Raw genomic sequence first — 54,684 nt, 5'->3', positions numbered from 1 at the left:
CACCAGGAACTCGGCAAAGTCGGCGCTGTGTTCAGCCTGCACATTGGCGATCAGTTGTTCTGGCGTGATCCCTTCTTTTTCGGCGCGCAACATGATGGCCGAACCGTGGGCGTCGTCCGCGCAGACATAAATGCATTGATTGCCGCGATGCTTCTGGAAGCGCACCCACATATCGGTCTGGATGTACTCAAGCATATGGCCAAGATGGATGGAACCATTGGCATAGGGCAGGGCGCTGGTGACGAGGATCTTGCGTGGCTCGGACATGGGGCTCGGCTACTTGATGAAACGGAGGTCGGCCACTATAAAGCGCCGGGAAATATATTTCACCCCGTGGCGTTGTTTCAAAATCATCCCGGCGTTCGAAACGCATGCCGTTGGGCGACGGGAACGGTTAGGATAGCCGCCTGTTTCAGTCAGTCTTTTTCGGGAGTAGCCCATGAGCGCCGTCAATCGCGCAGCGGTGGAAGCCGTTCTTCGCCAGTACACCGACCCCTATTTGAACCAGGACCCGGTCAGTGCCGGTTGTGTGCGGGCCATCGAGGTTCAGGGCGACCAGGTGTCGGTCCAGCTGGAGTTGGGCTATGCCGCCGGCCTGTTCAAAAGCGGCTGGGCGCAGATGTTGCAAATGGCCATCGAGGGCCTCGACGGCGTCGGTTCCGCCAAGGTCGACATCCAGTGCGTGATTGCCCCGCACAAGGCCCAGGCACAAATTCCGGGGCTGGCCAACGTCAAGAACGTGGTGGCGGTGGCCTCCGGCAAGGGCGGCGTGGGTAAATCGACCACGGCGGCCAACCTGGCCCTGGCCCTGGCCCGCGAAGGCGCGCGGGTGGGCATTCTCGATGCGGATATCTACGGCCCGAGCCAGGGTGTGATGTTCGGTATCGCCGAAGGTACGCGCCCCAAAGTGAAGGACCAGAAGTGGTTTGTGCCTATCGAGTCCTTGGGCGTGGAAGTGATGTCCATGGCTTTTCTCACCGATGACAACACGCCGATGGTCTGGCGCGGGCCGATGGTGTCCGGTGCGCTGCTGCAATTGGTCACCCAGACCGCCTGGGGCGACCTGGATTACCTGGTGATCGACATGCCGCCGGGTACCGGTGACATCCAGCTGACCCTGGCGCAGAAGGTCCCGGTGGCCGGCTCGGTGATCGTGACCACGCCCCAGGACCTGGCGCTGCTCGACGCGAAGAAAGGTGTGGAGATGTTCCGCAAGGTCAACATCCCGGTACTCGGTGTCGTGGAAAACATGGCGGTGCACATCTGTTCCAACTGCGGGCATGCCGAGCACCTGTTTGGTGAAGGCGGAGGCGAGAAGCTTGCGACCCAGTACGGCGTCGAATTGCTGGCCTCGTTGCCCCTGTCGATGCTGATTCGTGAGCAAGCCGATGGTGGCAAGCCTACCGTGATGGCTGAGCCGGACAGCCAGATCGCCATGATCTATCAAGAGCTGGCGCGCCATGTGGGCGCAAGGATTGTCTTGCAGGAGGCCGCCGCGCCAGCAATGCCGACGATTACCGTCAGCGAAGACTGAGCAGGTTGCAGGGAAAGAAGCCTCGACACTGTCGGGGCTTTTTCTTGCCTACAAGATAGTCAATGAGGCGCGCTCGCGCTTTTACGCAATTGCGGGTGTAAGCATTCGCTTACTTTTTCGTAAGTGTTTGGTTTTTTTGCCCTGCACGGGCGCCTCGAATCGTCGAGAGATTTTTCTAATTGTTTGAAATATAAGAATTATTTATCGAGTTTTGGTGGTGGTCGTTGGCGCATTGGCTGGACGCATCCCGTTGAACTTCCTTTGGAACTCTCTAACATCAGCCCCGTGTCCACGGATTGGCACGGCCATCAAGGAACGATGGTTTAAAGGAACGTCGCAGGATGCGATTCATCAGGATGATGAAAAGGAATACAGGGACTAGGGAAAAAATGTGGGCGGGTCAAACCGCCCCTTTTTTTTGCCTGTAGAAAAGCAACGGCTCACCCAGAAACGCAAAAAGGCCCGCAAGGGGCCTTTTGGGGTGGGGCGACGCGACGACGCTATCAGCGTTCGAGGTCTGCAATCTTGCCTTTTTTACCATCCCACTCCGCTGCATCCGGCATCGGGTCTTTGCGTTCGGTGATGTTCGGCCAGATTTCCGCCAGCTCGACGTTCAGCTGAATGAATTCCTGCATCTCTGCCGGGACTTCGTCCTCGGAGAAAATCGCGACGGCCGGGCATTCCGGTTCACACAGGGCGCAGTCGATGCACTCATCCGGGTGGATGACCAGGAAGTTCGGGCCTTCGTAAAAGCAGTCCACCGGACACACTTCTACGCAGTCGGTGTACTTGCACTTGATGCAGTTGTCGGTGACGACGAAGGTCATTTCTAATTTTCTCCTCAGGCGGCGGCAGCGAAACCCTTTGTGGCAGGGCTCGCGAGGTTCGGGAGCGATAGTCTGCAGGCCAGGCTAAGAGCCTGCAGCATCCCAAACCGCGCGAGAGTCTACCAGCTTGCAAGCGTCTGCGTTATATCCGAGTCTTCAGTGCATATAACATTTCGAGCGCTTTTCGCGGCGTCAAGTCGTCCACATCAAGTTTAGCCAACTCATCCAGCACCGGATGAGGCAGGCTGGCGAACATATCGCTCTGATGCGGCGCACTGGGCTTGCGGGGCGCCTTGGCCGGGTTTGCGACCACGGTTTCGTGGGGCAGGGCCGTGGTTTCAAGGCGGCTGAGGTGTTCACGGGCGCGGGTGATCACATCGTTGGGCACGCCAGCCAACTGGGCCACAGCCAGGCCGTAACTCTGGCTGGCCGGGCCTGGCAGCACATGGTGCAGGAACACGATGCGCTCGTTGTGCTCAGTGGCGTTGAGGTGCACGTTGGCGACCAGCGGCTCGCTTTCCGGCAATACGGTCAGTTCGAAGTAGTGGGTGGCGAACAGCGTATAGGCACGCAGATGCGCCAGGCGTTCAGCCGCCGCCCACGCCAGGGACAGGCCGTCGAAAGTGCTGGTGCCGCGACCGACTTCGTCCATCAGCACCAGGCTGCGCTCGGTGGCGTTGTGCAGAATATTGGCGGTTTCGCTCATTTCCACCATAAAGGTCGAGCGGCCACCGGCCAGGTCGTCGCTGGAACCGATCCGCGTGAAAATGCGGTCCACCAGCGACAGCTCGCAACTGGCTGCCGGTACAAAACTGCCGATGTGCGCCAGCAACACAATCAATGCGGTCTGGCGCATGTAGGTGGATTTACCGCCCATGTTCGGACCGGTGATCACCAGCATGCGGGTATCGTCGTCCAGCGACAGGTCATTGGCCACGAACGGGGTGGTCAACACTTGTTCCACCACCGGGTGACGTCCCTGGACGATCCGCATGCACGGCTCGCTGACGAAGCGCGGGCAATTCAGGTCAAGGTTCAGTGCGCGTTCGGCCAGGTTGCTCAACACATCCAGCTCGGCCAGGGCGGCGGCAGTGTCTTGCAGCGGTGCCAGACGGCTGATCAGGTCTTCGAGCAAGGCTTCATAGAGCATCTTTTCCCGAGCCAGGGCACGGCTTTTGGCCGACAGAGCCTTGTCTTCAAACTCTTTGAGCTCCGGCGTGATAAAGCGCTCGGCACCCTTGAGGGTCTGGCGCCGCTGATAGTCGATCGGGGCCGACTCGGCCTGCTTGCTCGGCAGCTCGATAAAGTAGCCGTGCACGCGGTTGTAGCCGACCTTCAGGTTGGCCAGGCCCGTACGGGCTTTTTCACGGGCTTCCAGATCAATCAGGAACTGCCCGGCGTTCTCGCTCAGTGACTGCAGCTCGTCCAGCTCGGTGTCGTAACCGGTTTTGAGCACGCCGCCGTCACGGATGATCGCCGGCGGATTGTCGATAATGGCTTTTTCCAGCAGGGCCGCGAGGTCCGGATAAGTGCCTGCGGTGACGGCAAGTTGTTGCAGGTGCGGCGTGTCCAGTTCGGTCATCGCCACTTGCAGTTGCGGCAACGCGCCGAGGGCATCGCGCAGGCGCGCGAGGTCACGGGGCCGCGCGTTGCGCAGGCCGATCCGCGCCAGGATGCGCTCGATATCGCCGATTTCCTTCAGTTGCGGCTGCAGCTTTTCAAAGCGATAGCCATCCAGCAGGCAAGTAATGGAGGACTGACGGGCTTGCAGCACGCCGAGGTCGCGCAGCGGACGGTTCAACCAGCGCGTCAGCAAACGGCTGCCCATCGCGGTCTGGCAACGGTCCACGACCGATTGCAACGTGTTGTCGCGCCCACCGGCCAGGTTGGTATCCAGCTCCAGGTTTCGACGGCTGGCGCCATCCAGCACCACGGTGTCGTCCAGGCGCTCATGACGCAGGCTGCGCAAATGGGGCAGGGCGGTGCGCTGGGTTTCCTTGGCATAGCTGAGCAAGCAACCGGCGGCGCCGATCGCCAGGGTCAGGGTCTCGCAGCCGAAGCCTTTGAGGTCTTGCACCGAGAACTGCTGGCACAGACTTTTCAGCGCCGAATCGCGTTCGAAATCCCACGGCGCACGACGTTTGGTCCCACGGCGTTTTTCTGCGGGCAAATCCTTCGGCCAATCATCCGGGATCAACAGCTCCACCGGATTGATGCGCTCCAACTCCGCCAGCAGGTTTTCCCAACCCTTGATCTCCTGCACGCTGAAGTTGCCGCTGGTGATATCCAATACGGAAAGACCGAACAAGCGCTCATCGCCCAGCACCGCCGCGATCAGGTTGTCGCGCCGCTCATCCAGCAACGCCTCGTCACTCACCGTTCCCGGCGTGATGATCCGCACCACTTGGCGCTCGACTGGGCCTTTGCTGGTCGCCGGATCGCCGATCTGCTCACAGATCACCACCGATTCGCCCAGCTTCACCAACTTGACCAGGTAACCTTCCAACGAATGGTAAGGAATCCCACACATCGGAATCGACTGCCCCGCCGACTGCCCGCGCGCGGTCAGGGTGATGTCCAGCAGCTTGGCGGCCTTCTTTGCGTCTTCATAAAAGATCTCGTAGAAGTCGCCCATGCGATAGAACATCAACTGATCAGGGTGCTGGTTCTTCAGGCGCCAGTACTGCTGCATCATCGGAGTGTGGGAGGATAGATCTGAATTTGCTTTATTCATCAGTGACTTAGCAACGGTTGCTCAAAAGGTTGGGGCAAAATTGGGGCACTTCTGCTTGTTGATCCAAAATCTGGATTAGCTGTGAGCAGAACCTTATCATCACTTGGTGTCGACTGTCCTTCTGGCGCCCGGTCTGAATTGGCGTGTCAGTCGCCGCAGTTGATTAGTGGACTATTTTTTAGCTAAGGGGAGCGTGCTTTGAAAAAGCTGGATGTGACCAGGAAGGTTTACCTCGAACGAGCGGCACTGGCTCGTTGGGAAAACGCTCTCATAAGAAAGGGGAAGCAGAGCAAAAGCTACAAAAAATATGGTGAGCGAAAAGAATATAGTGGTTGGTATCCGATTGTTGCTCCGGAAGATGTCAATCTCTACGAGGTCGCAGGTGAGAGAGAAACTTACACTAAAACTATGTCGTTTATATCCGAGGTTGAGGCGCGACTTGGAAAAGGTAAGTGTTATGTGGATTTTAGTGCCACGGAAAAAATATCTGCTGCCGCTTTTGTAGTTCTTTATGCGGCTGTTGATACGGCGCTAGCAGGAAGGTCTGGTAAAGGGTTGGTAAAAGTAATATTGTCAGAAAAGTCTGAGCAGGTTAATACTATCATAAGGAATTACAATCTCTTTAGATTGCTTGCGGGTGAAAAGATAAGTTATTCGCTTGAAGGTGTGAGAGTGATGCCTGTGATGTCGGGCGTTGGAAATGAGTGCATGGAAGAAATAATTGATTTTATTCAGAAGAAAGTTTATCTGGATAAAATGGATGCGGAGACAGAATATGTTTATGGATCTGCTGTGTCTGAAACTATTTATAATGTGGATTTGCATGCCTATCCTGACTTGCCTGCATTAGAACGAAGGTGGTGGCTGATTTGTAGGACTAAAGGTAAGATGCTTCATCTTGCTATATATGACAAAGGCATAGGTATCCCTAAAACTGTTGTGAAGCATCCATGGTTCTTAAGTTCGGTTCAAGAAAAGCATCCGAAAGAATATGGTGTTCTTTTGGAAAAATTTCCTGAGCTCCGAGGTGGAGGGATCACGCGATATATCCCTACCGTAATATCTGATGACAAGTTGATTTATCTGTCGTTGCAAGGGGATATTTCCGGAACTAATAAGGATCGACACGGTCAGGGAAGTAAGAGTATTATGGCTCTGGTGAATGACACCCCTGGAGGAAGGCTCTGGGTATTTAGTAATGATGGATTGTGTAAGTACGAAAATGCTGGTGATGAACCGGAGCTGATGCGTCTTCCGCAGAGCTTCCAAGGAACATTAATTCAGTGGAATATTGAGCTGCCATGAAAGAAGATACTGTTACATTAAGCGTTGTTAAGGATTTTGGTGACAAGCCATATGGCCGTTATATGGATGTCAATAATAAGCTGAGTGGTGAGCAGTTTCGAAAGGAGTTGTTGGCTCCGAATTTAAGGGCTCATCGCTATGTTCACGTTGATCTTGATGGTTACAATAGATATGGGAGGTCGTTTCTTGATGAGGCTTTTGGTGGTCTTATAAGGGATGAAGGTTTTAAGTGGGCGGATCTAAAGGCGCGCCTAACTTATTCTCACTCCTTAGTTAAAAGTATCGAAAACTTAATTGAGGATCGTTTGCAAGCCGCTAGACATAGTGTAGAAGGCATGGGTCAAGAATGAAATTTGAAAGCTTGCCGGGTCAGTTAATTGCATTGATGTTAGGTTGGTCGTTTACCGTCTATATGCAAGTTCGGTCAAATAGCCGAGCAGAAGCTTTGAAAACTAGAGAGAAGATTGTTGATAAACTTGAATCACTTTCTGACTGGATTGAAGATGAGGTCGGGCGAGAGGAGTTTTTGTTTTCAGATTTTGAGAGTGGATATGCTGGTTTGCTTTCCCAGATAGAATTGAAAATTGTTAACCTGAATACACATATTGGTTTGAATGCTGTGGATGTAAATGTTTTAAGAGATCTGCGGGAGATGGAGATCTTTGAGGAGTCGGCGAACAACAAAGATTTGTATCTCAGAGTTCGCCATGCGGCATGGAATGCCATTGATTCTATTGAAATGGCCTCTAATGAAAAATTTTTTATGAAGAAAGGTGTTGTTGCTTACTTTAGAGACTATGTTCATACATATTATGGTGTCATCGTGGGTGCGCTCTCGATTTTGACTGTTTATTATGTAGGTAGGGTTATTATTGGTTGATGTTGTTCCATATGTTTTGGAGCTCTCTAGGAGATTCATCATCCATCCACTTGGCGTATACCTCAACTAACATGGTGAAGTCTTTGTGGTCCATCTGTTTCGCAATAAATGCAAGATTTCCACGAGCAGTTAGGCACCAGCATGCATAGGTATGGCGAGTTTGGTACGGTCGACGTCGGCGGATGCCTGAGCGATTCTGTATGGCTCCCCACTTAGTATTCCAAGCGGTGGGGACGTACCAGCAATTTATGATCTTCTTGCGCGCTTGGGTGGATGGAGAGAGCAGTGGGGTAACCCTTTCTTTCCGGCTCTCGTGCCTGTTCTGGAACACCTCGATGACCCGTGCAGGGTGGTCGGCAACGAGCGACATCAACACCCGGCAAGCTTCGACCGCTGGCGGCATTAGTAATACTGAGCGAGGCTTCCCCGTTTTAGGAACCTTGAACGTGCCGTTGGCGGTTATGGCGCGGGTGATGTTGATCTGGCCCTGCGTCCGGTCGATGTCTTCAACTGCCAGCGCACATAGCTCACCTGGTCGAAGCCTGGTATACACGGCCAACGTAATCGCAGCAGAGTCCTGTGGATGAAGGCATCCTTTATCGACCAGCAGCTGAAACTCATCACGTGTAAGCGGATCCGGCTCTTGGCCTTGCATTGCGAACCGATTGCACGCTTCTGATAATCCCTTGCGGCAGTATCCATTGGTCTCGCACCAGCCCAGGAAACCGGCGAACGTTGCCAGGTAATGATTGACAGTCGACGGCGCTCGATCTGCAATCAGCAACGTCCTCAGCAACTGAATGTCTTCGGGCAACAAAACTCCGGCGAGACGACCAATCCCAACCAAGGCAGTGCAGATGTCCAAGGCATAGCCGTACTTCTCTTCGGTCATCGGCGTGATGTCGACAGCCTTCAACGGCTTGTACCGCTCCAGCAATGCCCCAAGCCTTTCGTCCTTGGCACTGCTGTAGTTGGTCGCGTGCTTTGAGTTAGGAAAGTGCCGCCCATACTCAAAGTGACCGGTTTTGATCTCATGAAGAATCGCCGCCCTTAAAAGGGCGGCATGTTTGATATTGGCTTTAGTGATCGGAAGGCCGAGGGATTCGCGGCAGCGTATACGTCGCCACATGAACACGACGCGCAGGTAGCCGCCGTGTATCTCAATAGGAGTGTGGGAGGTCAGGTCAGAAATTGCTTTATTAATCAGTATGTTAGGTTCTTTCTGTAAAATGGCTGGGGCAAAAATGGGGCTTTTGCGAAGCGCTCAAGCTCTCACTGGTTGCTGAGCAAATTTGTCGGGGGAGGGTAGCATGGCGGGTGGTTGGCTGTTTACCCCAGCCTTGGGTTACGATGGGTTTGTTGATGGCACATTGCAATTGCTGGTTTTTTATTTCGAATGTTATTGATGGAGCGATAGATGAAGAGCTTATTTCCCAGCCATTTTGCAAACGATCCCAATAGGCTCTCGAAATTATGGATAGATTGTATATTTGTTTTTGATACAAATGTGTTGACTGGGTTATATAAGTATTCAGACGAAACAAGGGATGCTCTCTATAAGGTTATTGAGTCGCTTGGTGATCGGTTGTGGGTGCCGTATCAAGTAATGTTCGAGTATTTGGATAATCGCGCTAAAATTGTTCATGATCAGTCTAAATTGTATGAGTCGGCAATATCAAAGCTCTTGGATCTAAAGTCGGAAATAGAAATACCTAATCGGGCACCGTTCGTATCGAAGGATATCTATGATGATTTTTGCCAGTCAGCGGAGCGTGTGCTTGGAGACTTGAAAAGTAGGCGCGATTTACACTCTTCGAGAATAACTGATGATGAAGTCAAGCAGCGACTTGCCGACTTGCTCGAAGGGAAGGTTGGCCCGGCATATAGTGCTGAAACCTTAAGTGCTTTGGTAATCGAAGGTGAGCGAAGATATGCGCAAAATATCCCGCCAGGATTTGAGGATAGAGAAAAACACAAAGGGTCGACACTTACGAAGGAAGTTAATAAGCGCTACGGTGATTTGATTTTTTGGAAGCAAGTTTTAGACAAGGCAAAGGAGTCGTCGACTTCGGTTATTTTGGTTACTGGGGAAAGGAAGGAGGACTGGTGGTCAGTCTGTGGTGGTAAAACAATAGGCCCACTGCCGGAGTTGATGGAGGAATTTGCTTCAGTAACTGGGAAGGAGTTCTACATATATACAACTCATAATTTTTTGAATTTTGCTAATGATTACCTTCAGCAAGATACACCCCCTGCGGCAGTTGATGAGGTTCGGGATGCTTTCGTGAATGACAAGGAGGTAGCCGTTCGAGAATTTGCGCAAAATGAGTATTTGTTAGAGGATATCTCCGAGGGGGACGATGTCGAAAGCTCATCGCCTAATAAGTTTGGAGTTAGCTATTATCAGCGTATGGAAGCTTCCTTGAGTGTAACTCTTGAGCAACTTGAAGTATTGATTTCGAACATCCGTGAAAAGGTGACCGAGGCAGTGCGTGTGTCCTCTCCGGCAGTCGTGCAAATACAGAGGGATCACCTAGCGAATCTACTTAGTCGCCGCAAAGCTTTACGGATGAAGCGGCGATACTGTTTAAGAAAGATTTCACAGATTTTGGATGATGAACTAACCGGTTATTCAGACTGAGGGCTTTAAAAAATCCCTCAGTCGATGATTTCATTGCGAGTGTTGTTTTTCTAAAGCTGTCCAGATGTTTTTTAACTCTGTTGGAGATTCGTCGTCCATCCATTTCGCATAGACTTCCACCAACATTGTGAAGTCTTTGTGGCCCATCTGCTTTGCGACGAACGCAAGGTTGCCACGAGCGGTCAGGCACCAGCATGCATAGGTGTGACGAGTCTGTACGGTCGACGCGGGCGAATGCCGGAACGCATCTGTATCGCCGCCCACTTAGTATTCCAAGCGGTGGGGACATACCAAAAATTTATGATCTTCTTGCGCGCTTGGGTTGAGGGAGATAGTACTGGGATGACCCACTCTTTCCGGCTCTCATGCCTGTTCTGGAACACCTCGATGACGCGTGCAGGGTGGTCGGCAACGAGCGACATCAACACCCGGCAAGCTTCGACCGCTGGCGGCATTAGTAATACTGAGCGAGGCTTCCCCGTTTTAGGAACCTTGAACGTGCCGTTGGCGGTTATGGCGCGGGTGATGTTGATCTGGCCCTGCGTCCAGGTCGATATCTTCAACAGCCAGCGCACATAACTCACCTGGTCGAATACCGGTATACACGGCCAACGTAATCGCAGCGGAGTCCTGAGGGTGAAGGCATCCTTTATCAACCAGCAGCTGGAATTCATCACGAGTTAGCGGATCCGGCTCTTGGCCTTGCATTGCGAACCGATTGCACGCTTCTGATAACCCGGTGCGGCAGTATCCATTGGTCTCGCACCAGCCCAAGAAACCGGCGAACGTCGCCAGGTAATGATTGACGGTCGACGGCGCTCGATCTGCAATCAGCAACGTCCTCAGTAACTGGATGTCTTCGGGCAGCAAAACGCCGGTGAGACGATCAATTCCAACCAACGCAGTGCAGATGTCCAGGGCGTAGCCGTACTTCTCCTCGGTCATCGGCGTGATGTCGACAGCCTTCAACGGCTTGTACCGCTTCAGCAATGCCCCAAGCCTTTCGTCCTTGGCACTGCTGTAGTTGGTCGCGTGCTTTGAGTTAGGAAAGTGTCGCCCATACTCAAAGTGACCGGTTTTGAACTGGTCAAGTAATCTTGGACACTGATTACGGTTCACGCCGACAACCTTTCCTTCACGACCGGCGACCTGTAGTCGTTATAGCTGTGAGGCCTGCTGATGTTGTAGCGCGAGACATAGCGCTGCACATCTGCCCGGGCCTCATGCTCCAGTTGGTAGCCCGCTTCAGGCACCCACTCGGACTTCAAACTACCAAAGAAACGCTCCATCGGGGCATTGTCCCAGCACTCGCCTTTACGGCTCATACTTTGCCTAAATCTATGTTTCACAAGCGCATTTCGGAATTTATGGCTGGTGTACTGGCAACCTTGATCAGAAGGAAACAACACATCCTGGGGGGGGCCGCGCAGCTCAACCGCCATGCGTAGTGATTCGCAGGTCAGGTTGGCATCAGAAATCATCGAGAACGACCACCCTACGATCCTGCGAGCGTACAGATCCAGAACGGCGGCGAAGTACATCCATCGCTTGCCGACCTTGATGTATGTCACGTCGCCACACCACACCTGATTAACCGCCGTCACATCAAATTTTCGCTTGAGCACGTGCGGCGCCACCAAGGCCTCCACACCCGGCGATTTGTACTTATGGCGCCGGCGCTGACGACTAGCGATGCCAGCTTCGCGCATCAAACTGCGAGCCATATAACGCCCGATACGATGCCCTTTGGCTTGTAGCTCCTTGGACAAAGTACGTGCGCCGGCCGACTCTCTGGACGCCTTGTGGTGCCTGACCAACGCGGCTTTGAGCTTGTCCCGTTCAGGATTTGCTCTGCCTTGGCGCTGGCGCCAGGCGTAGAAGCTACTGCGGTTGACCCCAAACGCCCGGCAACACTTTTTAACGCCGTACTGCTCGTCCAGCTCATCGATCAGCGTGAATAATCTTTGGCGTCCAAAAGCAGGAGAGCACTGGCCTTTTTTAGGATTTCGATATCCAGGTCTTTCTCTCTGAGCAGAGCTTTGAGTCTCTGGATTTCTCGTTGATCAGCGGTAATCGCCTTGGCCCCCACCGGAGTCGAGCCCAAGCGCTCTTTTTGCACTTGATCAACCCAACGGCGCAGGGCTGTGGGGCCGATATCCAGGCTGGCACAGACTTCGGTAACCGGCTGAACTTCATCCAACACCATGCTGGCAGCCTTGAGCTTGAACTCACTCGAATAGGATTTACGCATATCCAAACACCTCAGATTTGGGCGCTATCATAGTGCCCGATTGAAGTGTCCAAAATCATTAGGCCAGTTCAGTGGCAACCTACATGATGCGTGCCTCGGAAAAGTTACGTGCCCAAAACTCATTGTGCAAGAAGGTGCGCGTTTGCATCCGCACGGGCATGTTCAATACTGAGGAACCGAAGTATGCCAATGGGGTGGTAGTGGATATGCCGTACCCCACGGACGACGTGCGTCTTTTAACGCAAGCGGCATTAAATGCGCTGGACGGGGATGGGCATTTGAGCCAGCAACCACGAGCCTATCCCGCCGAATCCCCCACATACTCCTACACAATCGGAGTGTGGGAGGACAGATCGGAAGTGTTTTTACTCATCAGATTAGTTGGCAAATTCGTTGAAAGTGGTGGGGCAAAGATAGGGCACTGGCCCGGCTGATTTTGCAATGGCCGCAAGGTTAACACGCGAGGTTGGCGCTTCGCAGGTCATAAGTGGACAGGCAAAAGGCATGGCAAATGCATAAGATATGCAAATTAGCATTTGCCATCCCTCAAAACTCCCGTCAATATCCACTCTATGCAAAAACGCAACGTTTCTATCGTCTTAAGAGAGCTGCTGGACCGCGACCGGATCTCCCCCACGGAGCTTCACCGGCGTACCGGCGTGCCTCAATCCACGTTGTCCCGGATCCTCAGCGGCAAGATCGTTGATCCGTCGGACAAGCACATTTCCCGCATCGCCGAGTACTTTCGCGTGGGCACCGATTACCTGCGCGGGCGCGCGGCAGTAGGTGCGCAGCGGGATGAAGGGCGCGACCCGATGCATTCGGAACTCAAGGACATAAGCCTGTGGGATGACGACACGCCCGTTAATGATGACGAGGTGTCGATCCCCTTTCTGCGCGAGGTTGAATTGGCTGCTGGATCAGGAAGATTCGTCATCGAGGAAAGCGAGAAGGCCAGCCTGCGTTTCGGCAAGCGCAGCCTGCGACATAACGGTGTGCAGTTCGACCAGGCCAAGTGTGTGACGGTACGTGGCAACAGCATGTTGCCGGTGCTGCGCGACGGCGCCACGGTGGGGGTGAATGCGGGCAAGAGTGGCATTGGCGATATCGTCGATGGCGACCTGTATGCCATCAATCACAATGGCCAGTTGCGCGTGAAGCAGCTCTACCGCCTGCCTTCCGGAATTCGCCTGCGCAGTTTCAACCGTGACGAGCACCCGGACGAGGACTATAGCTTCCAGGATATCCAGGATGAGCAGATCAGCATCCTCGGCCATGTGTTCTGGTGGGGCATGTACGCCCGTTAACCCTCATGCGTAAGACACAGCCCGCCATTGTGCGGGCTTTTTTTCGCCCGTAGAAAATCGCCAAACCCTTTGTCCACAAGGCCGAAAATGCACATGCGCATTTTCAGCGCAAAAATAAATGCATTTACGCATTGACTGTATATGCATACATGCATATTCTTTGTCTCAAGCCAGCCAACAAGGCTTGGTGGAGGCGGCAAGGATGCTGCCAGGGAAGACAAGGAAGGCACGCAACATCGGCAAGGACGCCATCGAAGCGATGGCAGGGATGCCAGGCAACACCGGCAAGGATGCCGACGCTCTTTAGTTTCAACCGGCTTTCTTGACAGGAAGCACAAAACAGGCAGCGATGAACCGGCCTAATAACGGTTCAGAGGGTTGGCAACTGACCCGGGTGTGCAGCGTAAAGCACCAAAAGCAGTTATCCGGCAGACAGGGATCGTGGTCGGAAAAACATTGAGGAAAGAACCGTACCGCGCCAGTAGCGCCGAAAGTTCGAGGACATCATTACTGAAAAGCCCGGGCGACCGGGCTTTTTGGAATGCCTACCTATCGAAGCATGTGTAAATGAAAAACGGACTATCTAGTGCTCAGCCAGGAGGCGTGACATGACAAATGAACAGCAAGCGTTAGCGGAAATGCCTATCTGGCTGGTCATCGTATTGGCAGTGATCGGCGGGGTATCCGGCGAAATGTGGCGTGCAGACAAGGAGGGCGCCCGTGGTTGGTCGCTGATCCGCCGGCTCGCCCTGCGCTCTGGAGCCTGCATGGTGTGCGGGGTTTCGGCGCTGATGCTGTGCTACGCCGCCGGCATGTCGATCTGGACCGCCGGCGCCATTGGGTGCTTGACCGCCATGGCCGGTGCCGATGTTGCCATCGGCCTTTATGAACGGTGGGCAGCCAAGCGCATCGGGGTCAATGAAAGTTCTCGCCAGGACCCGCAGTAACCGCTGCAAGGACGCTACTTAAATGACGCTTATTGAAAAGCCATCTCAACTGCCCAAGGCCATCGGCGAGGCGCTGCACGCTGCGTTCCCGAATTTGAAGGTCGGCAGTCATCAGGACTTCCAGGGCACAGGGGGCGAAACCGGCGTGATGATCACGGTCGAGGGCAACGGCCCGGGCATCCGCTCCCGCGAAGGGCGCAAGGCGCACGCCTTGGCGATTTCGCTCAAGACCATGGTCGCGCCAGGCGCCTTGCCGTTTGACGCCTGCGACCTGGCCAGCCAGCTCATGGATTTGGTGCTGGATAACCGCTGGAACCTGCCCCAACCACAGTGTGATCTGCCGACGAATATCGTCGCTGCTCCCACGCTGCGGGCTGGCGCAGGGATGGACTATGACATCTGGACGGTTTCTTTCACCCAAACCCTCTATATCGGGCCTGTGTTGCTCAACGATCCCACAGGCCAGCCGCTGTTTGCCTGCACCTGGGACGTCACGAACATTGACGACCCCGCTCAATACAAACCCCTGTCGGAGTAGCCCATGTTCGACGCGCTGTTACGCATGCAACTGGGGCCGATTGTCGAGCGCCTGGCGGAAATGGAAGCCCAGCTCGAAGACCTTTATCGTCGCGCCGAAAGCTTCTGTCGCATCGGCGTGTGCCAGGAGGTCGACGCTGCCAGTCATACCTGCAAGGTCAGCCACGGTGAATTGCTCACCCCGGCCATCCGCTTTTTCAACCCCAGCGCCGGTACGCAGACCGAGACCCGCATTCCATCCGTGGGCGAACAATGCCTGTTGTTCAACTATGGCGGCGGCGAAGGTGGCGGGCAGTCCGTGGCCTTGTTCGGTTTGAACAGTGATCGCTTCCCGCCGGTTTCGAGCCTGGCGACATTGACCCGGCGGCGCCATCAAGACGGCACCCAAAGCGATTACGACGACGCCAGCCACACCTTCAACTGGGTCAACGGCCCCACCACGTTCAGCGGTTCGCGCGAGCAAGTCGACGTCAAGGTCGGCGCTGCCGGCCTGACCCTCAACGCCCAAGGCATCATCCTGCAAATCGGTGGTACCCGCCTGGTGCTGGATGCCGGCGGCGCGCACTTCAGTGGCCCGCTGGTGGACCACCAAGGTCGGGTCATCAGCCCGTGATAAGGACATCCCATGATCGGCATCGATCGCAACACCGGGGCAGCCGTCGATGACTGGCTGCAATTCGTGCAGCGCGCCACCCGAGCGCTGACCACCCCCCTGGGCACTCGTCAGAAGCGCCCGCTGTACGGCTCGATGATCCCGCAACTGCTGGGCCAGAACCTCGGCGATGACTTGCTGATCCTCGCCCAAAGCCATGCTGCCCAGGCGTTCTACAACACCCAGAACGGCATTGGCGACTTTCAACCCCAGGTCATCGTCGCCACCCGCCAGGGCGCCGGCCTGCTGCTGCGGTTCGCCGGCACCTGGAAAAACCGCCAACAAACCTTCGAGGTCGTGACATGAGCATGCTGATCCCAGGCCAGAACCAACTGGCGGAGCCGGCCATCATTGCGGTGGATGAGTTCGAACCGCTGCTGGCCGAATTCAAGGCGTTTATCGTCGACTATGTCGCCACCCGAGCGCCGCAAAGCGCGGCCAAACTCAAGGTCAGCCTCGACAACGAAAGCGAGCTGCTGACCCTGGCCCTGGAAGCGTTTTGCGTGCGCCTGCAGACTCACGAACGCAAATACAACGCCCGCATCAAGCAGATGCTGGCGTGGTGGGCTACCGGCAGTAACCTGGATGCCCGCCTGGCCGACATGGGCCTGGAACGCCAAGTGCTCGACCCGGGCGACCCCGCGGCTTTCCCGCCGGTGCCGCCGACTCTGGAAAGCGACGACGACGCTCGACTGCGCTACTACCTGGCACCCCACGCTCCTGCGGCGGGCTCGCGGATGCAGTATCGCCGCGAGGTCTTCACCCTGGGTGAACGCCCTGCGGTGAAGGTACAAAGTGCGACACCGGGCGTGGTGACCGTCAGCTACACCTTCGACCCGGACGGCTATGCCGCCCAGGTCAAGGACGGCAACGCCCGCCGCACCGCGCCGGGCGAAGTGATGGTCACGGTGCTTTCGCGGGAAGGTGACGGCACGCCATCCGCCGATCTGCTTGACGGTGTGCGACGCCATTTCGCACGGCCCGATGTACGACCGGAGACAGACCTGGTCAGCGTGCAGGGGGCACAGATTCAACCCTACAAAATTCGTGTGGTGGCCAAGATCAATGCGGGCCCTGACTCCGGGCTCACTCAAGTCGCCGCTCAGAAACTGCTGCAAACCTATGCCGACTCCTGCCATCGCCTGGAAGGGCGAGTGGACCCGAGCTGGATCGATTACGCCATCCACAGCGCCGGTGCCGCGCAACTGCAAATCCTCGAGCCTTTGCAGCCGATTATCAGCACCGCGTTCCAGGCCCCGTATTGCACGGGGGTTGAGGTGGAGGTGCGCACGCTATGAGTGATGAACCCAAAGCAAGCCTGCTGCCGGCCAACAGTTCGCCGTTGGAAAAAGCCTTGGACCTGGGGTTCGGACAGTTGCTCGACCGGGTCATGCCGCCGTTTCCGGCGTTGATGAACCCGCTGCAAACCCCCACCCAATTCCTGCCCTACCTGGCGGCCGACCGTGGCGTCAGTGAGTGGGATGCCGACGCCAGCGAAACCGAAAAACGCCTCACCGTGGCCCTGTCCTGGCAGATCCAACGCCAGGCGGGCACGCCCAAGGCCTTGAGCTACGCGGTGGAGTCGCTGGGTTTCACCCCCAACATCAGCGCCTGGTATCAACAGCGCCCGCTGGGTGTGCCTTACACCTTCGACGTCCAGGCGATCATCGGGCGCACTTGGTCCAGCGGTGACCATAACCGGCTGATCCGCCGCATCAATGCGGCGCAGAGTGAGCGGGATCGGGCGACGATCACAGTTGTTCATGAGACCGAAGGTCAGCTCGCGCTCACGCAGGTACTCGATGCCCCATTGAGCGACGGTGAGTTGTATCTGGACGGCGCACTGCCGGAATTGGCGCTGGTTGCTCGAATTAACAGTGCAGGGGTCGCCCAGCACTACATCATTAACGACTACGACCTCAGGGCGCAGCCATGACAGATGACATTACGCGCCTGGTGCGCTTCACCTCCAAAGGTTTGGATGAAGTGCTGCAGGCAAAGAACCAGGGCCTGAAAGGCGAAATCACCCACATCGGCGCCGGCACCGGCCGCTACAACCCGGACGGCACGGAAGTGGCCTTGCGGGACGAGCGTCAGCGGGTTGCCATCGTCGATTACGAAGACCTCGGCGACCGCCAACTCAGGATGGCCGCGCTGTTCGATGGCGAGGCCGAGTATGAAATTGGCGAGTTCGGTTTCTACCTCGCCAGCGGGACCTTGCTGGCGGTGTATTCGGTGGCGGGGAAGTTGCTGACGTATAAGGCGGCGGCGGCGCGGGTGCTGCAAAAGTTCACGCTGGATATTTCGCCGTTGCCGGCGGATAGCGTGACGATTGTGGTGGGCAGTGAAAACCTGAATGTGTTGCTGGCCGAAGAGATCGCGATTTTGGCGGCGGCTTCGGTGGACAACATGTCGCGACATGTGGACTTGATGTTCAGGGTTATGCATCTCGAAGCGAAGTAAGAGTGCTTGCAAAAGTGCTGGAAAGACGAAAATTGACAGGGAGTTGATGATGGGAATTGAAGCGACGATTACGAAAGTTGTGGATGCTTGTAACAAACTCACGGATACCGTGACTAATCAGATTGGCAAAATCGATGCGCGTGTTGAGGTCGCATCGGCTCAATTCACGGCATGGCGCAATAGTGTACAGGCCAAGGATATCAATGGCCGTGCGTCTTACACGCAAACGATCGATCTTACGGGGTTGTCCACCAATATCTTTTATCCGGTCTGGTGGCGTATGCCCGGTAACGAAAAAGGGATGTCGGAGATTATTATCTCGAGAAACTACGCTTTGGACGCCAACCTCAATCCGTTCAATAACAATTTCGAGTCACATGTTGCAGGTCTGAACCTTCAGATAGAAGGCTGTGGAATCCCATGGAACGGGGACGCAAATTTCCTGACTATCAAACGAATCTCTCAGACTTATCGGGAGACCGTACGCCGTGCCCAATTCGGGATGCTGTCTTACGTTCGTCCGGTTACCGGGCTGAAGCCAATCTGGCTTAACCAGACCGTAGGTGCATTGGTCTCTTCTCCCCAGGAGTCTGGCTGCTACTTGCGTGGCGGGCTGACGTATATCGTCACCAAGAGCTTTGAAGAGCCTGTGAAGTTCAGTCGTTCAGATGCCGAAGTTGAACTGAGCCAAGCAGTGACGCCTGAGTATGAAATTTCCTGGAAGGTCAAACCTTTCGCCATCACTGCACCCGAGCTCGGAGAAACCTACCCGGAAAGCAGGTTGGCTTACACACTGGATAATGATCTGCGCTACGCGGTGAAGGGAGCATAAACATGGTTGGGTCTATTAAAAAACTGCTGCTTGCCTCCGGTGAAACGCTCATTAATGTTCCGGCGGATCGCCCAACCTTGGTAGCGCTGGGGCTTGACGAAACCCGAGCAGAGGAACTGTGTCAGCAAGCTGAAAACAGCGCGAAATTGGACGGGGTCATTTCTGCACGTCGTACATTGTACGAGACTGAAGCAGACCCCCTTTTCCTTGAATGGCAATACGACGAAACCCCCGAAAAAGAAAAGGCTTGGCGTGACAAGGTGGCCGAAATCAAGGCCCTTTATCCATTGCCCGAACGTATCTGAACCCACCGCGAAAGCGGTTTTTTTACGCCCGCCCAAAGCCCCTCTCCGTAGGGGCTTTGGCGTTTCTCACCCGGAGAATTCCACTTATGCACAACCGCCAAACCTACACCGTCCTCATCCCGTTCCCCACCGGAGGTGGCCATTGGTCCACCGTCGGCGAGGAGCTGGAACTGCTCGACGTCGAAGCATCCGCCCTGCGCACCGCCGGCCGCTTGGAACTGACCAGCGTCCTTAACTCCACCCCCAAGAAGGCTGACTAATCATGGCTGAGGTTTTGAACTTCGAGCATAACGGCATCACCGTGAATGCCACCGAATCCCCCGAGGCCATGGGTGGCCTGGGCGATAACGTTATCGGTCTGGTCGGCACCGCACCGAACGCCCATGCGTCGATCCCGAAAAACGCCCCGTTCCGTATCAACAGCTTTACCACTCAGGCGCTGCTGGACCCTACCGGTACTGAGTCGGGCACGTTGTTTCACGCGGTGTACCAGATCCTCAAAGTGGTGAAGGTGCCGGTCTATGTGGTGATCGTGGAGGAGGGCGCAACCCCGGCCGACACCGTCAACAATGTGATCGGCGGCAACGACCCCATCACCGGTCGCAAGCTGGGCCTGGCGGCCCTGAGCAGTGTGCCGGAAGACCTGACCATCATCGGTGCGCCTGGCTTTACCGGCACCAAGGCCGTGGCCGGTGAGTTCGCCGCCTTCGGCAAACGCATCAAGGCCCGCGTGGTGCTGGATGGCAAGGACGCCTCCGTCGCCGACCAAGTGACCTACAGTGGCGAACTGGGCGGTGCCGACCTCGGCTTCGACCGTTGCCTGCTGGTACACAACATGCCGTCGGTGTACTCCAAGGCCGCGAAGAAAAACGTATTCCTGTCGCCATCGTCCCTGGCCATTGCCGCATTGGCCAAGGTCAAGCAATGGGAAAGCCCTGGTAATCAGGTGACCTTCGCCGAAGACGTTTCCCGCGTGGTCGAGTACAACATCCTCGATACCTCCACCGAAGGCGACCTGCTCAACCGTTACGGCGTGAGTTACTACGCCCGCACTATCCTCGGCGGTTTCTCGCTGCTGGGTAACCGTTCCATCACCGGCAAGTTCATCAGCTACGTCGGCCTGGAAGATGCCATCAGCCGCAAGCTGGTCAAGGCCGGCCAGAAAGCCATGGCCAAGAACCTCACCAAGTCCTTCATGGACCAGGAGGTCAAGCGCATCAACGACTGGCTGCAGACCCTGGTCGCCGACGAAACCATCCCTGGCGGCAGCGTTTACCTGCACCCGGAACTCAACAGTGTCGAGAAGTACAAGAACGGCACCTGGTTCATCGTCATCGACTACGGCCGCTACGCGCCGAACGAACACATGATTTATCAACTCAACGCCCGCGATGAAATCATCGAGCAGTTCCTGGAGGACGTTCTCTAATGTTTACCAACCGTGTAAGACAGGCCATTGCGGCCACCCTTCAAGGCCTGCCGTTGTCCGCGACCGTGGAAGAGTTCACCCCGCCGAAGATCGAGTTCGACATGGAACCCATGTCCGGTGGGCGCTTTATCGCCGAAGAAATGGCCAAGAGCGGCAAAGTGCTCAATGCCAAGCTGGTGCTGCAAGGCGCCGGTCCGGAAATCATGTTGGCCCTGGGCGTGCGTCTGGGTGACGACATCCTGTTGAATGTGCGTGAAGCCGGCCAGGATCAGGACGGCAAGACCTACTTCACCTACCACACCGTCGGCGGCAAGCTCAAATCCCTGGAGGAGGCAAAGCTGAAGATGGGTGACAAGGCACTGACCACCCTGGAACTGTCCTGCCGCACCTACAACCGCCTGGAAAACGGCATCCCGGTGATCGACATCGACGTACGCACCCAGAAGTTCGTGCTCAACGGCGTCGACATTCTCGGCGACGCCCGTCGCGCCGTGCTGATGCCTTAAACCCAAAGGGGCGGGCCTGCTCGCCCCCTACTTCACCAAGGAATAGCCCCATGGCCTGGATGCCACCCTTGCACCTGCTGCTCTCGCCGATCACTGCCGACACCGGCGCGACGATCGAGCAGATTCAACTCAAGCCACTGTTCTACGCCGCGCAAAAAGACGCGCTGGCCCGGGCCGGTGATGACGAGGACGATCAGTTCTTTGAACTGGCGAAACTCGCCACCGGCCTGTCGGAAAAAGAACTGGACCAACTCAAGCGTCCGGACTACGTAAGCATTGCGCAGTACGTACACGAAATGTCGACGCAACCTGCGTCGTTCTTCTTGAAAACCCCCGAAAAAGCCAGCCACGACCAGCCCGTCCATCTGCTGTTGCCGCTCGATGCCGCAGGGCGCTCCCTGACTGAGCTGGCGCTGGAAATGCCGGCGCTGCGCGCCACCAAGGTGATGAAAAAACTCGCCACCAACAAAGAGCGCGCCGAGTTCATCACCGCTCATTGCACCGGCCTGATGATTCCGGATCTTGCCAACCTGACCGTGCCCGACTGGACGGAACTGCAGGAGCGTATCGACGATTTTTTAAATCAACCGGCGGACTTCTTTCGGAGCGCGACATCGAAGTGATCCTCGATGTGGTGCCGCTGATCTATTCGGTCAATGAGGCGGAGATCCTCGACTGGGACGCCGGCAAAGCATTGCGCCGCTACGACATCGCGATCACCCGCCTTGGCGTTAAACAGGAGTAAGCGGGATGCAAGAGACTCAATCTGGGATGAGGCTCGCCCAGGAAGACAAACGCTGGCTGCTTGACGACGCGGACCTTGGCAGTGTGCTGGCACCGTTTTCCGCCAGCCTTGCAGCGCCAGCAAGCCTGGATGCGGCATCGCGGCCACAACAGGATCCGCAGTCGGTGCTCGCCTCGGCGCTGGTGACCGTCAGCGTGGATATCAACGCTTTGACGTTGGAGCAAGTGCAGCTGCGCGAGGCGTTGGAAACGCTCACCAGCACGTTGTTCATTACCGGTAATACGCTGGCAACCAAGACGGTTGAGGTCAGTGGCGAGCCGGCCAAAAGTCAGCCGAAAGAACCCGCTCCGGCTTCGACCTCCTGGGTGGACAAAGGCCTGCAAGGCGCAACGGATGCCGGTAAGTTTGTCGGCAAAGAACTGCTCACCAGCTTGTGGGATAAAGCCAAGGAACGGGTTTCGGACAAGGCGCTTGATGCCGTGGCTGACAAGTTTCCAACCGCTGCCAAGTGGCTCAAGAAAGACGATAAGGGCAAGGGCAGTAACGCAGGCAAGGAGTGCTGCTGTACGGGGGCTCTGCCTGCCGGGATCCGCGGCCCGCTGGATTCAGCGACCGCTCAGTTGCCTGAACGTGTCGGCGAAACCGCCAGGGACAAAGACAGCGGCAAAAGCAAGCCAAGCTCCAAGGCTAATGCGAAGGGGCCACGTGGCAAGCGTTACAAGACTCGTCAGGCTACCTCACGGTCGATCAAGACCAGCATCGTCAGAAAGCGGGCCGATCTCAAGTCGCACAGTACTGGACTTTCGGCGCCGGTCTCGCAGCCGCTCAATGTCATGGGCCAGCCGTTGCGTGCGTTCGACAGCAAACTGGCGAGCCAGGGCTCGACCCGTCTGCCGGGCAATACATTTGCCTCCTACGCAGCGCCCTCGACGGCACGCGCCACAGCCCGTCGCGCAGCCAACGGCCAGGTGACCGGGCTGTTGGACGCAATAGCCAAACCGGAATCGGCCACAGTTGGTCGCCTCGGCCCGCTGAAGGTTGTCGATACCGTCATCGATGGGGTCCAGGGCATACGCAACGGTGGCGCTAAAGCCATCGGCGCCGGCCTCGGTACTGCCGGTGGCGCATTGATGGGCGCGTCTGCCGGTTCTGCCATTGGCACCCTGACGCGTCTCGAGTCGGCCGCCGCCCGCCGCCTCGGCCCATTGAAGTATGTCGACACTGCCATCGACGTGGTCCAGGGCGTGCGCAACGGCGACGCTAAAGCCGTCGGCGCCGGGCTCAGTACTGCCGGTGGCGCCTGGGCGGGAGCGTCTGCCGGTGCGGCCATCGGCACGATGATTTTTCCCGGTGTCGGAACGGCGGTCGGCGGTGCGATTGGAGGCTTGCTGGGCAGTGAAGCGGGGAGTTGGTTGGGGGACAAATTGTTTGGGCCAAGTGATCGCTTGCCTGCGCCCGCAGACGTCAGCAAAAACCTGAACAGCGCTCAAGCCGATAACCGTCAAATCAACTTTGCCCCGCAAATCACCATCAATGCGCCAGAACCGGCCAGCCATCAACAGTTGGCAGAGTTGGTGGTGCAACAGATCGAAGCGCAGTTTTCGCCGCTGTCGATGAATGACTTGCTGGGGTCGCGACGTGATGCGGCACTGACTGATATTGGAGGGGTGTGATGCGACAACAGATGGCATTGGGCACGTTTATTTTCGGGCTGTCCCGTGGGTTCGCCTACGACACCCTGGACCGCGCCAGCACTGGCGGCTGGGTAGGGCTGCCTATCGTTGCCGGTAAACCCAAGTCCAGCCAGGTTGGCCAGGGGCTCGAAACGCTGACCTTCGGCGGCAAGGCCGCGCGTGCAACGGGTATGACGCGGCTGGATGAGCTACGCGTACTGCAAGCCCTTCGTGCGCCGTTGCCTTTGGTTGATGGCGTGGGTCTCAGTTGGGGGCTGTGGACCATCAAGTCGGTGACCGAAAAACAATCCAATGTGATCGACGATGGCACTGCGATGGTCATTCATTGGTCGCTGGTACTGGAGGAGTTCGTCAATGCGTAGGGTTCGAAGTATTGCCGGTGATTCGGTGAACCTACTGCTGTATCGCGAGCTCGGTCGATGTGACGATGCCGCCGAGGAAATGCTGTGGCTGTTGAATCCGACGTTGGCCGAACAGGGTGCAGTATTGCCGGCAGGTATCAGTGTGATCGTGCCTGAACTGGGCAGGCAGCCCGTCGCGACGAAGCCAATCTCGGCCTGGGATTAAGGAGCGACCATGACACTTGGATATACGCCGGTGGTGGAGATCTACGGCGCCAATGCCGCGCTGCTCAATGAGCGACTATTGGAGTGGGAGCATACCGATGCGGCCGGTTTCGTCTCGGACCATCTCAAGTTGACCCTCGATATAGAGGGGCTTGAGGGGTTACCCGACCTGGGAGGGAAAATCGGCTTGCGCGTGGGCTACCTGGAGTCCGGCCTGGTGGACAAGGGGCAGTTCAAGATCACTAAGCGCACGCCGTCGCTGTTTCCGATGCGCCTGGTGCTGGAGGCCACGGCGGCACCGTTTGACCAAGACGGGTTTAAACAACGACGTACCGCCAGTCACGGGCCGATTACCTTGGGTGCATTGTTCCGCCAATTGACGATGCGCTACGGTTATTCACCGCGGGTGGCGACAGACCTTGAGGGCCAGCAGATCACCCACATTGACCAGACCAACGAAAGTGACATGGCCTTCTTGACGAGGTTGGCCAAACGTTTCGACGCAGTTGCCAAACCGGTCGACGAACTCTACGTGCTGGGCCGAAAAGGGCAACTCACCTCGCTGTCGGGCAAGGCCCTGCCGGACGTGCGACTGTCGCTTACACGCGACAATCGTCCTGGCGAGCGCGCGTTTATCAGCGCCAAGTTTACTGAGGGCAGCCGCGCCAAATACTCCGGTGCACAAGCCTCATGGTGGGACGCATCGGCCGGTCAAAAGCGCGTCGTGCGGGTCGGTATCGAGCCTTTCAAACAGGTCGTGCAGCGTTACCAGAATGAAGCGGAAGCCCGTGCTGCCGCCGAAGGTGAAATGCGCCGGGTGGGCCGCGAAGGGATGCAGGTCGATGTGATTTGCCCCGGAAACCCGTTGTTCGCTGCTGAGGGTCTGTTGCTGTTGGACGAGTCGTGGCCAGGCTTCATGCAGGGGCGTTGGTCGATCAATACCGTGACCGCCAGTGGCAAGCGCAAAGACAGCTATCGATGCACGATCAATGCGAGTGGGTTGTCTGCCGCAGAGTAGGCCGAGCCGTTGACGCCTTTCACCCGTGTGCTTTCGCGCGGGTTTGCCGCCCATGGACGGGGGATGCCAGCAAAAGGAATTTGCAGATGTTGAAAGAGTTCAGGTGCGGTCACTGCAAAAGACTTCTCGCCCGTGTGGGTGGGGTTACAGAGCTCCAGATCAAGTGTGCCCGATGTGGGACGTTGAATCATGTGAAGGCCTCGAGCCTTGAGCGATCGCCATTGAGCGACATGACAGCGGATTTCTCCGCGACTAATCATTCGACTCAATAGGTGAACAATATGGCTGGACGTACACGTACTCCGTTTCAACGTAGTGGTACTTCGATTCTCCCTGCTTATCAAACCATGTCCCCGGGGCAGTTCCTTCTTTCGCCAAACGGTCGATTCAAGCTGCTGCTTCAAGCCGACGGCAACCTGGCATTGCAGGACAATGGCGCAGTAGTTTGGATCGCCAACGAGACTACCCCTTACTCTTCCACCGTTCCGTTGCGATACAACGTGCCGGTGCAACTCTACGTCCAATATGGCGCCTTTCTAGACGATCCGATTCGGGCTCGTAGCTGGCTGACAAACAACTCGTCGTACACCAGCGAAGATCAATGGAACCGAACTCATATGTCGTTGCAGGACGACGGTAACATCGTGCTGATAGATTCTCAGGCGATTTGGAATGGCACCCCCTCGATTCCGCTTGATCCGACTTCCGGCGCAATTCTGTTCGGAGGACCATCCGAACTGCAGATGGGGACTCCTTACTTCGCCGGTGATGGTGCGCTGATCTTTCAAGGTGATGGCAACGTCGTGAACTACGGCCCGAACTGGAGTGTTCGCTGGGCTAGCTACACCCAAAATAAGGGTGCAGTTAAAGCCGTTTTTCAGGCGGATGGTAATTTCGTAGTGTACGCGGCGAATAACGTCCCGCTTTGGAATTCGGGCACTGGTGGTCATCCTGGCGCAACTCTACGCCTACAGCCAAATGGCAATTTGGCTGTTATTCAGGAAAGTCCAGTTTGGGCTCGTTTTGGCTACACGCCGACGATACGTCGACGTAAGGTCTACTACCCCGATACCACCAGTCCCGAACATAACGGTACCGCGCCATACCCTACCTATGGCCATATTGGTTGGGAGTTCTAATCGCTTCTCTCGCGAGCTAGCGGCCTAATGCCCAGAGGGTCGCTCATATAAGGCGCGACTAGCAAAGGGTCGTGCTTGCTTGGGCGACCCTATTAGTGCGAGGCGTCTCGCAAGCATTTCAAGGCCTTGATTTTGATTGAGCCCGTTTCTTTTTCGACCCCGTCACATCCTTTGCTCTGAGTAGGGAGTGCTGCTGGGGCCGACTTATTTCAAACATTTTCCACAGAGTCGAGCGCATGTCAGTGTCGATAACACTTTCGCAGCTTATTCAAGTGTTGCCCGCAGCCCGCTCAAGAGCGGGCCTTTTTTTGTCCGGGCTGAACACCGCCATCGCCAGATTTGAGATCGCCAGCCCCAAACGCGTCGCTGCGTTTCTCGCGCAAATCGGCCACGAGTCCGCGCAACTGCGCTACGTTCGCGAACTGGGCAGCGACCAATACCTGAGCAAATACGACACCGGCTCCCTGGCCACCCGTTTGGGCAACACGCCCGAAGCGGATGGCGATGGCCAGAAGTATCGTGGGCGGGGCCTGATCCAGATTACCGGCCGGCGCAATTACCTGGCGTGCAGCCAGGCACTGTTTGGCGATGATCGATTGCTGCAACAACCTGAACTGCTGGAGCAGCCCCAATGGGCGTGTGAATCCGCTGCCTGGTTCTGGCAAAGCAACGGTTTGAACGAACTGGCCGACAAGGACCTGTTCGACACCATCACCCGGCGCATCAATGGCGGGCTCAACGGCATGGAGGACCGCCTGCAATTGTGGGCGCGGGCGAAGGCGGTGTTATGCATTACTTGACTATCGTGCGCCTGATCGGCGTCTGCCTGCTGATGGTGGTCGTCTGGCAAGTGCAGGCTTGGCGCTACGGTGAGCAGCTTGAGCATCAGGAGGAACTGCATGCCGATGCGCTCAACCAGCAAAGCCAGGCCGCTGCGCATCAGTTAATGATGGTGCAGGAGCAACGTCTGGCCCTGGAGCAACAACTCAACGCCAGCGACCAACAACACACCCGGGAGTTAAGCGATGCCCAACGCAACCAGACTGCTTTGCGTGACCGCCTGGCCACTGCTGATGTGCGGTTGTCAGTCCTTCTCGACGCCAGCGACCCCGCCAACGGTTGCGCAATGCCGGCCACCGCCACCTCCGGCGGCGTGGTTCATGCAGCCCCGCGAGCCCGACTTGACCCAGCGCATGCTCAAAGAATTATCGGCATCACCGACGACGGTGATAACGCCCTGATTGCCTTGCGTGCCTGTCAGGCGTATGTGCAGGCCGTCGCCCGGTAGTTTCTTGATGCACGCTGTAACTTGCATGGCCGATGGGCTCCTGTAGGGTAGGCGAACCCCCCCGCCCATCCCTGGAGACGACCGTGAAGGAAATCACTCAACTGGCTGCTGAACTGGGCCGCCGCTTGCAGTTGCTCAATGCCCACGTCACCACCGCCGAGTCCTGCACCGGTGGCGGCATCGCCGAAGCCATCACGCGGATACCGGGCAGTTCGGCCTGGTTCGAGGCGGGTTACGTCACTTATTCCAATCGACAGAAGACCCGGCAGTTGAATGTGCCGGAAGCACTGTTCCGTAAGGTTGGCGCCGTCAGCCAGGAAGTGGTCGAGGCGATGGTCCGGGGTGCCCAGGAAAAAAGCCTGGCGCGCTTTGCGGTGGCGGTCAGCGGGGTGGCGGGGCCGGATGGCGGCTCGCCGGACAAGCCGGTGGGCACGGTATGGCTGGCGTTCGGTGTGGGCGACGAAGTGACGAGCGAGCTGGCGCACTTCCCCGGTAACCGGGATGAGGTCCGTCGACAGACGGTAAAGGCCGCGCTGGAGGGCTTGATGCGACGAGCTGCAGCAGAAATAGAAAATCAGGGGTAGGCGATCTCGGATCTTTGTGGAACAATACTGTCTACTTATACAGGTGTTGGCCGCCAGGCCTTATTGATTACGTGAGGACTTTAATGGACGACAACAAGAAGAAAGCCTTGGCTGCGGCCCTGGGTCAGATCGAACGTCAATTCGGCAAGGGTGCCGTAATGCGTATGGGCGATCACGACCGTCAGGCGATCCCGGCTATTTCCACTGGCTCTCTGGGTCTGGACATCGCGCTCGGCATTGGCGGTCTGCCAAAAGGTCGTATCGTTGAAATCTACGGTCCTGAATCTTCCGGTAAAACTACCCTGACCCTGTCGGTGATTGCCCAGGCGCAAAAAATGGGCGCTACCTGCGCGTTCGTCGACGCCGAGCACGCCCTGGACCCTGAATACGCCGGCAAACTGGGCGTCAACGTTGACGACCTGCTGGTTTCCCAGCCGGACACCGGTGAGCAGGCCCTGGAAATCACCGACATGCTGGTGCGCTCCAACGCCATCGACGTGATCGTGGTCGACTCCGTGGCGGCCCTGGTACCCAAGGCTGAAATCGAAGGCGAAATGGGCGACATGCACGTGGGCCTGCAAGCCCGTCTGATGTCCCAGGCGCTGCGTAAAATCACCGGTAACATCAAGAACGCGAACTGCCTGGTGATCTTCATCAACCAGATCCGTATGAAGATCGGCGTGATGTTCGGCAGCCCGGAAACCACCACCGGTGGTAACGCGCTGAAGTTCTATGCTTCGGTCCGTCTGGATATCCGTCGTACTGGCGCGGTGAAGGAAGGTGACGAGGTTGTCGGTAGCGAAACCCGCGTTAAAGTCGTGAAGAACAAGGTGGCTCCGCCATTCCGTCAGGCTGAGTTCCAGATTCTCTACGGCAAGGGTATCTACCTGAACGGCGAGATGATCGACCTGGGCGTGCTGCACGGCTTCGTCGAGAAGTCCGGTGCCTGGTATGCCTACAACGGCAGCAAGATCGGTCAGGGTAAGGCCAACTCGGCCAAGTTCCTGGCGGATAACCCGGATATCGCCGCCACGCTTGAGAAGCAGATCCGCGACAAGCTGCTGTCTGCAGCGCCTGACGTGAAAGCTGCCGCCAACCGTGAACCGGTTGACGAGATGGAAGAAGCCGACACTGACATCTGAAGCAAACGATGACTGTTGTACTGGATACACTCGTCGCCGTTCGGCGCACTGCAATGGACCTGCTCGCTCGCCGCGAGCATGGTCGAGTCGAGCTGACGCGTAAACTGCGTCAGCGCGGCGCAGAGCCTGAGATGATCGAAACCACCCTTGACCGTTTGACGGAAGAGGGGCTGCTTTCCGAATCCCGTTACCTAGAAAGCTTTATTTCCTATCGAGCCCGTTCTGGTTACGGCCCTGCGCGAATTCGCGAAGAGTTGGGCCAGCGTGGCTTGCAACGTGCTGATATCGACCTCGCCCTGCGTGAGTGCGGTATCAGTTGGCAGGCGCAGTTGGAAGATACCTGGCGGCGTAAGTTCTCCGGGCATCTGCCGGTGGATGCCAAAGAGCGTGCGAAGCAGGGGCGTTTCCTGAGTTATCGCGGGTTTCCGATGGAAATGATCAGCCGCTTATTAAGCGGCCGAGATATGGACGAGCTGTTGTAGTGAGCGGGCTTGCCCCGCGCTGGGCTGCACAGCAGCCCCAACAAGGACGCCACGGTATTTCAGGAAAAACGAGGTGCCTGGATTTGGGGCGGCTTCGCCACCCAGCGCGGGGCAAGTCCGCTCACTACAGATGACCCGTTCTCATCTTACCGGTTAAAGGCGGCCGGGCTGCACAGCAGTTGCTATACCAAGAACACCAAAAAGGCCCACTATGAAAATAGTGGGCCTTTTTTTTTGCTCAAAAATCAAGCCGTCTCCGGCTCCACCCGCTGTTGGGTCTTACCCTGGGCCTGTGCCCAGTTCTCCGGCAAGTTGATGTAGTCCACCAACTCCCGCAGCCGGCCTTGATCCCGTCCATTGAAGTTGAACACCAGCCGTGTCAAATGGCTGAACCTCGGCTCGTCGTGGTCTTCGCCCGTGTAGGCAAGCTGCTGGAACTCACCACTCAGTCGCAGGCTGGCAAACTCGCTCTGCAAATGGGCCAGTGCACGATCACTCAGCGGATGATTCATGCGCACCACAAACTCGCGTTTCAGCCAGCGCGTGGAGTGGAAGTTGGCATAGAACCGGTTGATCTCTTCCACTGCTTCTTCGGCGCTGTACACCAGGCGCACCAATTTAAGGTCGGTGGGCAGGATGTAGCGATTGGCTTCCAACTGGCTGCGGATAAAGTCCAGGGCGCCTTGCCAGAACCCGCCCCCCGGTGCATCCAGCAGCACCACCGGTACCAGTGGGCTCTTGCCGGTCTGGATCAGCGTCAATACTTCCAGCGCTTCGTCCAAGGTGCCGAAGCCTCCCGGACAGAGCACCAGCGCGTCCGCTTCCTTGACGAAGAACAGCTTGCGGGTGAAGAAGAAGTGGAATGACAACAGGTTCTCGGTGCCATCGATGGTGGGGTTGGCGTGCTGTTCAAACGGCAGGGTGATATTGAAGCCGAGGCTGTGTTCCAGGCCTGCGCCTTCGTGCGCTGCCGCCATGATGCCGCCGCCGCCGCCGGTGATCACCATCAAGTCTGACTGTGCCAGCATCGCGCCGACTTCCCGCGCCAAGGCATACAGCGGGCTTTCGACGGGGGTGCGGGCCGAGCCGAACACGGTCACCTTGCGCCGGTCCTTGAATTGTTCCAGTACACGGAAGGCGTTAGCCAGCTCACGGATCGCCTGCAGGGTGATTTTGGCGTTCCAGCGGTTACGATCGTCTTGAGCCATGCGCAAAACGGTGAGAATCATGTCGCGATAAAGGGGGATATTCGGGCTGTTGGCGGCTATCAGCTGGAGCTGCGCGTCGACCTGCTGTGTGAGGTCAGTCCCGTGTTCTTCAAAATGGCGAAGCAGGCGATCATTCGATTCGTAAGGCATTCAACTTCTCCTTTTCTTGCAGGGCCTGGGTAGTCGACGAACGCATCGTCGGTGGCCACGACACTGCATGTGTCATGGCGTGCCGCAGTAAGGCAGGCCTCTTTTGCCCTGAAAATGTTACAGAACAGCAGGTGAAACGGCTGTGAGCGACAATAAGGGGATGGCTTGATCATGTGCCGAAAAACCCTTGGCTGGCAACCGCTTATTGGTCATTCAGCATGAAGTTTAGCGGGGGCGGGAACGCAAGCTGGGGGAAGAGCGCACCGCTGGACAGCAGCGCGCGGGGAACGAGCAAAGGTTACTTTTTCTTCTTGGCCGCAGCCGGTGCCGGGCAATCGGATTCTACGAACTTGACCGACGCCACTGGGCGATTGGTCTTGTTCTCGGTGATTTCATAACGCATCACCGCACCCTTGGCCATCAGTTCGCGGTAGCCCTGGTTCAGGCATACGCTTTGCCCCAACTGGAAATAGACGGCTTTCGGATTGTCACGCATTTGCTGCGCTCGATCAGGCTGCACGCTCAGGTGGTCGATCAGCTGCATGCCTTCAACGGTGTAGGCCACTTCCAGGGTTTTTTCATCGATTTCCCGGGGCAGGTCCTTGTTGCTCTCGGCCGCGACGCTTTGCAGCTTCCTGTTCATTTGGGCCTCCAGCAGCGAGGCCGCATGGGCGCCTGCGGGTATGACCAACGCAAGGGCGACGGATGGGGCGACAAGACGCAGCATGGAACGCAGCATGAAACTCTCCTGATTCGGTTACTGGTGCATAGACCAGCCACTGCGCTGTGCGTTCAGTGGCGCGCAATTATAGGTGACCCCTTGCCACTACAGCCAGGCGTATCGCTGGTAAACTGCTGCCACTTAAGCCTTCATCGAGTTCTCCTGTGTCGATTTATCCCTCCTTGCGGCGTATTCCATGAGCCACGCCGTCTCCCGCCTGCGTTCCGAGCGTCTGGCACGTGCTGTCAGGCCATTCCTCAATCGGGGTTCGCGTGCCGAGCGATGCCCAGGCTGCCGGGTTATTCCCCAGTATTGCCTGTGCGCCTGGCGACCCCAGGTGCAGGCCCGGTCGGCGATGTGCCTGCTCATGCACGATGTGGAGCCAATGAAACCGAGTAACACTGGCTGGTTGATTGCCGATGTGATCGCTGACACCACTGCGTTCGCCTGGTCACGCACCGAAGTCGATCCCCAATTGCTCACGTTGCTGGCTGATCCGCAATGGCAACCGTATATCGTGTTTCCCGGCGAGTTCGTCGCGCCTGAACGGGTTGTCAGCGAAGTCAGGGTGGAGGAGGGCAAGCGTCCACTCTTTATCTTGCTGGATGGCACTTGGAGTGAGGCGCGTAAGATGTTTCGCAAAAGTCCGTACCTGGAGCACTTGCCGGTGCTGAGCCTTGCACCGGAACAGCTGTCGCGGTACAAGCTGCGTCGCTCCACGCGCGATGATCATTTCTGTACCGCAGAAGTCGCGGCGCTGTGCCTGGAGTTGGCTGCCGATCAGGCGGCGAGCGAAGTGCTGGATGCTTACCTCGATGTATTCAGCACTCATTACCTGGCTGCCAAGTTCCAGATGCCCCTGGACCTGGGGGATAGCGTCCATAGGCGCCTGACGCCCTACATTGCGACGGTATCACCAGACGACGTTTGCATGATGGCACCGTAGCCGAATCCCCCGCTAAAATGCCTCCTCGGGCACCCCAAAAAACAGGATCATTTAATCAATGGCCACATACGAAATCCTGATAGCCGATGACCATCCGCTGTTTCGCAGTGCACTGCATCAGGCCGTAACCCTGGGCCTTGGCCCCGATGTCCGGTTGGTCGAGGTGGCCAGCATCGCCGAACTGGAGGTCCGCCTCACCGAAAAATCCGATTGGGACCTGGTGCTGCTAGACCTGAACATGCCCGGTGCCTATGGTTTTTCGGGTTTGGTATTGCTGCGTGGGCAATACCCGCAGATCCCGGTGGTCATGGTGTCCGCCCAGGAAGAGGCCGACGTGGTGGTGCGTTCCAAGGAGTTTGGTGCCAGCGGTTTCATTCCCAAGTCCAGTGCCATGGAGGATATCCAGAACGCTGTGCGCAAGGTGCTTGATGGTGATGTGTCCTGGCCGCCGCAGGCGTTCGAAGAGGTCAACGTATCCGACGAAGCCAAAGCCGCCCGTGACGGTTTGGCCAGCCTGACCCCCCAGCAGTTCCGGGTGCTGACCATGGTGTGCGAAGGCTTGTTGAACAAGCAGATTGCCTACGAGTTGAGTGTGTCGGAAGCGACCATCAAGGCTCACGTCACCGCGATCTTTCGCAAGCTGGGCGTGCGTACGCGCACCCAGGCCGCGTTACTCTTGCAACAACTTGAGTCAATTTCACAGCATTAAGCTGCAACGCATTCACGCTTTTTTGACTTTGCGTGATCTAGTTTCCCCACTTCTTTGGTTCAGTTGCCTATCTCTATGTCGCCTTTCAAGGGTCAAACCGGTATCAAACGTATCTTCAACGCAGGGGGCTATTCCCTGGATGGCCTGCGTGCAGCTTTCACCGGCGAGGCGGCGTTTCGCCAACTGGTGTTGCTGAACGTCATCCTGATTCCGTTGAGCTTTTTCCTGCATGTCAGCCGGGTTGAACGCGCCTTGCTGATCGCCGTGTGCCTGCTGGCGTTGATCGTCGAATTGCTCAACTCGGCGGTAGAGGCCGCCATTGACCGCATTTCCCTGGACCGTCACCCCTTGTCGAAAAACGCCAAGGACATGGGCAGCGCCGCGCAACTGGTGGCGCTGACCATGATCACCCTGGTATGGGCCGTGATCCTGATCTGAGGATCAGGCAATGTTCGGCAGTACGATTTCGTCGCTGCGCTGAACCCCGGCGGTGAAAGCGCGGCATAGTTCCAGGAACTCGCGCATGGCGGAGGTCTGGTACTTCTGTTTATGCCAGATGAAGTAGAACTGCCGGGCCAGGTCCAGGTCCGGGGTTTCAACCGGCACCAGGCTGCCACGGCGAAATGCATCCCTCAGCGCAAGCCGGGAGATGCAGCCGATGCCCAGCCCGGACTCCACCGCGCGCTTGATCGCCTCGGTATGTTCCAGTTCCAGGCGGATATTCAGCGCGCTGCGGTGATGGCGCATGGCTTGGTCAAACGTCAGGCGCGTGCCCGAACCTTGTTCACGCAAGATCCAAGCCTCATGGGTCAACTCTTCCATGCTCGCCACGCCGCGCTTGGCCAGGGGATGTTGCGGTGCGCAGAACACCACCAGCTCATCTTCTACCCAGGTTTGCACCTCGATGTCCGGGTGGCTGCAGTCGCCTTCGATTAGACCCAGGTCAATTTCGTAGTGCGCCACCTGGTGCACGATATGTGCAGTGTTCTGCACATGCAGCTTCACCTGGCTCTCCGGGTGCTGTTGCATGAAACTGCCGATCAGCAGCGTGGCCAGGTAGTTGCCGATGGTCAGGGTGGCGCCGACCGCCAGCGAGCCGAAGCCGGACTTGCCGTTGAGCAGGTCTTCGATCTCTTTGGCCTGGTCTAGAAGCGCGACGGCCTGGGGCAACAGTTGATGCCCGAGGGCGTTGAGACTCAGGCGCTTGCCGGCGCGGTCGAACAGTTGGCAACTGGATTGACGCTCCAGCTCGGTGATCGAGGTGCTGGCGGCGGATTGAGATAAGGCCAGAAGGCCAGCAGCGCGCGAGACGCTTTCCTGCTGGGCGACGGCGACGAAAACCTGCAGTTGACGGAGAGTAAATCGCATATCGATATAACCGATAACCCTTATCTTAATAATCCAGTTAACAGATATTGTCGCCGCCATTAGAATACGCTGCAATTGCGCACCTATATTTCTGGCGCAGACCCATTTCCAGGAGTCCCCCGTACATGAGCAACATGAACCACGAGCGTGTCCTCAGTGTTCATCACTGGAACGACACTCTGTTCAGCTTCAAGTGCACCCGCGATCCGGGCCTGCGCTTCGAGAACGGTCAGTTCGTGATGATCGGCCTGCAACAGCCCAACGGCCGCCCGCTCATGCGTGCTTACTCCATCGCCAGCCCTAACTGGGAAGAGCATCTGGAATTCTTCAGCATCAAGGTGCCCGATGGCCCGCTGACTTCCCAATTGCAGCACTTGAAGGAAGGAGACGAGATCATCATCAGCAAAAAACCGACAGGCACCCTGGTGCTCGACGATTTGAAGCCGGGCAAACACCTGTACCTGCTCAGCACCGGTACTGGCCTGGCTCCGTTCATGAGCGTGATCCAGGACCCGGAAACCTACGAGCGTTTCGAAAAGGTGATCCTGTGCCACGGCGTGCGTTACGTCAACGAAGTCGCCTACCGCGAATTCATCACCGAGCACCTGCCGCAGAACGAGTTCTTCGGTGAGGCGCTGCGTGACAAGTTGATCTACTACCCGACCGTGACCCGTGAGCCGTTCGAAAACGAAGGCCGCCTGACCGACCTGATGCGCAGCGGCAAGCTGTTCCGCGATATCGGCCTGCCACCGATCAACCCTGAAGATGACCGCGCCATGCTGTGCGGTAGCCCAAGCATGTTGGACGAAACCAGCGAAGTGCTGAACAGCTTCGGCCTGAAGGTTTCGCCACGCATGCGTGAGCCGGGCGATTATCTGATTGAGCGTGCGTTCGTCGAGAAGTAAGCGCGGTCAAAATGTGGGAGGGGGGCAAGCCCCCTCCCATATCGGGTTTGCGGTTTATCCAGCGGCAAGCACTTCCAGCACGCAAATCACTCCGGCCTCGGGATAGTGCCAACGCACATCCACATCCCAGAACTGCGCGCCATACTCACGCTCAGGCCCAGGCGTCTGATAGGCTGGCCGCGGGTCCTGTGCCAGGCATTGCTCGATCAATTCCACCAACGGCTCATCCAGCCTGTGCGCATGGCCTTGTGCCTGATGCAGGGCGGTCTTCAGCCATTGCACCGGGATTAGCGGTGGCGCACTGCTGGCGATGCTGTTGGTGGCGCTGCCGATAATGTCGGCGTAGGGCACATAGGGCTTGATATCCAGTACTGGCGTGCCATCGAGCAGGTCAATTCCGGAAATCCACAGCCGACCCGGTTCCACCTTGTCCAGCTTCACCACCGATTGGCCGATGCCGTTCGGTCGGTGAGTCGCGCGGGTCGCAAACACGCCCATGGACGTATTGCCCCCCAGGCGCGGTGGGCGCACTTTCAGGCGTGGCTTGTCTTCCAGGGCCTGATGAAACAGGAACAGCAGCCACACATGGCTGACCTGTTCCAGGCCCTGCACCGCCTCACCGCCGTCAAACGGCGCCACCAGCTCCAGCACGCCACGCGCGGCAGGCGCCAGTTGTGGCTGGCGTGGGATGGCGAATTTCTCCTTGAAGCAGGAGCGCACAAAGCCGACGGGGGAGACGTTGTAACCCATGGTTCAGGGGCGAACGCGCATGGTGAGGCCCTTGAGGAAGTTACGCAGCAACTGATCGCCGCACGGGCGATAGTTGGTGTGGCCGAACTTGCGGAACAGTGCGCTCAGTTCCGGTTTGGACACTGGGAACTCGGCGGCCTTGAGGATAGCGTGCATGTCGTCTTCCTTCAGTTCGAAGGCCACACGCAGTTTCTTGAGGATGATGTTGTTGGTCACCGGGGTTTCGATCGGCTGCGGCGGACGACTTTCGTCCTTGCCGCGCTTGAAGATCACCAGGCCGTCGAGGAAGTGAGCCATGACTTCGTCCGGGCAGAACACAAAGCCTTCTTCCTCATCCTTCTTGAGGTAGGTCAGCAAATCGTCCTTGGTCACGTCCATGCCGCCGAGCTTGATGATTTCGACCATCTTGTTGTCGCTGATGTCGAGCATGTAGCGCACGCTGCGCAGTACGTCGTTGTGAATCATGGTAGGCAATCCTGGTATTCAACTGAGGACACCGCCGCCATGGGGCGATGCCGATAAAAAGGAGCAGTGGCTTAGAACTTCTCTTTGGCGGACAGGTAGCGCCATTGGCCCACCGGCACTTTGCCGATGGACACGCCGCCAATGCGGATGCGCCGGATGGCGATGACTTTCAAGCCGACTGCTTCGCAGAACAAGGCAATCACGCCCGGTTGCGGGTTTTTCATCGCAAAACGCAGGCGGTTTTCGTTCTGCCAGCTGGCTTTGACCGCCGGCAGTTCCTTGCCTTTGTAAGTCAGGCCGTGGTTCAGGCGGTTCAGGCCATGGGCAACCATGTCGCCTTCGACCTCCACCACATATTCCTGCTCGATCTTGGCGGCGTCGGCGGTCAACTTGCGCAGAATTTTCCAGTCCTGGGTAAACACCAGCAGGCCGCTGGCGTTGGCTTGCAGGTCGGCGCTGGCGGTCAGGCGCAGGAAGTGGCCCTTGAGCGGGCGCTTGCCGAAACGGTGTTCATCCGACAAGGTTTCGGCGCTGATCGAGGCCATGGCGGTCTCGGCATCCACGCCGGCAGGCGCGTGCAGCAGGAGGGTCACCGGCTCTGGCGCGGTGGCCTTGGCCTCGGGGTCGAGTTCGACTTTTTGGGTGGTGACCTTGAACTGCGGTTCGTCGATCACTTCACCGTCCACCGAGACCCAGCCGCCTTCGATAAACAGCTCAGCCTCCCGACGGGAGCAGCCAACCAGTTCGATCAGACGTTTGGAGAGGCGTATGGGGTCAGTCATGACAAGGGCCGTAACAAAAGGGGGCAGCTATTGTACCTGTGTGGGCGCGGTTAATCCCGGCTCCATTTCATTTAGCCGGGTTGGGCGCGTTGCTGCACCTGGCGCAAACGCATGTGCAGCAAAGGATACGGCTGGCCCAGGCCGTCCTGCTCTGCGCGTCCGATCACCTCGAACCCTTGTTTGAAGTAGAAGCCCAAGGCCTGCGGGTTCTGTTCGTTGACGTCCAATTCATCGGCATTCAAGTGCTCGATCGCGTATCGCAACAGTTGGCGGCCCAGGCCCTGGCCACGGTGCTGGGGGGCGATAAACAGCATCTCGACCTTGCCGCCCGCTACCCCGGCAAACCCGGTGATGCGTTGGTTCCGGTCTTTGGTGCAGATCAGCATGACCGAGTCCAGGTAACGCGTCAGCACCAGTTCCTTAAGCAATACGATGTAACTGTCCGGCAGGAAATTGTGGGTCGCCCGCACCGAGTCTTCCCAGAGCTGCGCCAGGTGCGTGTAGTCGCTGCTTTTGGGTGTATGGATAACTGAATGCTGACGCATGCCCGCTGCCCCTTGCCGATGATCGGCGACGATGGGCAAACGATAGACCTAAAAAAGCCCCGCATCTTGTCCAGAGGCAGGGCTTTTTTAAAATATTTCAAAGGCGCTGATCAGTCGCGCTTTTCAGCCCACAAATCGTATTCGTCGGCATCGGTCACGGTGCACCAGACCTTGTCGCCTGGCTTCAAGCCGCTGGCATCGTCGATGAACACGTTACCGTCGATCTCCGGCGCATCGAAGAAGCAGCGGCCCACCGCGCCTTGCTCGTCGACTTCGTCGATCAGCACTTCGATTTCCTTGCCGATGCGCAGTTGCAGGCGCGCCGAGCTGATGGCCTGCTGGTGCGCCATGAAACGCTCCCAACGGTCCTGCTTGACGTCATCCGGCACCACGGCCAGGTCCAGCAGGTTGGCCGGGGCACCTTCGACCGGCGAGTACTGGAAGCATCCGACGCGGTCCAGCTGCGCCTCAGTCAGCCAGTCCAGCAGGTACTGGAAGTCCTCTTCGGTTTCGCCAGGGAAGCCGACGATGAAGGTGGAGCGGATGATCAATTCCGGGCAGATCTTGCGCCAGTTCTTGATGCGCGCCAGGGTCTTGTCTTCGAAGGCCGGACGTTTCATGGCCTTGAGCACTTTCGGGCTGGCGTGCTGGAACGGGATGTCCAGGTACGGCAGGATCTTGCCGGCGGCCATCAACGGGATCAGTTCGTCGACGTGCGGGTACGGGTAAACGTAGTGCAGGCGCACCCACACGCCCAGGCTGCTGAGGGCTTCGCACAGTTCGGTCATGCGGGTTTTCACCGGCGCGCCGTTCCAGAAACCGGTGCGGTACTTCACGTCGACACCGTAGGCGCTGGTGTCCTGGGAGATGACCAGCAGCTCTTTCACGCCGGATTTGACCAGGCGCTGGGCTTCGTCGAGGACGTCACCCACCGGGCGGCTGACCAGCTTGCCGCGCATCGAGGGGATGATGCAGAAGCTGCAGCTATGGTTGCAGCCCTCGGAAATCTTCAGGTACGCGTAGTGGCGCGGGGTCAGCTTGATACCTTGCGGCGGCACCAGGTCGATCAGCGGGTTGTGGTCCTGCTTGGGCGACACCACTTCGTGCACGGCATTGACCACCTGCTCGTACTGCTGCGGGCCGGTCACGGCCAACACGCTTGGGTGCACGTTGCGGATGTTGCCTTCTTCCACGCCCATGCAGCCGGTCACGATGACCTTGCCGTTTTCCTTGATGGCTTCGCCGATCACTTCCAGGGATTCGGCCTTGGCCGAGTCGATGAAACCGCAGGTGTTGACCACCACTACGTCGGCGTCCTGATAAGTGGACACCACGTCATAGCCTTCCATGCGCAGTTGCGTCAGGATGCGCTCGGAGTCTACGAGCGCCTTCGGGCAACCCAGGGAAACAAAGCCGACCTTGGGATTGGCCGTCGCGGGAGTGGTGGACATGTCTAACCTCGGTATTGAATGACGCCGCCAGTCGGGCACGACAAGGCGGTAGACGGGCGCTTGGCGCGCCTCTGATCAAAAAGTGCGCAATTCTAGCGACGGGCAACGCACTTGACCAGCTTTATACAGGGAAATACGACGAGTGCTGCGCTATGCTTCGCGCCGTTGCGCACGGGTAAAACCCCGAGGTCAATAAAACGTCTGTTACGAGAAGTAAATCAGCGCATGCTAGGGTCAGCTCAGATGCGCTGGTTATATAAGACCTCAGGTCAAAGGGCAGGAGTGGTTGATGGGTCAGGCAAGTAGTCAGGCAGCATGTGCCGAGCATTCCAACGCAAAGCCGATTGGCATGCTGGTGGCGGCGGTCGGGGTGGTTTACGGCGATATCGGTACCAGCCCGCTCTATACCCTTAAAGAAGTGTTCACAGGTGGTTACGGGGTTCAGGTCAACCATGACGGGGTCTTCGGCATTCTGGCGCTGATCTTCTGGTCACTGATCTGGGTGGTGTCGATCAAATATGTACTGTTCATTCTGCGTGCCGATAACCAGGGCGAGGGCGGCATCATGGCCCTGACGGCGCTGGCGCGGCGGGCGGCGTCGCCGTACCCCAAACTGCGTTCGGTGCTGGTGATCCTCGGCTTGATCGGCGCTGCGCTGTTCTACGGCGACAGCATGATCACCCCGGCGATCTCGGTATTGTCGGCGGTCGAGGGGCTGGAGCTGGCCTTTGACGGTCTCGAACGCTGGGTGGTGCCGCTGTCGCTGGTGGTGCTGGTCGGGCTGTTCCTGATCCAGAAGCACGGCACCGACCGCATCGGCAAGCTCTTCGGGCCGGTGATGGTGGTTTGGTTCCTGGTGTTGGCCGGGCTTGGCATCCACGGCATTTTGCAACACCCGGAAGTGCTCAATGCACTGAACCCGGCGTGGGGCGTGCGTTTCTTCTTGTCCCATCCCGGCATGGGCGTGGCGATTCTCGGCGCCGTGGTACTGGCGCTGACCGGTGCCGAAGCCCTGTATGCCGACATGGGCCACTTCGGGCGCAAGCCGATCGCCCGTGCCTGGTTTGCCCTGGTACTGCCGGCGCTGGTGCTCAACTACTTCGGCCAAGGTGCTTTGCTGCTGGAAAACCCCGAGGCGGCGCGTAACCCGTTCTACCTGCTGGCACCGGACTGGGCATTGATCCCGCTGGTCGCGCTGTCGACGCTGGCCACGGTGATTGCGTCCCAGGCCGTGATTTCCGGGGCGTTTTCCCTGACCCGCCAGGCGATCCAGCTGGGTTACATCCCGCGCATGCACATCCAGCACACCTCCAGCGCCGAGCAAGGCCAGATCTACATCGGCGCGGTGAACTGGTCGCTGATGGTCGGCGTGATCCTGCTGGTGCTGGGTTTTGAATCCTCCAATGCCTTGGCTTCGGCTTACGGGGTGGCGGTGACGGGCACGATGCTGATCACCAGCATCCTGGTATCGGCGGTGATGCTGTTGCTGTGGAAATGGCCTCCAGTGCTGGCGATTCCGGTCCTGATCGGTTTCCTGCTGGTGGACGGCCTGTTCTTCGCCGCCAACGTACCCAAGATCGTCCAGGGCGGCGCCTTCCCGGTGTTGGCGGGGATTGTGCTGTTTATCCTGATGACCACCTGGAAGCGCGGCAAGGAACTGCTGATGGACCGCCTTGAGGAAGGCGGGCTACCGCTGCCGATTTTTATCAGCAGCATCCGCGTGCAGCCGCCGCATCGCGTGCAGGGCACGGCTGTGTTCCTTACCGCGCGGCCTGACGCCGTGCCCCATGCGCTGTTGCACAACCTGTTGCATAACCAGGTGTTGCACGAGCAGGTGGTGATGCTGACGGTGGTCTATGAAGATATCCCGCGCGTGCCCGCTTCACGGCGTTTCGAAGTGGACGCCTACGGGGAGGGGTTCTTCCGGGTGATCCTGCATTTCGGCTTTACCGATGAGCCGGACGTGCCCGAAGCCTTGAAACTGTGCCATCTGGACGACCTGGACTTCAGCCCGATGCGCACCACCTATTTCCTCAGTCGCGAAACGGTGATCGCTTCGCGCATCAAGGGCATGGCGCGGTGGCGCGAAAGCTTGTTTGCCTTCATGTTGAAGAACGCCAACGGCAACCTGCGTTTCTTCAAGCTGCCGGTAAACCGGGTGATCGAGCTGGGCACCCAGGTCGAGATGTAAGTTTTTGCAGCACGGGAGCCGGCAATCGGCTCCCGCTTTGTTTCTGAACCCTGTGCAATCCATCGTTGTCGACTAGGCTCTAAGCACTGTTATGCAGGAGCGCGCTTGCCCGCGAAAAACGTCAACGTTAACGCGTCTATCCTGGGTGAACACGGCGCCCGTGAGGCTTTCGCGAGCAAGCGCGCTCCTGCAAAAAGTGCCCAAAAAGTCCAGAAGAGGTGCGCCATGAGTCAGCTGCTCGAACCTTACACACTGCGCCAATTGACCCTGCTCAATCGTATTGCGGTGTCGCCGATGTGCCAGTATTCCAGCGAAAACGGCCTGGCCAATGACTGGCACCTGGTGCACCTCGGCAGCCGTGCCGTGGGGGGCGCCGGCCTGATATTTACCGAAGCCACCGCCGTCACTGCCGATGGCCGCATCACTGCCCAGGACCTGGGCCTGTGGAACGACGAACAGATCGAACCCCTGCAGCGCATTACGCGGTTTATTGCGGCCCAGGGGGCAGTGGCCGGTATTCAGCTGGCCCATGCCGGGCGCAAGGCAAGCACCCATCGGCCGTGGATCGGCAAACACGGCAGTGTCACGCCGCAAGAAGGCGGCTGGGTGCCGGTGGGGCCGTCGCCGATCGCCTTTGATCCCAACCATACCCAACCCAAGCCGCTGGACGAGGGGCAGATCCAGCAGGTGATTGCCGATTTTGTCGCTGCCGCCAAGCGCGCCTTGACCGCCGGGTTCGAAGTGGTGGAAATCCACGCCGCCCACGGCTACCTGCTGCACCAATTCCTGTCGCCCCTGAGCAATCAGCGTCAGGACCGCTATGGCGGTTCCTTTGAAAACCGCATCCGGCTGGTGCTGGAGGTGACCGAGGCCGTCCGCGCCGTGTGGCCCCAGGAGTTGCCGTTGTTTGTGCGGGTGTCGGCCACCGACTGGGTGGAAGATGGCTGGAACCCCGATGAAACCGTGGAGCTGGCGCGCCGCCTCAAAGACCTCGGCGTGGACTTGATCGACGTGTCTTCCGGCGGCACCGCCGCCAATGCCGAGATTCCCACCGGCCCGGGCTACCAGACCCGTTTTGCCGAGCGAGTGCGCAAAGAGTCCGGTATTGCCACCGGCACTGTCGGCATGATCACAGAGCCGGCCCAGGCCGAACACATCCTGCGTACCTGCCAGGCGGACATCATTTTCCTCGCTCGTGAACTGCTGCGTGACCCTTATTGGCCGTTGCATGCCGACGATGATCTGGGCGGGCGCAAAGCCATCTGGCCAGCGCAGTACCAACGGGCGACCCATCGCGACCAGCCGATCCACGAATCGGATCTCAGGGACTGATCACCTGCACACGCAACCAAAACCCACCCTGGCACGGTGGGTTTTTTCTTGCCTGCGTTTAAATGGCACGTCGATCCTGGATCGCTGAAAAGGGGACGGCTCAATGTAGGTCGAAGACGTATTAAAAGGTCCGCGCAGGCTTATTAACGCCCGCTGTAGCGCCTTCTTCGTGAGAATGCCCTGTAGGTGTTTGTTACCGAAGAAAAATTTTAAGTGAATACTCTAAAAAAATCCCACGCATGGCGAGATAGTTTCTACGCTTAGGGTAAGCCCGGTTTCTGGCCCAGGGAATCAGGCTGTGAGTCCTTGAAGACATTGCGTTTCACGGCAGGCGGGTAATGGGCATGAGGAATATTTGATCGATTTCAGGAGAAGCAGTCCATGGCCAAGTCCTATGGTGTAGCGGGTGTGGTGGTGTCTTTTCTGACCCGCAGGGTGTTCTTGCGTAGCCGAAGGTTGAGTTCGGATGAGGCCGAATTACTGGCGCAGTACCGCGCCTTGACCGAGAGCGATCAAGTGGCGATGCGGTATCTGATCGGGGCGATGAAGAGTGTTTCGCGGTTCTGAACCACCCGCTTGATAATGTGGGAGGCGCGATGCCCCTCCCACATTATGGCAACCGGTGCGTCAGGTGTACTTGCGCTGTTCCGGTGCCGGCGGGAAGTATTGATACAGCCAGGTTTCACTCAGGGTACGGTCCTGCGTGCGGATAAACAGCCGCAATTCCACGGGCTCGACGCTGTCGCTGGTGGGGTACCAATCGAACAGAATGCGATAGCCCTTGATGTTGTCGAGCACCAGCACGCTGAAATCCTTCACCTGGCCATGGGAGCAGGTCACCACCGGCTCAATCCCGGTGCCGGCCGGCAGGCGGTCCAGGCCACCGCCCTTGAAGTCCACGGCAAACCGGCGTGCCCACACTTCAGGGTAGTGCTCGCCCGGTGCCCAACCTTCGGTAAAGCCACCCATGCCTGAGCGTGTGGCGTCGACCTGCGCCAACGGTGTGCTGACCGGTGGCAAGGCGCTCCAGTAAAGCTTGTAGCCATAGTTGAGCGAATCGCCGGCGGCCACGGGCTTTTTCGGGGTCCAGAAGGCCACGATGTTGTCCAGGGTTTCGCCGGTGGTGGGGATTTCCAACAGGTCAATGGAGCCTTCACCCCAAGCGGTCGTCGGTTCGACCCACAGGCTTGGACGCTTGCTGTACCAGTCGACGGTGTCCTGGTAACTGGCAAACTCATGGTCGGTCTGGACCAGGCCGAAACCTTTCGGATCGGTATCGGCAAAGGCGTTGAACTGCAGTTTGGCCGGGTTGTTCAGCGGGCGGCAGATCCACTCACCGTTGCCGCGCCACATCGCCAGGCGGTCCGAGTCGTGGATTTGCGGGTGAATGGTGTCGCACATACGACGCTCGTGAGTACCGCAACTGAACATGCTGGTCATCGGTGCGATGCCCAGCTGTTCGATGGCGGTGCGCGCATTGATATGCGCATCGATGGCCATCACCACTTGGTTGGCCTGGCAGTCGATATCGAAGCGGTAAGCCCCGGTGGCGCTCGGCGAGTCGAGCAGGGCGTAGACCACAAAGCGCGTGGCGTCCTTGTCCGGCGTTTCAAACCAGAACTGCGTGAAGTCAGGGAATTCCTCGCGCTTTTTCGCGTAGGTATCAATCGCCAGGCCGCGTGCGGAAAGGCCGTATTGGCCGGTGGAGTCCACGGCTCTGAAGTAGCTGGCGCCGAGAAACGACAGCACGTCATGCCGATCCAGTTCCGGCGCCTTGAACAGCTTGAACCCGGAGAAACCCAGGTCGCCGGTCAACTGCTGGGTGTCCACGGTGGTTTTGGCATAGTTGAACAGCGAAGGGCGGAAATGCACCTCGCGCGCCTCACGGGTCTTGGGGTCGACGCTGTGCATGCGCACGGGCGTCTTGAAACCCATGCCGACGTGGAAGAACTGCACGTCCAGTTGGCCGTTCAGTTCCTTCCACAGCGAATGGTTGCCGTCGTAGCCGATGGCGTTGAAATTCTGCGGTGTCATGTTCGCCAGGGTCGGCGGCAGCACCTGCTTGGTGTCTTTGTATGCGGTCCCGGCGAGTTGTTTGGCCTGGGCCTTCAGCGACTCAAAATCGAAGGCCACGGCCTTGCCATCGGCGGCGCGGTTGCCGGCCCAAGCCTGTGCGGCCAACAGGCCGCTGGCCGACAAACCGGTGTAAGCCGCAATGGCCATGGATGCTTTGAGCAAATTCCTGCGGTGCATAGAGACAACCTGTCGTGAGCAAATCCCGCGCCGGCCTTGGCGCGTGCTGGATTAAAAATAACGGTTCGGACATGCCTTCGGCCAAACGCTACGGACAATAAACAGACGCTGGATAGCTTAAGCGGTTCGATGAGCCAGGAAAATTGATTGATGGCGGCATGATGGCTTTGCATGTGAAACAAAGCATTTCCGCCGCCCCGCTGTCGTTATCTCTGGCTGTACATCGGCGTTACATCTGGAAGCACTCTAGATCGGGGTTTTTTGGCACTTAGTTTTACGCTGGGGGCCTATTGGTCCTACGAACCCAAGTGTCTGGAGGTTGCGAATGAATACCCGTGGATTACTCGATCAGTTGCTCAAGTCTGGCCAGGATATGTTGCAGAACAAAGCTGGCGGCCAACGTAAACAGGACGATAAAAGTGCCCTGGGCGGCTTGCTTGGCGGGGGTGGCCTGGGCAGCCTGCTCGGCGGTGCGGGCGGCGGCGCCCTGGCGGCGGGAGCCATGGGCCTGTTGCTGGGCAACAAAAAAGCCCGCAAGTTCGGCGGCAAGGCCCTGACCTACGGCGGGTTGGCGGCACTCGGCGTGATTGCCTACAAGGCCTACGGCAACTGGCAGGCGCAACAGGCCGGTGCAGCACAAGGCGAACCGCAAACCCTCGACCGCCTGCCGCCGGCCCAGGTCGAGCAGCACAGCCAGGGGATCCTCAAGGCACTCGTGGCGGCCGCCAAGGCCGACGGGCATGTCGATGAGCGCGAGCGGGCGCTGATCGAAGGGGAGTTCACCAAGCTGGACAACGACCTCGAGCTACAACGCTGGCTGCACGCCGAGCTCAACAAACCGCTCGACCCGACCGACGTCGCCCGCGCTGCCGCCACGCCGGAAATGGCCGCGGAGATGTACATCGCCAGCGTGATGCTGGTCGACGAAGAAAACTTCATGGAAAAAGCCTACCTCGACGAACTGGCCCGCCAGCTCAAACTCGACCCTGGCCTGAAAGCTGAGCTGGAAAAGCAAGTGCGGTTGAACGCATAACCCCAGGTAGCACGCAAAACCCATGTGGGAGGGGCAAGCCCTAATGCCTGTCAGTTAAGAGATAGAGTGGACGATGGATAACCTGTGGGAGGGGGCTTGCTCCCGATAGCGGTGGGTCAATTATGTATAAGTGGCCTGGCACACTGCTATCGGGAACCAGCCCCCTCTCACAACTATTCGCGTCCTCTGCCTGGTCCGGCAAAAGCTGTTGATAAATGCAGGCATCCGCTCAGCTATACTCCCCAGCATTTGAATGGGCCTTCGAGGAATTACTGTGAAGAACTGGACCTTGCGCCAAAGGATTTTGGCTAGCTTTGCGGTCATTATCGCCATCATGCTGTTAATGGTTGTGGTCTCCTATTCACGGTTGCTGAAGATCGAAACCAGTGAAGTCGCGGTGCGTGACGACGCGGTGCCGGGGGTTTACCTCAGTTCGATGATTCGTAGCGCCTGGGTCGACAGTTACCTGCATATCCTGGAACTGATCGGTTCGGGTCAAAACAAGGGGCTGAGCGACACCGACAAGGCTGAGTTCAAGTCCTTCGAAGCGCGCATCCTGCAACAGATGGCCAACTACCAGGCCACCATCAACGGTGGTGACGATCAGGCCGAGTTCGATAGATTCGAAGCCTACCACCAGAATTACAACAAGGCCCTGGCCGCGGTGGTGGATCGCTTGCAAAACAACGATGTCGCCGCTGCGCGCAAGTTGTTCGACACCGAAATGACACCGGCCTGGACCGCAGGCCGCATGAAGCTCAACGACATCATTACCGAAAACAAGAACGTCGCCGACCAGGCAACCAACGCGATCGACGCTGCTGTAGAGGCCGCAAAGATCAGCATGTTCGTCTCGCTGGGCCTGGCCATTCTCGCCGCCGCCCTTTGTGGCCTGTTGTTGATGCGCGCGATCACGGGGCCGATGCAGCGCATTGTTTCGATTCTGGGCACCATGCGTGACGGTGACCTGAGCAAACGCTTGAACCTGGAGCGCAAGGACGAATTCGGCGCAGTCGAAACCGGCTTCAACGACATGATGACCGAACTGACTGCGCTGGTGTCCCAGGCCCAACGCTCGTCGGTGCAGGTGACCACCTCGGTGACCGAGATCGCCGCGACCTCCAAGCAGCAACAGGCGACCGCCACCGAAACGGCTGCAACCACCACCGAAATCGGTGCTACTTCCCGCGAAATTGCTGCAACGTCCAAGGACTTGGTCCGCACCATGACCGAGGTATCCACCGCCGCCGACCAGGCTTCGGTCGCTGCCGGTTCCGGCCAGCAAGGGCTGGCGCGCATGGAAGAAACCATGCATTCGGTGATGGGCGCCGCCGACCTGGTCAACGCCAAACTGGCGATCCTCAATGAGAAGGCCGGCAACATCAACCAGGTGGTGGTGACCATCGTCAAGGTTGCCGACCAGACCAACCTGTTGTCACTCAACGCGGCTATCGAAGCCGAGAAGGCCGGCGAATACGGCCGCGGCTTTGCCGTGGTTGCCACCGAAGTCCGTCGCTTGGCCGACCAGACCGCAGTGGCCACGTATGACATCGAACAGATGGTGCGCGAGATCCAGTCGGCGGTGTCGGCGGGCGTGATGGGCATGGACAAGTTTTCTGAAGAAGTGCGCCGTGGCATGTTCGAAGTGCAGCAAGTCGGCGAGCAGCTGTCGCAGATCATCCACCAGGTACAGGCCCTGGCGCCTCGGGTGTTGATGGTCAACGAAGGCATGCAGGCCCAGGCCACCGGTGCCGAGCAGATCAACCACGCGTTGGTGCAACTGGGCGATGCCAGCAGCCAGACCGTGGAGTCCCTGCGCCAGGCCAGTTTTGCCATTGATGAATTGAGCCAGGTTGCGGTCGGTCTGCGCAGCGGCGTATCGCGTTTCAAAGTCTGATGAGCGACTTCGCGGCTAAACGCGGCGCCGTCCCGGCAGCGAAAAAGACGTTGTTCCTGGTGTTTCACATCGGCGGCGAACGTTATGCGCTCAAGGCCACGGAAGTGGCCGAGGTGCTGCCGCGCCTGCCACTCAAACCCATCGCTCATGCGCCGGCGTGGGTGGCAGGCATATTTGCCCATCGCGGGGTGTTGGTGCCGGTGATCGACCTCAGTGCGTTGACCTTCGGCACAGCGGCCCAGGTGCGTACCAGCACTCGTCTGGTGCTGGTCAACTACCAGCCGCAACCCTGGATCGAGGCGCGCAGGCTGGGGTTGATCCTGGAGCAGGCTACCGACACCTTGCATTGCTACCCTACCGAGTTTCAACCCTATGGCCTCGACAATCGGCAGGCGCCTTACCTGGGGTTGGTGCGTGAAGATGCCCAGGGCTTGATGCAGTGGATCGGCGTGTCCGAGTTATTGACCGATGAAGCCCGCGCTTTGCTATTTTCTGCCGAGCTGAGCCTATGAGCAGCGACCCACGTTTCTTTACCTTCCTGAAAGAACGCATTGGCCTTGATGTCGCATCGGTGGGCGAGGCGATTATCGAGCGCGCCGTGCGCCAGCGCAGCCAGGCCGTGCAGGCGGCAACGCTGGAGCACTATTGGCAGCGACTGCACAGCTCGCAGGACGAGCAGCAAGCGCTGATCGAGGCGGTGATTGTTCCCGAGACCTGGTTTTTCCGGTACCCGGAGTCCTTTGCCACCTTGGCGCGCCTGGCCAAGGCGCGTCTGGCCGAGATCAACCAGCTGCGCGCGTTGCGCATTCTCAGCCTGCCATGTTCGACCGGCGAAGAGCCCTATTCGATTGCCATGGCGTTGCTCGATGCCGGCCTGGCCCCGCACCAGTTCAAGGTGCAGGGCATGGACGTCAGCCCGCTGTCGGTAGAGCGGGCGCGGCGCGGGGTGTACGGGAAGAATTCCTTTCGCGGTGGCGACCTGGAGTTTCGCCAGCGCCACTTCACCGAGCAGGCCGACGGTTACCACATTGCCGATAGAGTACGTGAGCAGGTGCGCCTGCAAGTCGGAAACTTGCTGGACCCTGCGTTGCTGGCGAATGAGCCCAGCTATGACTTCGTGTTCTGCCGCAACCTGCTGATCTACTTCGACCAGCCGACCCAGAAACAAGTCTTCGATGTGCTCAAGGGCTTGACCCATGTCGATGGCGTGCTGTTTATCGGCCCGGCCGAAGGCAGTTTGCTGGGGCGCCATGGCATGCGCTCGATTGGCGTGCCACAGTCCTTTGCCTTCAGCCGACATGTGGAACCGGTGAAGCCTGCGCCGGTTTTCGTGCCGATGCAGGCCCCCGTGCCGGCGCGCAGCGCAGCACCGATCCCGCCCAAACCGCGCCCGTTCAGCACGGTCAGCGCCCAGGTGCTGCCGATCAAGGCACCGCAGACGGACGCGGGTGATTTGCTCAGCCGGATCGCCACTCTGGCCAATGAGGGCAAAAGTGCTGAGGCACGGGCTGCCTGTGAACAGTATTTGAGCAACCACCCGCCGGTCGCCCAAGTGTTTTACTGGCTGGGCTTGCTCAGCGATGTGGCCGGCAGCGCCTTGGAAGCCCAGGGGTATTACCGCAAAGCCCTATACCTGGAACCGCAGCACCCGCAGGCCCTGATGCATCTGGCCGCGTTGCTCGAGTCCCAGGGCGACAGTGCGGGGGCGCGCCGTTTGCAGGCGCGGGCCGCGCGTAGCGAGCGAGCTGACAGTGAGTCCAAACGATGAGTACCTCCGACGAGCTCGACACTGCGGGTCTTGACCTGACCCTGACCGACACCCAACGCATCGACGATTGCTGGAACCGTATCGGCATCCATGGCGACAAATCCTGCCCGTTGCTGGCCGAACATATTCACTGCCGCAACTGCTCGGTGTATTCCGCCGCCGCCACGCGCTTGCTCGACCGCTATGCGTTGCAGCAGGACGATCGCCACGCGATCGCCGCCGACGCCGTCGACGAGAACGTGGCCACCCGTTCCCTGTTGATGTTCCGCCTCGGCGACGAATGGCTGGGCATCGCCACCCGCTGCCTGGTGGAAGTGGCACCGCTGCAACCGATTCATTCCCTGCCGCACCAGCGCTCACGGGCATTGCTCGGCGTAGCCAACGTACGCGGCGCGCTGGTGGCGTGCCTGTCGCTGGTCGAGCTGCTTGGCCTGGACGTCACCGATCATGGCGCGACGGGCGGGCGCATCATGCCGCGCATGTTGATCATCGCCGCGCAGGACGGCCCGGTGGTGGTGCCGGTGGACGAAGTCGACGGTATCCATGCCATCGATGAACGCGCCTTGAAGGCCGCGTCCGCCTCCGGCACCCAGGCCAGCGCGCGCTTCACCCAGGGTGTGTTGCAGTGGAAGGGCCGCAGCCTGCGTTGGCTGGACGAGGCGCAATTGCTGTCCGCCGTGACCCGGAGCCTCACATGACCCCCGACCAGATGCGCGATGCCTCGTTGCTGGAACTGTTCAGCCTGGAAGCCGATGCGCAGACCCAGGTATTGAGCGCGGGCCTGCTGGCCCTGGAGCGTAACCCGACCCAGGCCGACCAGCTTGAGGCCTGCATGCGCGCCGCCCATTCGCTCAAGGGCGCGGCGCGCATCGTCGGCGTGGACGCCGGGGTCAGCGTGGCTCACGTCATGGAGGACTGCCTGGTCAGTGCCCAGGAAAGCCGCCTGTACCTGCAACCTGAGCATATCGACGCTCTGCTGCAGGGCACTGATTTGCTGATGCGCATTGCCACCCCCGGCAATGATGTGGGAGCGGCCGATATTGATGCCTATGTGGCATTGATGGAACGGCTGCTCGATCCGTCGCAGCCGACTGCCAACGTCGCGCCACCGCCACCACCGCCCGAGCCTGCCCCGGCGCCGATCATTGAAGCGCCTGCACCCGAGCCCGAACCGGCGTTGCCGCGCCAGAGCAAACCGATGACCGAGGGTGGCGAGCGCGTGCTGCGCGTGACCGCCGAGCGCTTGAACAGTCTGTTAGACCTGTCCAGCAAGTCCCTGGTGGAAACCCAGCGGCTCAAGCCTTACCTGGCAAGCATGCAGCGCCTCAAGCGGATTCAAAGTAACGGCGCACGCGCACTGGATACGCTGGACGGCCAGCTCAGGGCGCTGGATTTGAACCTCGAAGCCGAGGAAGCGCTGGCCGATACCCGGCGTTTGCTGAGCGAAGCCCAGGCCCTGCTGGCGGAAAAAATCGTCGAGCTGGATGAGTTCGGCTGGCAGGCCGGGCAGCGTGCCCAGGTGCTTTACGACACCGCGCTGGCCTGTCGCATGCGGCCCTTTGCCGATGTGCTGGCCGGGCAGGTGCGCATGGTCCGCGACCTCGGGCGCAGCCTGGGCAAGCAGGTGCGCCTGGAAATCGAAGGCGAAAAGACCCAGGTCGATCGCGACGTGTTGGAAAAGCTCGAGGCGCCGCTCACTCATTTGCTGCGCAATGCCGTCGACCACGGCATCGAAATGCCCGAGCAGCGTATCCTGGCGGGCAAGCCGGCCGAGGGCCTGATCCGTCTGCGTGCCTCCCATCAGGCGGGGTTGCTGGTGCTGGAACTGAGCGATGACGGCAATGGCGTCGACCTTGAGCGCCTGCGCGGGACCATCGTCGACCGGCATCTGTCACCGCCGGAAACCGCCTTGCGTTTGAGCGAGGAGGAGCTGCTGACGTTCCTGTTCCTGCCCGGTTTCAGCCTGCGCGACAAAGTCACCGAAGTGTCCGGACGCGGCGTGGGCCTGGATGCGGTGCAGCATATGGTCCGGCAATTGCGCGGCGCGGTGGTGCTGGAGCAGGCGGCGGGGCAGGGCAGTCGCTTCCATCTGGAAGTGCCGTTGACCCTGTCGGTGGTGCGCAGCCTCGTGGTGGAAGTCGGCGGAGAAGCCTATGCTTTTCCGCTGGCGCATATCGAGCGCATGTGCGACCTGTCGCCGGACGATATTGTCCAGTTGGAAGGCCGCCAGCATTTCTGGCACGAGGGCCGGCATGTCGGTCTGGTTGCCGCCAGCCAGTTGTTGCAGCGCCCGGCGGCGCAAAGCAATGACGCGACATTGAAGGTCGTGGTCATCCGCGAACGCGATGCGGTGTATGGCATTGCGGTGGAACGTTTCATCGGCGAGCGCACCCTGGTGGTGTTGCCGCTGGATGATCGCTTGGGCAAGGTCCAGGACATCTCCGCCGGTGCCTTGCTGGATGATGGTTCGGTGGTGTTGATCGTGGATGTCGAAGACATGCTGCGCTCGGTGGACAAGCTGCTCAACACCGGCCGCCTGGAGCGCATCGCGAGGCGCAGCCAGCAGGCCACCGAAGCTGCGCGCAAACGGGTGCTGGTCGTGGATGACTCGCTGACCGTACGTGAGCTGCAACGCAAATTGCTGTTAAACCGCGGATATGAAGTGGCCGTCGCAGTCGACGGCATGGACGGCTGGAACGCATTGCGCTCCGAAGACTTCGACCTGCTTATCACTGACATTGATATGCCTCGCATGGACGGTATCGAATTGGTCACACTTCTGCGTCGTGACAGTCGCCTGCAATCGTTGCCGGTGATGGTGGTGTCGTACAAGGATCGCGAAGAAGACCGACGCCGTGGACTGGATGCCGGCGCCGACTATTATTTAGCCAAAGCCAGTTTTCACGATGACGCCTTGCTCGACGCCGTGGTTGAACTGATCGGAGGAGCCCGGGCATGAGGATTGCGATCGTCAATGACATGTCCCTGGCGGTGGAGGCGCTGCGCCGCGCACTCAGTTTCGAGCCTGCCCACGAAGTGGTGTGGGTGGCCAGCAACGGCCTGGAAGCCGTGCAACGTTGCGCCGAACTGACCCCGGACCTGATCCTGATGGACCTGATCATGCCGGTGATGGATGGCGTGGAAGCCACCCGTCAGATCATGGCCGATACTCCGTGCCCGATCCTGATTGTCACCGTGGACCGCCAGGCCAACGTCAGCCGCGTGTTCGAAGCCATGGGCCATGGTGCCCTGGACGTAGTGGACACACCGGCGCTGGGCGTGGGCAACCCCAAGGATGCAGCGGCGCCGCTGCTGCGCAAGATCCTCAATATCGGCTGGCTGATTGGTCAGCGCGGCAGCCGCGTGCGCGCCGACGCCACGCCGCAACGTGCTACCGGCAAGCGTCAGAGCCTGGTAGCGATTGGCTCGTCGGCGGGAGGGCCGGCTGCCCTGGAAACCCTGCTCAAGGGCTTGCCAGGCGACTTTCCCGCCGCCATTGTGCTGGTGCAGCATGTGGACCAGGTGTTCGCCGCCGGCATGGCCGAGTGGTTGAGCAGTGCGTCCGGCCTGCCGGTGCGCCTGGCCCGTGAAGGCGAACCGCCACAAAGCGGCGTAGTCTTGCTGGCCGGCACCAATCACCACATCCGCTTGCTGAAAAACGGCACGCTGGCCTATACCGCCGAGCCGGTGAACGAGATTTATCGACCTTCCATCGACGTGTTTTTCGAGAGCGTCGCCAGCCACTGGAATGGCGATGCCGTCGGCGTATTGCTGACCGGCATGGGGCGCGATGGCGCCCAAGGGCTCAAATTACTGCGTGAACAAGGATATTTGACCATCGCCCAGGACCAACAGAGTTCGGCGGTGTATGGCATGCCCAAAGCGGCGGCGGCGATTGATGCCGCTGTTGAAATTCGCCCACTGGATAGAATTGCGCCCCGATTGCTGGAGGTCTTTGCAAAATGATCAAAACCTCCCGTGCTGCTGGTTTGCAGGTGGTAATTCAGGTGACTGCACATGAATGATTTACAGCTCGACGACTTCAAGACCGATGAAAATGCCGCCATGGTGTTGCTGGTTGACGACCAGGCGATGATCGGCGAAGCCGTGCGACGCGGCCTGGCCCATGAAGAGAACATCGACTTCCACTTCTGCGCCGATCCGCATCAGGCGATTGCCCAGGCGATTCGCATCAAACCCACGGTGATCCTGCAAGACCTGGTGATGCCGGGGCTGGACGGCCTGACCCTGGTTCGCGAATACCGCAACCACCCGGCCACCGCGAATATCCCGATCATCGTGCTGTCCACCAAGGAAGACCCGCTGATCAAGAGCGCTGCCTTTGCCGCTGGCGCCAACGACTATCTGGTGAAGCTGCCGGACAACATCGAGCTGGTGGCGC

62 protein-coding genes and 1 pseudogene (2 of these 63 cut by a window edge) are annotated in these 54,684 nt (G+C 58.5%); 47 read left to right on the top strand and 16 right to left on the bottom strand.

Annotated features, from left to right (window positions below; all coding sequences use genetic code 11):
• Positions 1-267, bottom strand: the 5' portion of a protein-coding gene (gene metG, locus MJP36_RS24305; RefSeq protein ID WP_060753957.1) for a methionine--tRNA ligase. It extends 1,785 nt beyond the left edge of the window; only the first 267 of its 2,052 coding nucleotides appear in the window; it begins with the start codon at positions 265-267; the stop codon falls past the left edge of the window.
• Between the two features lie 172 nt (positions 268-439).
• Here metG and apbC point away from each other — a divergent pair, with 172 nt between their 5' ends.
• Positions 440-1,534, top strand: a complete 1,095-nt coding sequence (gene apbC / locus MJP36_RS24300; protein ID WP_198763328.1) for an iron-sulfur cluster carrier protein ApbC — start codon at positions 440-442, stop codon at positions 1,532-1,534.
• 503 nt (positions 1,535-2,037) lie between these two features.
• Here the strand turns inward: apbC and fdxA are convergent.
• Both fdxA and mutS read right to left on the bottom strand, forming a co-directional pair.
• Positions 2,038-2,361, bottom strand: a complete 324-nt coding sequence (gene fdxA / locus MJP36_RS24295; RefSeq protein ID WP_003208688.1) for a ferredoxin FdxA — start codon at positions 2,359-2,361, stop codon at positions 2,038-2,040.
• Positions 2,362-2,503: 142 nt separating this feature from the next.
• Entirely contained in the window at positions 2,504-5,095 is a 2,592-nt protein-coding gene (gene mutS, locus MJP36_RS24290) for a DNA mismatch repair protein MutS (protein ID WP_244384171.1), read from the bottom strand.
• A gap of 198 nt (positions 5,096-5,293) precedes the next feature.
• On the opposite strand from mutS, the gene MJP36_RS24285 reads away from it, so the two are divergent.
• The 3 genes from MJP36_RS24285 to MJP36_RS24275 are packed head-to-tail and all read left to right on the top strand — an operon-like array spanning position 5,294 to position 7,280.
• Positions 5,294-6,400, top strand: coding sequence for a hypothetical protein (locus tag MJP36_RS24285; protein WP_244384170.1), 1,107 nt, complete (start codon positions 5,294-5,296; stop codon positions 6,398-6,400).
• Positions 6,397-6,750, top strand: a complete 354-nt coding sequence (locus MJP36_RS24280) for an STAS-like domain-containing protein (RefSeq protein ID WP_244384169.1) — start codon at positions 6,397-6,399, stop codon at positions 6,748-6,750. Before MJP36_RS24285 ends, MJP36_RS24280 begins: the two co-directional genes overlap by 4 nt.
• Positions 6,747-7,280 (top strand): hypothetical protein, encoded by a 534-nt coding sequence (locus MJP36_RS24275; protein ID WP_244384168.1) that lies wholly within the window; start codon positions 6,747-6,749, stop codon positions 7,278-7,280. Before MJP36_RS24280 ends, MJP36_RS24275 begins: the two co-directional genes overlap by 4 nt.
• Here the strand turns inward: MJP36_RS24275 and MJP36_RS24270 are convergent.
• On the bottom strand, positions 7,270-8,409 hold the full coding sequence (locus MJP36_RS24270; RefSeq protein WP_244384167.1) for a site-specific integrase: 1,140 nt from the start codon (positions 8,407-8,409) through the stop codon (positions 7,270-7,272). The two genes, MJP36_RS24275 and MJP36_RS24270, sit on opposite strands and share 11 nt — an antisense overlap.
• A 288-nt stretch (positions 8,410-8,697) precedes the next feature.
• On the opposite strand from MJP36_RS24270, the gene MJP36_RS24265 reads away from it, so the two are divergent.
• Positions 8,698-9,921 carry a PIN-like domain-containing protein gene (locus MJP36_RS24265; RefSeq protein ID WP_244384166.1) on the top strand — a complete coding sequence of 408 codons (1,224 nt, stop codon included), beginning with the start codon at positions 8,698-8,700 and terminating at the stop codon, positions 9,919-9,921.
• 483 nt (positions 9,922-10,404) lie between these two features.
• Here the strand turns inward: MJP36_RS24265 and MJP36_RS24260 are convergent, their stop codons facing one another.
• The 3 genes from MJP36_RS24260 to MJP36_RS28235 are packed head-to-tail and all read right to left on the bottom strand — an operon-like array spanning position 10,405 to position 12,172.
• Positions 10,405-11,040 carry a site-specific integrase gene (locus MJP36_RS24260; RefSeq protein ID WP_244384164.1) on the bottom strand — a complete coding sequence of 212 codons (636 nt, stop codon included), beginning with the start codon at positions 11,038-11,040 and terminating at the stop codon, positions 10,405-10,407.
• On the bottom strand, positions 11,037-11,861 hold the full coding sequence (locus MJP36_RS24255) for an IS3 family transposase (protein WP_425226352.1): 825 nt from the start codon (positions 11,859-11,861) through the stop codon (positions 11,037-11,039). Before MJP36_RS24255 ends, MJP36_RS24260 begins: the two co-directional genes overlap by 4 nt.
• 8 nt (positions 11,862-11,869) lie before the next feature.
• Positions 11,870-12,172 (bottom strand): transposase, encoded by a 303-nt coding sequence (locus MJP36_RS28235; RefSeq protein WP_425226326.1) that lies wholly within the window; start codon positions 12,170-12,172, stop codon positions 11,870-11,872.
• 68 nt (positions 12,173-12,240) lie between these two features.
• On the opposite strand from MJP36_RS28235, the pseudogene MJP36_RS24250 reads away from it, so the two are divergent.
• The 27 genes and pseudogenes from MJP36_RS24250 to recX form a co-directional block, all read left to right on the top strand.
• Positions 12,241-12,438, top strand: a pseudogene (locus MJP36_RS24250) (DinB/UmuC family translesion DNA polymerase); the annotation flags it as partial.
• A 306-nt stretch (positions 12,439-12,744) separates the two neighbouring features.
• Positions 12,745-13,479, top strand: coding sequence for a LexA family transcriptional regulator (locus tag MJP36_RS24245; protein ID WP_081086987.1), 735 nt, complete (start codon positions 12,745-12,747; stop codon positions 13,477-13,479).
• Positions 13,480-14,087: 608 nt separating this feature from the next.
• Positions 14,088-14,426: a phage holin family protein gene (locus tag MJP36_RS24240; RefSeq protein ID WP_090366475.1), complete on the top strand. Its 339-nt coding sequence runs from the start codon at positions 14,088-14,090 to the stop codon at positions 14,424-14,426.
• 22 nt (positions 14,427-14,448) lie between these two features.
• The gene (locus MJP36_RS24235; protein WP_244384162.1) at positions 14,449-14,964 is read left to right on the top strand and encodes a hypothetical protein; all 516 of its coding nucleotides are present in this window, start codon (positions 14,449-14,451) and stop codon (positions 14,962-14,964) included.
• Between the two features lie 3 nt (positions 14,965-14,967).
• On the top strand, positions 14,968-15,576 hold the full coding sequence (locus tag MJP36_RS24230; RefSeq protein ID WP_060753963.1) for a phage baseplate assembly protein V: 609 nt from the start codon (positions 14,968-14,970) through the stop codon (positions 15,574-15,576).
• Between the two features lie 12 nt (positions 15,577-15,588).
• Positions 15,589-15,921: a hypothetical protein gene (locus MJP36_RS24225; protein WP_060753964.1), complete on the top strand. Its 333-nt coding sequence runs from the start codon at positions 15,589-15,591 to the stop codon at positions 15,919-15,921.
• A complete protein-coding gene (locus MJP36_RS24220; RefSeq protein ID WP_244384160.1) occupies positions 15,918-16,913 on the top strand; it encodes a baseplate J/gp47 family protein in 996 nt (331 codons plus the stop codon). The genes MJP36_RS24225 and MJP36_RS24220 overlap by 4 nt, the downstream gene beginning before the upstream one ends.
• Complete coding sequence (locus tag MJP36_RS24215) at positions 16,910-17,551, top strand: phage tail protein I (RefSeq protein ID WP_244384158.1); 642 nt, start codon at positions 16,910-16,912, stop codon at positions 17,549-17,551. Before MJP36_RS24220 ends, MJP36_RS24215 begins: the two co-directional genes overlap by 4 nt.
• The gene (locus tag MJP36_RS24210; protein WP_104995651.1) at positions 17,548-18,078 is read left to right on the top strand and encodes a hypothetical protein; all 531 of its coding nucleotides are present in this window, start codon (positions 17,548-17,550) and stop codon (positions 18,076-18,078) included. Before MJP36_RS24215 ends, MJP36_RS24210 begins: the two co-directional genes overlap by 4 nt.
• A gap of 49 nt (positions 18,079-18,127) precedes the next feature.
• On the top strand, positions 18,128-18,910 hold the full coding sequence (locus MJP36_RS24205) for a phage tail protein (protein ID WP_104995652.1): 783 nt from the start codon (positions 18,128-18,130) through the stop codon (positions 18,908-18,910).
• Between the two features lie 2 nt (positions 18,911-18,912).
• The gene (locus MJP36_RS24200) at positions 18,913-19,215 is read left to right on the top strand and encodes a hypothetical protein (RefSeq protein WP_104995653.1); all 303 of its coding nucleotides are present in this window, start codon (positions 18,913-18,915) and stop codon (positions 19,213-19,215) included.
• Positions 19,216-19,301: 86 nt separating this feature from the next.
• On the top strand, positions 19,302-19,475 hold the full coding sequence (locus tag MJP36_RS24195) for a hypothetical protein (protein ID WP_162843515.1): 174 nt from the start codon (positions 19,302-19,304) through the stop codon (positions 19,473-19,475).
• 2 nt (positions 19,476-19,477) lie between these two features.
• Positions 19,478-20,644 (top strand): phage tail sheath protein, encoded by a 1,167-nt coding sequence (locus tag MJP36_RS24190; RefSeq protein ID WP_060753969.1) that lies wholly within the window; start codon positions 19,478-19,480, stop codon positions 20,642-20,644.
• The gene (locus MJP36_RS24185; protein ID WP_104995654.1) at positions 20,644-21,150 is read left to right on the top strand and encodes a phage major tail tube protein; all 507 of its coding nucleotides are present in this window, start codon (positions 20,644-20,646) and stop codon (positions 21,148-21,150) included. The genes MJP36_RS24190 and MJP36_RS24185 overlap by 1 nt, the downstream gene beginning before the upstream one ends.
• Positions 21,151-21,200: 50 nt before the next feature.
• Positions 21,201-21,773: a phage tail assembly protein gene (locus MJP36_RS24180; RefSeq protein WP_205344446.1), complete on the top strand. Its 573-nt coding sequence runs from the start codon at positions 21,201-21,203 to the stop codon at positions 21,771-21,773.
• Complete coding sequence (locus tag MJP36_RS27970; RefSeq protein ID WP_017844653.1) at positions 21,770-21,895, top strand: hypothetical protein; 126 nt, start codon at positions 21,770-21,772, stop codon at positions 21,893-21,895. Before MJP36_RS24180 ends, MJP36_RS27970 begins: the two co-directional genes overlap by 4 nt.
• Before the next feature lie 5 nt (positions 21,896-21,900).
• Positions 21,901-23,568: a tail tape measure protein gene (locus MJP36_RS24175; RefSeq protein ID WP_244384156.1), complete on the top strand. Its 1,668-nt coding sequence runs from the start codon at positions 21,901-21,903 to the stop codon at positions 23,566-23,568.
• Positions 23,568-23,951 (top strand): phage tail protein, encoded by a 384-nt coding sequence (locus MJP36_RS24170; protein ID WP_060753973.1) that lies wholly within the window; start codon positions 23,568-23,570, stop codon positions 23,949-23,951. The genes MJP36_RS24175 and MJP36_RS24170 overlap by 1 nt, the downstream gene beginning before the upstream one ends.
• The gene (locus tag MJP36_RS24165) at positions 23,944-24,156 is read left to right on the top strand and encodes a tail protein X (RefSeq protein WP_060753974.1); all 213 of its coding nucleotides are present in this window, start codon (positions 23,944-23,946) and stop codon (positions 24,154-24,156) included. Before MJP36_RS24170 ends, MJP36_RS24165 begins: the two co-directional genes overlap by 8 nt.
• Positions 24,157-24,165: 9 nt before the next feature.
• Complete coding sequence (locus tag MJP36_RS24160) at positions 24,166-25,173, top strand: contractile injection system protein, VgrG/Pvc8 family (RefSeq protein ID WP_244384154.1); 1,008 nt, start codon at positions 24,166-24,168, stop codon at positions 25,171-25,173.
• An 80-nt stretch (positions 25,174-25,253) separates the two neighbouring features.
• Positions 25,254-25,445: a zinc finger domain-containing protein gene (locus tag MJP36_RS24155; protein WP_244384152.1), complete on the top strand. Its 192-nt coding sequence runs from the start codon at positions 25,254-25,256 to the stop codon at positions 25,443-25,445.
• Positions 25,446-25,454: 9 nt separating this feature from the next.
• Positions 25,455-26,312, top strand: coding sequence for a putidacin L1 family lectin-like bacteriocin (locus MJP36_RS24150; protein ID WP_244384149.1), 858 nt, complete (start codon positions 25,455-25,457; stop codon positions 26,310-26,312).
• A 242-nt stretch (positions 26,313-26,554) separates the two neighbouring features.
• The gene (locus tag MJP36_RS24145; protein ID WP_244385661.1) at positions 26,555-27,112 is read left to right on the top strand and encodes a glycoside hydrolase family 19 protein; all 558 of its coding nucleotides are present in this window, start codon (positions 26,555-26,557) and stop codon (positions 27,110-27,112) included.
• A complete protein-coding gene (locus MJP36_RS24140; RefSeq protein WP_161549883.1) occupies positions 27,100-27,600 on the top strand; it encodes a lysis system i-spanin subunit Rz in 501 nt (166 codons plus the stop codon). The genes MJP36_RS24145 and MJP36_RS24140 overlap by 13 nt, the downstream gene beginning before the upstream one ends.
• 83 nt (positions 27,601-27,683) lie before the next feature.
• On the top strand, positions 27,684-28,184 hold the full coding sequence (locus MJP36_RS24135) for a CinA family protein (RefSeq protein WP_060753978.1): 501 nt from the start codon (positions 27,684-27,686) through the stop codon (positions 28,182-28,184).
• 83 nt (positions 28,185-28,267) lie between these two features.
• Complete coding sequence (gene recA, locus MJP36_RS24130) at positions 28,268-29,326, top strand: recombinase RecA (RefSeq protein WP_060753979.1); 1,059 nt, start codon at positions 28,268-28,270, stop codon at positions 29,324-29,326.
• Between the two features lie 8 nt (positions 29,327-29,334).
• Positions 29,335-29,808 (top strand): recombination regulator RecX, encoded by a 474-nt coding sequence (gene recX / locus MJP36_RS24125; RefSeq protein ID WP_060753980.1) that lies wholly within the window; start codon positions 29,335-29,337, stop codon positions 29,806-29,808.
• 245 nt (positions 29,809-30,053) lie between these two features.
• Here the strand turns inward: recX and MJP36_RS24120 are convergent, their stop codons facing one another.
• Together MJP36_RS24120 and MJP36_RS24115 are read right to left on the bottom strand one after the other, a co-directional pair.
• On the bottom strand, positions 30,054-31,166 hold the full coding sequence (locus tag MJP36_RS24120; RefSeq protein WP_244384147.1) for an LOG family protein: 1,113 nt from the start codon (positions 31,164-31,166) through the stop codon (positions 30,054-30,056).
• Between the two features lie 298 nt (positions 31,167-31,464).
• Complete coding sequence (locus MJP36_RS24115; RefSeq protein ID WP_090366453.1) at positions 31,465-31,905, bottom strand: PA3611 family quorum-sensing-regulated virulence factor; 441 nt, start codon at positions 31,903-31,905, stop codon at positions 31,465-31,467.
• Between the two features lie 178 nt (positions 31,906-32,083).
• On the opposite strand from MJP36_RS24115, the gene MJP36_RS24110 reads away from it, so the two are divergent.
• The 3 genes from MJP36_RS24110 to MJP36_RS24100 all read left to right on the top strand — a co-directional run bounded on the left by MJP36_RS24110 (position 32,084) and on the right by MJP36_RS24100 (position 33,980).
• Complete coding sequence (locus tag MJP36_RS24110; protein WP_244384145.1) at positions 32,084-32,833, top strand: tRNA-uridine aminocarboxypropyltransferase; 750 nt, start codon at positions 32,084-32,086, stop codon at positions 32,831-32,833.
• A 58-nt stretch (positions 32,834-32,891) separates the two neighbouring features.
• Positions 32,892-33,542 (top strand): response regulator transcription factor ErdR, encoded by a 651-nt coding sequence (gene erdR, locus MJP36_RS24105; RefSeq protein ID WP_060753984.1) that lies wholly within the window; start codon positions 32,892-32,894, stop codon positions 33,540-33,542.
• Positions 33,543-33,611: 69 nt separating this feature from the next.
• Complete coding sequence (locus MJP36_RS24100; protein ID WP_174554045.1) at positions 33,612-33,980, top strand: diacylglycerol kinase; 369 nt, start codon at positions 33,612-33,614, stop codon at positions 33,978-33,980.
• Between the two features lie 3 nt (positions 33,981-33,983).
• Here the strand turns inward: MJP36_RS24100 and MJP36_RS24095 are convergent, their stop codons facing one another.
• Entirely contained in the window at positions 33,984-34,910 is a 927-nt protein-coding gene (locus MJP36_RS24095) for a LysR family transcriptional regulator (protein WP_060753986.1), read from the bottom strand.
• Between the two features lie 125 nt (positions 34,911-35,035).
• Between MJP36_RS24095 and fpr the strand changes: the two genes are divergently transcribed.
• Complete coding sequence (gene fpr, locus MJP36_RS24090) at positions 35,036-35,815, top strand: ferredoxin-NADP reductase (protein WP_017529767.1); 780 nt, start codon at positions 35,036-35,038, stop codon at positions 35,813-35,815.
• Positions 35,816-35,869: 54 nt separating this feature from the next.
• Here fpr and tsaA read toward each other — a convergent pair whose 3' ends face one another.
• The 5 genes from tsaA to rimO all read right to left on the bottom strand — a co-directional run bounded on the left by tsaA (position 35,870) and on the right by rimO (position 39,808).
• Entirely contained in the window at positions 35,870-36,565 is a 696-nt protein-coding gene (tsaA, locus tag MJP36_RS24085) for a tRNA (N6-threonylcarbamoyladenosine(37)-N6)-methyltransferase TrmO (protein WP_090366449.1), read from the bottom strand.
• Positions 36,566-36,568: 3 nt separating this feature from the next.
• On the bottom strand, positions 36,569-37,030 hold the full coding sequence (locus MJP36_RS24080) for a YehS family protein (protein WP_060753988.1): 462 nt from the start codon (positions 37,028-37,030) through the stop codon (positions 36,569-36,571).
• 71 nt (positions 37,031-37,101) lie between these two features.
• Positions 37,102-37,812, bottom strand: a complete 711-nt coding sequence (locus tag MJP36_RS24075; protein ID WP_060753989.1) for an rRNA pseudouridine synthase — start codon at positions 37,810-37,812, stop codon at positions 37,102-37,104.
• A 71-nt stretch (positions 37,813-37,883) separates the two neighbouring features.
• Positions 37,884-38,357: a GNAT family N-acetyltransferase gene (locus MJP36_RS24070; RefSeq protein ID WP_244384143.1), complete on the bottom strand. Its 474-nt coding sequence runs from the start codon at positions 38,355-38,357 to the stop codon at positions 37,884-37,886.
• A gap of 110 nt (positions 38,358-38,467) precedes the next feature.
• Positions 38,468-39,808, bottom strand: a complete 1,341-nt coding sequence (gene rimO / locus MJP36_RS24065; RefSeq protein WP_244384142.1) for a 30S ribosomal protein S12 methylthiotransferase RimO — start codon at positions 39,806-39,808, stop codon at positions 38,468-38,470.
• 289 nt (positions 39,809-40,097) lie between these two features.
• Between rimO and MJP36_RS24060 the strand changes: the two genes are divergently transcribed.
• The 3 genes from MJP36_RS24060 (at position 40,098) to MJP36_RS24050 (ending at position 43,898) form a co-directional block, all read left to right on the top strand.
• The gene (locus tag MJP36_RS24060; protein WP_244384141.1) at positions 40,098-41,999 is read left to right on the top strand and encodes a potassium transporter Kup; all 1,902 of its coding nucleotides are present in this window, start codon (positions 40,098-40,100) and stop codon (positions 41,997-41,999) included.
• A gap of 225 nt (positions 42,000-42,224) precedes the next feature.
• Positions 42,225-43,331, top strand: a complete 1,107-nt coding sequence (locus tag MJP36_RS24055; protein ID WP_060753993.1) for an NADH:flavin oxidoreductase/NADH oxidase — start codon at positions 42,225-42,227, stop codon at positions 43,329-43,331.
• Between the two features lie 381 nt (positions 43,332-43,712).
• Positions 43,713-43,898: a hypothetical protein gene (locus MJP36_RS24050; RefSeq protein WP_060753994.1), complete on the top strand. Its 186-nt coding sequence runs from the start codon at positions 43,713-43,715 to the stop codon at positions 43,896-43,898.
• Positions 43,899-43,958: 60 nt separating this feature from the next.
• Here MJP36_RS24050 and MJP36_RS24045 read toward each other — a convergent pair whose 3' ends face one another.
• A complete protein-coding gene (locus MJP36_RS24045; RefSeq protein ID WP_060753995.1) occupies positions 43,959-45,584 on the bottom strand; it encodes a glucan biosynthesis protein D in 1,626 nt (541 codons plus the stop codon).
• A 325-nt stretch (positions 45,585-45,909) separates the two neighbouring features.
• Here MJP36_RS24045 and MJP36_RS24040 point away from each other — a divergent pair, with 325 nt between their 5' ends.
• The 8 genes from MJP36_RS24040 to MJP36_RS24005 all read left to right on the top strand — a co-directional run.
• On the top strand, positions 45,910-46,617 hold the full coding sequence (locus MJP36_RS24040; protein ID WP_244384140.1) for a tellurite resistance TerB family protein: 708 nt from the start codon (positions 45,910-45,912) through the stop codon (positions 46,615-46,617).
• 253 nt (positions 46,618-46,870) lie between these two features.
• The gene (locus MJP36_RS24035) at positions 46,871-48,514 is read left to right on the top strand and encodes a methyl-accepting chemotaxis protein (RefSeq protein WP_425226325.1); all 1,644 of its coding nucleotides are present in this window, start codon (positions 46,871-46,873) and stop codon (positions 48,512-48,514) included.
• Positions 48,514-49,026: a chemotaxis protein CheW gene (locus tag MJP36_RS24030; RefSeq protein ID WP_244384138.1), complete on the top strand. Its 513-nt coding sequence runs from the start codon at positions 48,514-48,516 to the stop codon at positions 49,024-49,026. Before MJP36_RS24035 ends, MJP36_RS24030 begins: the two co-directional genes overlap by 1 nt.
• Positions 49,023-50,282, top strand: coding sequence for a CheR family methyltransferase (locus MJP36_RS24025; RefSeq protein WP_244384137.1), 1,260 nt, complete (start codon positions 49,023-49,025; stop codon positions 50,280-50,282). Before MJP36_RS24030 ends, MJP36_RS24025 begins: the two co-directional genes overlap by 4 nt.
• On the top strand, positions 50,279-50,980 hold the full coding sequence (locus tag MJP36_RS24020; RefSeq protein ID WP_244384136.1) for a chemotaxis protein CheW: 702 nt from the start codon (positions 50,279-50,281) through the stop codon (positions 50,978-50,980). Before MJP36_RS24025 ends, MJP36_RS24020 begins: the two co-directional genes overlap by 4 nt.
• On the top strand, positions 50,977-53,241 hold the full coding sequence (locus tag MJP36_RS24015) for a hybrid sensor histidine kinase/response regulator (RefSeq protein WP_090366428.1): 2,265 nt from the start codon (positions 50,977-50,979) through the stop codon (positions 53,239-53,241). Before MJP36_RS24020 ends, MJP36_RS24015 begins: the two co-directional genes overlap by 4 nt.
• Complete coding sequence (gene cheB / locus MJP36_RS24010; protein WP_060754002.1) at positions 53,238-54,248, top strand: chemotaxis response regulator protein-glutamate methylesterase; 1,011 nt, start codon at positions 53,238-53,240, stop codon at positions 54,246-54,248. The genes MJP36_RS24015 and cheB overlap by 4 nt, the downstream gene beginning before the upstream one ends.
• A 51-nt stretch (positions 54,249-54,299) precedes the next feature.
• Positions 54,300-54,684, top strand: partial view of a response regulator gene (locus MJP36_RS24005; RefSeq protein ID WP_060754003.1) — the 5' end (the start) only. Its footprint extends 617 nt past the window's final position; only the first 385 of its 1,002 coding nucleotides appear in the window; the start codon lies at positions 54,300-54,302; its stop codon lies beyond the right edge, outside the window.

It is taken from the genome of Pseudomonas palleroniana (genome assembly GCF_022836895.1).
GTDB classification, from domain to species: domain Bacteria; phylum Pseudomonadota; class Gammaproteobacteria; order Pseudomonadales; family Pseudomonadaceae; genus Aquipseudomonas; species Aquipseudomonas palleroniana.
The sequence above is the reverse complement of the archived record's forward strand: the minus strand, read 5'-3'. Positions and strand labels throughout refer to the sequence as shown.

What these genes read in the sequence shown, in the direction of transcription:
- MJP36_RS24235 (WP_244384162.1), top strand. Translation starts at nt 14,449, where the DNA reads ATGACGCTTATTGAAAAGCCATCTCAACTGCCCAAGGCCATCGGCGAG.
- MJP36_RS24215 (WP_244384158.1), top strand. Translation starts at nt 16,910, where the DNA reads ATGAGTGATGAACCCAAAGCAAGCCTGCTGCCGGCCAACAGTTCGCCG.
- MJP36_RS24240 (WP_090366475.1), top strand. Translation starts at nt 14,088, where the DNA reads ATGACAAATGAACAGCAAGCGTTAGCGGAAATGCCTATCTGGCTGGTC.
- MJP36_RS24080 (WP_060753988.1), bottom strand. Translation starts at nt 37,030, where the DNA reads ATGATTCACAACGACGTACTGCGCAGCGTGCGCTACATGCTCGACATC.
- cheB (WP_060754002.1), top strand. Translation starts at nt 53,238, where the DNA reads ATGAGGATTGCGATCGTCAATGACATGTCCCTGGCGGTGGAGGCGCTG.
- MJP36_RS24245 (WP_081086987.1), top strand. Translation starts at nt 12,745, where the DNA reads ATGCAAAAACGCAACGTTTCTATCGTCTTAAGAGAGCTGCTGGACCGC.
- MJP36_RS24015 (WP_090366428.1), top strand. Translation starts at nt 50,977, where the DNA reads ATGACCCCCGACCAGATGCGCGATGCCTCGTTGCTGGAACTGTTCAGC.
- MJP36_RS24045 (WP_060753995.1), bottom strand. Translation starts at nt 45,584, where the DNA reads ATGCACCGCAGGAATTTGCTCAAAGCATCCATGGCCATTGCGGCTTAC.
- fdxA (WP_003208688.1), bottom strand. Translation starts at nt 2,361, where the DNA reads ATGACCTTCGTCGTCACCGACAACTGCATCAAGTGCAAGTACACCGAC.
- MJP36_RS24120 (WP_244384147.1), bottom strand. Translation starts at nt 31,166, where the DNA reads ATGCCTTACGAATCGAATGATCGCCTGCTTCGCCATTTTGAAGAACAC.
- MJP36_RS24055 (WP_060753993.1), top strand. Translation starts at nt 42,225, where the DNA reads ATGAGTCAGCTGCTCGAACCTTACACACTGCGCCAATTGACCCTGCTC.
- MJP36_RS24175 (WP_244384156.1), top strand. Translation starts at nt 21,901, where the DNA reads ATGCAAGAGACTCAATCTGGGATGAGGCTCGCCCAGGAAGACAAACGC.
- MJP36_RS24035 (WP_425226325.1), top strand. Translation starts at nt 46,871, where the DNA reads ATGGGCCTTCGAGGAATTACTGTGAAGAACTGGACCTTGCGCCAAAGG.
- tsaA (WP_090366449.1), bottom strand. Translation starts at nt 36,565, where the DNA reads ATGGGTTACAACGTCTCCCCCGTCGGCTTTGTGCGCTCCTGCTTCAAG.
- MJP36_RS24265 (WP_244384166.1), top strand. Translation starts at nt 8,698, where the DNA reads ATGAAGAGCTTATTTCCCAGCCATTTTGCAAACGATCCCAATAGGCTC.
- MJP36_RS24030 (WP_244384138.1), top strand. Translation starts at nt 48,514, where the DNA reads ATGAGCGACTTCGCGGCTAAACGCGGCGCCGTCCCGGCAGCGAAAAAG.
- MJP36_RS24270 (WP_244384167.1), bottom strand. Translation starts at nt 8,409, where the DNA reads ATGTGGCGACGTATACGCTGCCGCGAATCCCTCGGCCTTCCGATCACT.
- MJP36_RS28235 (WP_425226326.1), bottom strand. Translation starts at nt 12,172, where the DNA reads ATGCGTAAATCCTATTCGAGTGAGTTCAAGCTCAAGGCTGCCAGCATG.
- fpr (WP_017529767.1), top strand. Translation starts at nt 35,036, where the DNA reads ATGAGCAACATGAACCACGAGCGTGTCCTCAGTGTTCATCACTGGAAC.
- apbC (WP_198763328.1), top strand. Translation starts at nt 440, where the DNA reads ATGAGCGCCGTCAATCGCGCAGCGGTGGAAGCCGTTCTTCGCCAGTAC.
- MJP36_RS24160 (WP_244384154.1), top strand. Translation starts at nt 24,166, where the DNA reads ATGACACTTGGATATACGCCGGTGGTGGAGATCTACGGCGCCAATGCC.
- MJP36_RS24205 (WP_104995652.1), top strand. Translation starts at nt 18,128, where the DNA reads ATGGGAATTGAAGCGACGATTACGAAAGTTGTGGATGCTTGTAACAAA.
- MJP36_RS24220 (WP_244384160.1), top strand. Translation starts at nt 15,918, where the DNA reads ATGAGCATGCTGATCCCAGGCCAGAACCAACTGGCGGAGCCGGCCATC.
- MJP36_RS24025 (WP_244384137.1), top strand. Translation starts at nt 49,023, where the DNA reads ATGAGCAGCGACCCACGTTTCTTTACCTTCCTGAAAGAACGCATTGGC.
- MJP36_RS24210 (WP_104995651.1), top strand. Translation starts at nt 17,548, where the DNA reads ATGACAGATGACATTACGCGCCTGGTGCGCTTCACCTCCAAAGGTTTG.
- MJP36_RS24140 (WP_161549883.1), top strand. Translation starts at nt 27,100, where the DNA reads ATGCATTACTTGACTATCGTGCGCCTGATCGGCGTCTGCCTGCTGATG.
- recA (WP_060753979.1), top strand. Translation starts at nt 28,268, where the DNA reads ATGGACGACAACAAGAAGAAAGCCTTGGCTGCGGCCCTGGGTCAGATC.
- rimO (WP_244384142.1), bottom strand. Translation starts at nt 39,808, where the DNA reads ATGTCCACCACTCCCGCGACGGCCAATCCCAAGGTCGGCTTTGTTTCC.
- erdR (WP_060753984.1), top strand. Translation starts at nt 32,892, where the DNA reads ATGGCCACATACGAAATCCTGATAGCCGATGACCATCCGCTGTTTCGC.
- MJP36_RS24060 (WP_244384141.1), top strand. Translation starts at nt 40,098, where the DNA reads ATGGGTCAGGCAAGTAGTCAGGCAGCATGTGCCGAGCATTCCAACGCA.
- mutS (WP_244384171.1), bottom strand. Translation starts at nt 5,095, where the DNA reads ATGAATAAAGCAAATTCAGATCTATCCTCCCACACTCCGATGATGCAG.
- MJP36_RS24020 (WP_244384136.1), top strand. Translation starts at nt 50,279, where the DNA reads ATGAGTACCTCCGACGAGCTCGACACTGCGGGTCTTGACCTGACCCTG.
- MJP36_RS24165 (WP_060753974.1), top strand. Translation starts at nt 23,944, where the DNA reads ATGCGTAGGGTTCGAAGTATTGCCGGTGATTCGGTGAACCTACTGCTG.
- MJP36_RS24230 (WP_060753963.1), top strand. Translation starts at nt 14,968, where the DNA reads ATGTTCGACGCGCTGTTACGCATGCAACTGGGGCCGATTGTCGAGCGC.
- MJP36_RS24280 (WP_244384169.1), top strand. Translation starts at nt 6,397, where the DNA reads ATGAAAGAAGATACTGTTACATTAAGCGTTGTTAAGGATTTTGGTGAC.
- MJP36_RS24180 (WP_205344446.1), top strand. Translation starts at nt 21,201, where the DNA reads ATGGCCTGGATGCCACCCTTGCACCTGCTGCTCTCGCCGATCACTGCC.
- MJP36_RS24195 (WP_162843515.1), top strand. Translation starts at nt 19,302, where the DNA reads ATGCACAACCGCCAAACCTACACCGTCCTCATCCCGTTCCCCACCGGA.
- MJP36_RS24275 (WP_244384168.1), top strand. Translation starts at nt 6,747, where the DNA reads ATGAAATTTGAAAGCTTGCCGGGTCAGTTAATTGCATTGATGTTAGGT.
- MJP36_RS24070 (WP_244384143.1), bottom strand. Translation starts at nt 38,357, where the DNA reads ATGCGTCAGCATTCAGTTATCCATACACCCAAAAGCAGCGACTACACG.
- MJP36_RS24185 (WP_104995654.1), top strand. Translation starts at nt 20,644, where the DNA reads ATGTTTACCAACCGTGTAAGACAGGCCATTGCGGCCACCCTTCAAGGC.
- MJP36_RS24110 (WP_244384145.1), top strand. Translation starts at nt 32,084, where the DNA reads ATGAGCCACGCCGTCTCCCGCCTGCGTTCCGAGCGTCTGGCACGTGCT.
- MJP36_RS24050 (WP_060753994.1), top strand. Translation starts at nt 43,713, where the DNA reads ATGGCCAAGTCCTATGGTGTAGCGGGTGTGGTGGTGTCTTTTCTGACC.
- MJP36_RS24095 (WP_060753986.1), bottom strand. Translation starts at nt 34,910, where the DNA reads ATGCGATTTACTCTCCGTCAACTGCAGGTTTTCGTCGCCGTCGCCCAG.
- MJP36_RS24115 (WP_090366453.1), bottom strand. Translation starts at nt 31,905, where the DNA reads ATGCTGCGTTCCATGCTGCGTCTTGTCGCCCCATCCGTCGCCCTTGCG.
- MJP36_RS24075 (WP_060753989.1), bottom strand. Translation starts at nt 37,812, where the DNA reads ATGACTGACCCCATACGCCTCTCCAAACGTCTGATCGAACTGGTTGGC.
- MJP36_RS24190 (WP_060753969.1), top strand. Translation starts at nt 19,478, where the DNA reads ATGGCTGAGGTTTTGAACTTCGAGCATAACGGCATCACCGTGAATGCC.
- MJP36_RS24150 (WP_244384149.1), top strand. Translation starts at nt 25,455, where the DNA reads ATGGCTGGACGTACACGTACTCCGTTTCAACGTAGTGGTACTTCGATT.
- MJP36_RS24040 (WP_244384140.1), top strand. Translation starts at nt 45,910, where the DNA reads ATGAATACCCGTGGATTACTCGATCAGTTGCTCAAGTCTGGCCAGGAT.
- MJP36_RS24200 (WP_104995653.1), top strand. Translation starts at nt 18,913, where the DNA reads ATGGTTGGGTCTATTAAAAAACTGCTGCTTGCCTCCGGTGAAACGCTC.
- MJP36_RS24225 (WP_060753964.1), top strand. Translation starts at nt 15,589, where the DNA reads ATGATCGGCATCGATCGCAACACCGGGGCAGCCGTCGATGACTGGCTG.
- MJP36_RS24170 (WP_060753973.1), top strand. Translation starts at nt 23,568, where the DNA reads ATGCGACAACAGATGGCATTGGGCACGTTTATTTTCGGGCTGTCCCGT.
- recX (WP_060753980.1), top strand. Translation starts at nt 29,335, where the DNA reads ATGACTGTTGTACTGGATACACTCGTCGCCGTTCGGCGCACTGCAATG.